Source organism: Aquabacterium sp. A7-Y, from assembly GCF_026153205.1.
In the GTDB taxonomy this organism is placed as follows: Bacteria; Pseudomonadota; Gammaproteobacteria; order Burkholderiales; family Burkholderiaceae_C; genus Caldimonas.
In genome coordinates this window covers 109,901-167,571 of record NZ_JAPFBW010000009.1, presented here as the reverse complement: position 1 = coordinate 167,571, position 57,671 = coordinate 109,901, and the positions used below count along the sequence as shown (strand labels likewise).

General features: G+C 67.5%; 39 protein-coding genes, 6 tRNA genes and 1 pseudogene (2 of these 46 running past the window's edge). 24 read left to right on the top strand and 22 right to left on the bottom strand.

The window, feature by feature from the left end; all coding sequences use genetic code 11:
- The 7 genes from OOT46_RS10510 to OOT46_RS10480 all read left to right on the top strand — a co-directional run.
- Positions 1-738, top strand: partial view of an O-succinylhomoserine sulfhydrylase gene (locus OOT46_RS10510; RefSeq protein ID WP_265403543.1) — the 3' portion only. Its footprint begins 504 nt before the window's first position; only the last 738 of its 1,242 coding nucleotides appear in the window; the start codon falls outside the window, past its left edge; the stop codon is at positions 736-738.
- Positions 735-2,129: a glutamate--tRNA ligase gene (gltX, locus tag OOT46_RS10505; protein ID WP_265403542.1), complete on the top strand. Its 1,395-nt coding sequence runs from the start codon at positions 735-737 to the stop codon at positions 2,127-2,129. Before OOT46_RS10510 ends, gltX begins: the two co-directional genes overlap by 4 nt.
- 116 nt (positions 2,130-2,245) lie before the next feature.
- Positions 2,246-2,321 (top strand) — tRNA-Ala (locus tag OOT46_RS10500).
- Between the two features lie 40 nt (positions 2,322-2,361).
- A tRNA-Glu gene (locus tag OOT46_RS10495) sits at positions 2,362-2,437 on the top strand.
- Positions 2,438-2,495: 58 nt separating this feature from the next.
- Positions 2,496-2,572, top strand: a tRNA-Asp gene (locus OOT46_RS10490).
- A gap of 64 nt (positions 2,573-2,636) precedes the next feature.
- A tRNA-Glu gene (locus OOT46_RS10485) sits at positions 2,637-2,712 on the top strand.
- A 59-nt stretch (positions 2,713-2,771) separates the two neighbouring features.
- Positions 2,772-2,848, top strand: a tRNA-Asp gene (locus OOT46_RS10480).
- 275 nt (positions 2,849-3,123) lie between these two features.
- On the opposite strand, the gene OOT46_RS10475 is transcribed toward OOT46_RS10480, so the two are convergent.
- From OOT46_RS10475 to OOT46_RS10460, 4 genes are read right to left on the bottom strand one after another with little or no spacing between them, the layout of a single operon-like run.
- Positions 3,124-3,576 (bottom strand): carboxymuconolactone decarboxylase family protein, encoded by a 453-nt coding sequence (locus OOT46_RS10475; RefSeq protein ID WP_265403541.1) that lies wholly within the window; start codon positions 3,574-3,576, stop codon positions 3,124-3,126.
- Positions 3,577-3,615: 39 nt separating this feature from the next.
- Complete coding sequence (locus OOT46_RS10470) at positions 3,616-4,497, bottom strand: DMT family transporter (protein WP_265403540.1); 882 nt, start codon at positions 4,495-4,497, stop codon at positions 3,616-3,618.
- A 39-nt stretch (positions 4,498-4,536) separates the two neighbouring features.
- Complete coding sequence (locus OOT46_RS10465; protein ID WP_265403539.1) at positions 4,537-5,043, bottom strand: methylated-DNA--[protein]-cysteine S-methyltransferase; 507 nt, start codon at positions 5,041-5,043, stop codon at positions 4,537-4,539.
- Positions 5,044-5,047: 4 nt separating this feature from the next.
- Positions 5,048-6,544: an Ada metal-binding domain-containing protein gene (locus OOT46_RS10460; RefSeq protein WP_265403538.1), complete on the bottom strand. Its 1,497-nt coding sequence runs from the start codon at positions 6,542-6,544 to the stop codon at positions 5,048-5,050.
- A gap of 170 nt (positions 6,545-6,714) precedes the next feature.
- On the opposite strand from OOT46_RS10460, the gene OOT46_RS10455 reads away from it, so the two are divergent.
- Positions 6,715-8,103, top strand: a complete 1,389-nt coding sequence (locus tag OOT46_RS10455; RefSeq protein ID WP_265403537.1) for a phosphomannomutase/phosphoglucomutase — start codon at positions 6,715-6,717, stop codon at positions 8,101-8,103.
- A gap of 191 nt (positions 8,104-8,294) precedes the next feature.
- On the top strand, positions 8,295-9,611 hold the full coding sequence (locus OOT46_RS10450) for a 3-deoxy-D-manno-octulosonic acid transferase (protein ID WP_416136175.1): 1,317 nt from the start codon (positions 8,295-8,297) through the stop codon (positions 9,609-9,611).
- Here the strand turns inward: OOT46_RS10450 and OOT46_RS10445 are convergent.
- The 6 genes from OOT46_RS10445 to OOT46_RS10420 are packed head-to-tail and all read right to left on the bottom strand — an operon-like array spanning position 9,589 to position 17,201.
- Positions 9,589-10,962 carry a TolC family outer membrane protein gene (locus OOT46_RS10445; protein ID WP_265403536.1) on the bottom strand — a complete coding sequence of 458 codons (1,374 nt, stop codon included), beginning with the start codon at positions 10,960-10,962 and terminating at the stop codon, positions 9,589-9,591. The two genes, OOT46_RS10450 and OOT46_RS10445, sit on opposite strands and share 23 nt — an antisense overlap.
- Before the next feature lie 53 nt (positions 10,963-11,015).
- The gene (locus OOT46_RS10440; protein ID WP_265403535.1) at positions 11,016-11,354 is read right to left on the bottom strand and encodes a rhodanese-like domain-containing protein; all 339 of its coding nucleotides are present in this window, start codon (positions 11,352-11,354) and stop codon (positions 11,016-11,018) included.
- Positions 11,355-11,361: 7 nt separating this feature from the next.
- Positions 11,362-12,027 carry a protein-L-isoaspartate O-methyltransferase family protein gene (locus OOT46_RS10435; protein ID WP_265403534.1) on the bottom strand — a complete coding sequence of 222 codons (666 nt, stop codon included), beginning with the start codon at positions 12,025-12,027 and terminating at the stop codon, positions 11,362-11,364.
- A 43-nt stretch (positions 12,028-12,070) separates the two neighbouring features.
- Positions 12,071-15,268 (bottom strand): efflux RND transporter permease subunit, encoded by a 3,198-nt coding sequence (locus OOT46_RS10430; protein ID WP_265403533.1) that lies wholly within the window; start codon positions 15,266-15,268, stop codon positions 12,071-12,073.
- Between the two features lie 21 nt (positions 15,269-15,289).
- A complete protein-coding gene (locus OOT46_RS10425; protein WP_265403532.1) occupies positions 15,290-16,456 on the bottom strand; it encodes an efflux RND transporter periplasmic adaptor subunit in 1,167 nt (388 codons plus the stop codon).
- A 43-nt stretch (positions 16,457-16,499) separates the two neighbouring features.
- Entirely contained in the window at positions 16,500-17,201 is a 702-nt protein-coding gene (locus OOT46_RS10420) for a TetR/AcrR family transcriptional regulator (protein ID WP_265403531.1), read from the bottom strand.
- Positions 17,202-17,404: 203 nt separating this feature from the next.
- Here OOT46_RS10420 and OOT46_RS10415 point away from each other — a divergent pair, with 203 nt between their 5' ends.
- The 5 genes from OOT46_RS10415 to OOT46_RS10395 all read left to right on the top strand — a co-directional run bounded on the left by OOT46_RS10415 (position 17,405) and on the right by OOT46_RS10395 (position 22,463).
- Entirely contained in the window at positions 17,405-18,745 is a 1,341-nt protein-coding gene (locus OOT46_RS10415; protein WP_265403530.1) for an efflux RND transporter periplasmic adaptor subunit, read from the top strand.
- 13 nt (positions 18,746-18,758) lie between these two features.
- Entirely contained in the window at positions 18,759-19,475 is a 717-nt protein-coding gene (locus OOT46_RS10410) for an ABC transporter ATP-binding protein (RefSeq protein WP_322114248.1), read from the top strand.
- A 196-nt stretch (positions 19,476-19,671) separates the two neighbouring features.
- The gene (locus OOT46_RS10405; RefSeq protein ID WP_265403529.1) at positions 19,672-20,904 is read left to right on the top strand and encodes an ABC transporter permease; all 1,233 of its coding nucleotides are present in this window, start codon (positions 19,672-19,674) and stop codon (positions 20,902-20,904) included.
- Positions 20,897-21,505, top strand: coding sequence for a hypothetical protein (locus OOT46_RS10400; protein ID WP_265403528.1), 609 nt, complete (start codon positions 20,897-20,899; stop codon positions 21,503-21,505). Before OOT46_RS10405 ends, OOT46_RS10400 begins: the two co-directional genes overlap by 8 nt.
- Positions 21,506-21,605: 100 nt before the next feature.
- Entirely contained in the window at positions 21,606-22,463 is an 858-nt protein-coding gene (locus tag OOT46_RS10395; protein WP_265403527.1) for an undecaprenyl-diphosphate phosphatase, read from the top strand.
- A 7-nt stretch (positions 22,464-22,470) separates the two neighbouring features.
- Here OOT46_RS10395 and trmB read toward each other — a convergent pair whose 3' ends face one another.
- The 3 genes and pseudogenes from trmB to OOT46_RS10380 form a co-directional block, all read right to left on the bottom strand.
- Entirely contained in the window at positions 22,471-23,196 is a 726-nt protein-coding gene (trmB, locus tag OOT46_RS10390; RefSeq protein WP_265403526.1) for a tRNA (guanosine(46)-N7)-methyltransferase TrmB, read from the bottom strand.
- Between the two features lie 48 nt (positions 23,197-23,244).
- On the bottom strand, positions 23,245-23,454 hold the full coding sequence (locus OOT46_RS10385; protein WP_265403587.1) for a 3'-5' exonuclease: 210 nt from the start codon (positions 23,452-23,454) through the stop codon (positions 23,245-23,247).
- 874 nt (positions 23,455-24,328) lie between these two features.
- Positions 24,329-25,207: pseudogene (locus tag OOT46_RS10380) on the bottom strand (UvrD-helicase domain-containing protein); the annotation flags it as partial.
- A gap of 116 nt (positions 25,208-25,323) precedes the next feature.
- Between OOT46_RS10380 and OOT46_RS10375 the strand changes: the two are divergent.
- A tRNA-Gly gene (locus OOT46_RS10375) sits at positions 25,324-25,397 on the top strand.
- A gap of 262 nt (positions 25,398-25,659) precedes the next feature.
- Here OOT46_RS10375 and OOT46_RS10370 read toward each other — a convergent pair.
- Positions 25,660-26,163 carry a hypothetical protein gene (locus OOT46_RS10370; RefSeq protein WP_265403525.1) on the bottom strand — a complete coding sequence of 168 codons (504 nt, stop codon included), beginning with the start codon at positions 26,161-26,163 and terminating at the stop codon, positions 25,660-25,662.
- A gap of 645 nt (positions 26,164-26,808) precedes the next feature.
- On the opposite strand from OOT46_RS10370, the gene OOT46_RS10365 reads away from it, so the two are divergent.
- From OOT46_RS10365 to OOT46_RS10350, 4 genes are all read left to right on the top strand, one after another.
- Positions 26,809-27,381, top strand: coding sequence for a PAAR domain-containing protein (locus OOT46_RS10365; protein WP_265403524.1), 573 nt, complete (start codon positions 26,809-26,811; stop codon positions 27,379-27,381).
- Entirely contained in the window at positions 27,378-28,082 is a 705-nt protein-coding gene (locus tag OOT46_RS10360; protein WP_265403523.1) for a VRR-NUC domain-containing protein, read from the top strand. Before OOT46_RS10365 ends, OOT46_RS10360 begins: the two co-directional genes overlap by 4 nt.
- Positions 28,060-29,169: a type VI immunity family protein gene (locus OOT46_RS10355; RefSeq protein ID WP_265403522.1), complete on the top strand. Its 1,110-nt coding sequence runs from the start codon at positions 28,060-28,062 to the stop codon at positions 29,167-29,169. The genes OOT46_RS10360 and OOT46_RS10355 overlap by 23 nt, the downstream gene beginning before the upstream one ends.
- Before the next feature lie 234 nt (positions 29,170-29,403).
- Positions 29,404-29,796 carry a hypothetical protein gene (locus tag OOT46_RS10350; protein ID WP_265403521.1) on the top strand — a complete coding sequence of 131 codons (393 nt, stop codon included), beginning with the start codon at positions 29,404-29,406 and terminating at the stop codon, positions 29,794-29,796.
- Positions 29,797-30,134: 338 nt separating this feature from the next.
- Here the strand turns inward: OOT46_RS10350 and OOT46_RS10345 are convergent, their stop codons facing one another.
- Positions 30,135-30,329, bottom strand: a complete 195-nt coding sequence (locus OOT46_RS10345) for a helix-turn-helix domain-containing protein (RefSeq protein ID WP_265403520.1) — start codon at positions 30,327-30,329, stop codon at positions 30,135-30,137.
- Between the two features lie 284 nt (positions 30,330-30,613).
- On the opposite strand from OOT46_RS10345, the gene OOT46_RS10340 reads away from it, so the two are divergent.
- The 3 genes from OOT46_RS10340 to OOT46_RS10330 all read left to right on the top strand — a co-directional run bounded on the left by OOT46_RS10340 (position 30,614) and on the right by OOT46_RS10330 (position 32,714).
- Positions 30,614-31,087, top strand: a complete 474-nt coding sequence (locus tag OOT46_RS10340) for a hypothetical protein (RefSeq protein ID WP_265403519.1) — start codon at positions 30,614-30,616, stop codon at positions 31,085-31,087.
- A 422-nt stretch (positions 31,088-31,509) separates the two neighbouring features.
- Complete coding sequence (locus OOT46_RS10335) at positions 31,510-31,905, top strand: TA system antitoxin ParD family protein (protein WP_265403518.1); 396 nt, start codon at positions 31,510-31,512, stop codon at positions 31,903-31,905.
- Positions 31,899-32,714, top strand: a complete 816-nt coding sequence (locus OOT46_RS10330) for a hypothetical protein (protein ID WP_265403517.1) — start codon at positions 31,899-31,901, stop codon at positions 32,712-32,714. The genes OOT46_RS10335 and OOT46_RS10330 overlap by 7 nt, the downstream gene beginning before the upstream one ends.
- Before the next feature lie 145 nt (positions 32,715-32,859).
- On the opposite strand, the gene OOT46_RS10325 is transcribed toward OOT46_RS10330, so the two are convergent.
- The 5 genes from OOT46_RS10325 to OOT46_RS10305 form a co-directional block, all read right to left on the bottom strand.
- On the bottom strand, positions 32,860-34,488 hold the full coding sequence (locus tag OOT46_RS10325) for a SulP family inorganic anion transporter (protein WP_265403516.1): 1,629 nt from the start codon (positions 34,486-34,488) through the stop codon (positions 32,860-32,862).
- 122 nt (positions 34,489-34,610) lie between these two features.
- Positions 34,611-35,282: a carbonic anhydrase gene (locus tag OOT46_RS10320; protein ID WP_265403515.1), complete on the bottom strand. Its 672-nt coding sequence runs from the start codon at positions 35,280-35,282 to the stop codon at positions 34,611-34,613.
- A gap of 342 nt (positions 35,283-35,624) precedes the next feature.
- On the bottom strand, positions 35,625-37,184 hold the full coding sequence (locus tag OOT46_RS10315) for a M20/M25/M40 family metallo-hydrolase (protein WP_265403514.1): 1,560 nt from the start codon (positions 37,182-37,184) through the stop codon (positions 35,625-35,627).
- A gap of 406 nt (positions 37,185-37,590) precedes the next feature.
- On the bottom strand, positions 37,591-38,499 hold the full coding sequence (locus OOT46_RS10310; RefSeq protein WP_265403513.1) for an AraC family transcriptional regulator: 909 nt from the start codon (positions 38,497-38,499) through the stop codon (positions 37,591-37,593).
- The gene (locus tag OOT46_RS10305; RefSeq protein WP_265403512.1) at positions 38,496-38,945 is read right to left on the bottom strand and encodes a GyrI-like domain-containing protein; all 450 of its coding nucleotides are present in this window, start codon (positions 38,943-38,945) and stop codon (positions 38,496-38,498) included. Before OOT46_RS10305 ends, OOT46_RS10310 begins: the two co-directional genes overlap by 4 nt.
- A 405-nt stretch (positions 38,946-39,350) precedes the next feature.
- On the opposite strand from OOT46_RS10305, the gene OOT46_RS10300 reads away from it, so the two are divergent.
- On the top strand, positions 39,351-54,665 hold the full coding sequence (locus OOT46_RS10300) for a LysM peptidoglycan-binding domain-containing protein (RefSeq protein WP_265403511.1): 15,315 nt from the start codon (positions 39,351-39,353) through the stop codon (positions 54,663-54,665).
- A complete protein-coding gene (locus OOT46_RS10295; RefSeq protein WP_265403510.1) occupies positions 54,646-55,044 on the top strand; it encodes a hypothetical protein in 399 nt (132 codons plus the stop codon). The genes OOT46_RS10300 and OOT46_RS10295 overlap by 20 nt, the downstream gene beginning before the upstream one ends.
- 194 nt (positions 55,045-55,238) lie before the next feature.
- On the opposite strand, the gene OOT46_RS10290 is transcribed toward OOT46_RS10295, so the two are convergent.
- On the bottom strand, positions 55,239-56,696 hold the full coding sequence (locus OOT46_RS10290; RefSeq protein ID WP_322114247.1) for a glycosyl hydrolase family 18 protein: 1,458 nt from the start codon (positions 56,694-56,696) through the stop codon (positions 55,239-55,241).
- Positions 56,697-56,961: 265 nt separating this feature from the next.
- On the bottom strand, positions 56,962-57,671 hold the 3' portion of the coding sequence (locus tag OOT46_RS10280; RefSeq protein ID WP_265403509.1) for a cupin-like domain-containing protein. The gene runs 172 nt beyond the window's last position; the window shows 710 of its 882 coding nt (coding positions 173-882); its start codon lies off the right edge, out of view; it ends in the stop codon at positions 56,962-56,964.

Below are 57,671 nucleotides of genomic sequence, written 5' to 3'. Positions count from 1 at the left end.
CTCAACGAGGTGTGCGACATCGCGGCGCTGGCCGAGATCGCTCACCAGGGCGGGGCGCTGCTCGCGGTCGACAACTGCTTCTGCTCCCCGGCGCTGCAGCAGCCGGCCAAGCTCGGCGCCGACCTCATCATCCATTCCGGCACCAAGTACCTCGACGGCCAGGGCCGTGTGATCGCCGGCGCGGTGTGCGCGAGCGAAGCCCTGATCGAGGGCAAGTTCGTGCCCGTGATGCGCAGCGCCGGCATGTCGCTCTCGCCTTTCAACGCCTGGGTCGTGCTCAAGGGCATGGAGACCCTGTCGGTGCGGATGCAAGCCCAGAGCGAGCGCGCCCTGCGTGTCGCGGGCTGGCTGGAGCAGCACCCGGCCGTCGAGCGCGTCTACTACCCCGGCCTCAAGTCGCACCCGCAGCACGAGCTGGCGATGCGCCAGCAGGGCGGCAGCGGCGGCGCCGTGGTCGCCTTCATCGTGCGCGGCCAGCAGCAGGGCGGGCCCGAGCTGGCGCGCCGCAATGCCTTCCACGTGATCGACAGCACCCGCATCTGCTCGATCACCGCCAACCTGGGCGACACCAAGACCACCATCACCCATCCGTCCAGCACCTCGCACGGGCGCCTCACCGAGGAGCAGCGCCAGGCCGCCGGCATCACGCAGGGCATGATCCGCGTCGCGGTCGGCCTGGACGATGTGCAGGACCTGCTGAACGACCTCGCACGCGGCCTCGACAGCCTGACAGCATGATGACCCAGATCCGCACCCGCTTCGCCCCGTCGCCGACCGGTTTCATCCACCTGGGCAATATCCGCTCGGCGCTGTATCCCTGGGCCTTCGCGCGCGCCAACGGCGGCGTGTTCATCTTGCGCATCGAGGACACCGACCTGGAGCGTTCCTCGCAGGCCGCGGTGGATGTGATCCTCGAAGGCATGCAGTGGCTGGGCCTGGACCATGACGAAGGTCCCTACTACCAGATGCAGCGCATGGACCGCTACAAGGAGGTGCTGGGCCAGATGCTGGAGCAGGGCCTGGTGTACCGCTGCTACATGTCGTCCGCCGAGCTGGACGCACTGCGTGAACGCCAGATGGCCGCCAAGGAGAAGCCGCGCTACGACGGCACCTGGCGCCCGGAGCCCGGCAAGACGCTGCCCCCGGTGCCCGAGGGCGTGCAGCCGGTGCTGCGTTTCCGCAATCCGGTCGGCGGCTCGGTGGTGTGGGAAGACAAGGTCAAGGGCCGCATCGAGATCAGCAATGACGAGCTCGACGACCTGGTGATCGCGCGGCCCGACGGCACGCCGACCTACAACTTCTGCGTCGTCGTCGACGACATCGACATGGGCATCACCCACGTCGTGCGAGGCGACGACCATGTCAACAACACGCCGCGTCAGATCAACATCTTCCGCGCCCTCGGCAAGGAGCCGCCGGTCTACGCTCACCTGCCCACCGTGCTCAACGAGCAAGGCGAGAAGATGAGCAAGCGCAACGGCGCCAAGGCCGTCACGCAGTACCGCGACGAGGGCTACCTGGCCGACGGCGTCGTGAACTACCTGGCGCGTCTGGGCTGGAGCCACGGCGACGACGAGATCTTCACGCGCGAGCAGTTCCTGCAGTGGTTCAATCTCGACCACCTGGGCAAGTCGGCCGGGCAGTTCGACGAGGCCAAGCTGCGCTGGGTCAACGGCCAGCACATCAAGATGGCCGACGATGGCATGCTGGCCGGTCTGGTCGCCGAACAACTCGCCAAGCGCGGTGTCCAGGTCCAGGCCGACGCACGGCTCGCGGCCCTGTGCGGGCTCTTCAAGGACCGCTGTGCGACGACCGTCGAATTGGCCGACTGGATCTCGATGTATTTTGTCGACGTCGAGCCCAGCGCCGAGGATCTGGAGGCCCATGTCACCGAGGCCGTCAAGCCCGCGCTGGCCACGCTGCGCGAGAAGCTGACCACGGTCGCGTGGGAGAAGGGCGCCATCCAGCAGGCCATCAAGGACAGCATCGCCGCGCACGGCCTCAAGATGCCGCAGCTCGCGATTCCGGTGCGCGTGCTGGTATGCGGGCGGGCACAGACCCCATCCATCGATGCGGTGTTGGCAGCGTTCGACCAAAAAGTTGTGCTCGACCGCTTGCAAAGCGTTTGAGAACCGTTATATACTTTCATTCTCGCTTGAACAGCGCGACACGCAAAGTAGATCTGAAGCAGATGCTGAAGAGGTGATTTACCTCTGATGCGATGCGGAGGGGCGAAACGAGTGACGGGGGTATAGCTCAGCTGGGAGAGCGCTTGCATGGCATGCAAGAGGTCAGCGGTTCGATCCCGCTTACCTCCACCAATCACGGTGGCGCGCGGTTCAAGAGATGGCGAAGCATCTTGTCCCCTTCGTCTAGAGGCCTAGGACACGACCCTTTCACGGTTGTAACAGGGGTTCGAATCCCCTAGGGGACGCCAAGTTTGGCGGGGCTTGTGCAGAGAGTCGAAAGCTCGATGCAGAAACTCGCTGCCACGCGGAGTGGTAGTTCAGTTGGTTAGAATACCGGCCTGTCACGCCGGGGGTCGCGGGTTCGAGTCCCGTCCACTCCGCCAAGCGAATTCAAAAAGCCGCCCAGCCGGGCGGCTTTTTAATTCAACAGAGATAAGAATGAATTTGGTCCCCTTCGTCTAGAGGCCTAGGACACGACCCTTTCACGGTTGTAACAGGGGTTCGAATCCCCTAGGGGACGCCAAGTTGAGCGAGGCAGGTGTTGAGGGTCGAAAGCTCGAGGCAGACGACTCGCTGCCACGCGGAGTGGTAGTTCAGTTGGTTAGAATACCGGCCTGTCACGCCGGGGGTCGCGGGTTCGAGTCCCGTCCACTCCGCCACAATTCAAAAAGCCGCCCCCGAGCGGCTTTTTTCATGGGTCGACGCGACCCGGGGATGCTCAGTTTGGGTCGCCCTTTAGGTGCCTGCGCAGTTCGCGAGCCGCGGCCTGCCGCTCGCTACGTTCGCCCTTGCGGTGCGAGCCGGCCTTGCGGCGGGCCGCGGGAGCCACCAGGGGATTGCGGGGCTGGGGTGCGGGGATACGCAACTTGTGCTTGCGTGCCGATGTCATCGCCGTCTCCTCGTCAGGGGCGCTTCATCAAGAATCCCGGGGCGTTCAGGACGCACCCGGCGCTCCTGCAGGCCGGCCGTCCTGGCGATATTGCTCGATCACCGTCGCCGCCGTGCGGAAGCCTTCGATGGCGGCCGGAAAACCGCAGTAGACGGCACTGTGCAGAAGGATTTCCTTCAGTTCTTCAACACTGACGCCATTGTTCAGCGCACCGCGCAGGTGGCCTTCCAGTTCCTTCTGGCGGCCCAGTGCGACCAGCATCGCGACGGTGAGCATGCTGCGGGTCTTGAGCGGCAGGCCTTCGCGCGTCCACACCGTGCCCCAGGCAAAGGCGGTCACCAGTTCCTGCAGTTCGGCCTGGAAGTCTCCCGCGTTGTCCAGCGCGCGCCGCACATGGTGCTCGCCCAGCACCTTGCGGCGGACTTGCAGGCCGGGCTCGAAAGCTGCGGCGATCGGCGTGGCGGGTTCAAAGGGCAGGGCAGTCTTGTCTTGGCTCATGGCAGGGCTCCAGAGGGTGGTTTGGGCTGGCGCGCATTGTCACCGAGACGGGCGCCTGGGCAGCAGGCCGGTTGCCAGCGCGGTGCCCAGCAGGATCACCGCGCTGCCGAGCAACATCGCCCCGGTCACGCCCTCGCCGAGGAAAAGCCAGCCCCAGGCCACGGCGAAGGCCGGGATCAGGAAGGTCACCGAAATGGTGTTGGCCGGCCCCACCCGCGCCAGCAGGCGGAAGTAGAGGATGTAGGCGAGGCCGGTGCACAGCAGCGCGAGGGCAAGGGCCGCTCCCCAGGCTCCGGCCGAGGGCGTCGCGGCCGGCCACCACCGCACTGCGGGCAGCAGCAGGAACAGCGTTGCGCCCAACTGGGTGCCGGCGGCCACGGCCAGGGGCGGCAGGCCGGTGAGATAACGTTTGGTGTAGCTGGCCGACAAGCCGTAGCACGAGGTGGCGGCCAGGCAGGCGAGCACCGCCCAGCCGGTCGCGTCGGCGCCGGGCTTGAAGCTGGCCTTCTCCCAGGCGAGCCCGAGCACCCCGAGGAAACCGATCGCCAGGCCCGCCGCGCGCCAAGGGCCGGGCCGGTCCTTCAGCCAGATCCAGGCGATCAGCGCGCCGAACAAGGGGGTGGTGGCATTGAAGATGGACGACAGGCCTGCCGTGATCGACAGCGCGGCATAGCTGAAGCAGAGAAAGGGCAGGCCGCTGGTCAGCACGCCCGCGACGAGCAGATGACCCGCGTGCGTGCGCAGTGCAGCGGTCTGGCGCTTCATCACGAGGATGGGCAGCAGGAACAGGCCGGCGCCCGCGACGCGCACCGCGGCCAGCGCCACCGGTCCGAACTCGCTTGCACCCAGCCGCAGGAACAGGAAAGAGGCGCCCCAGATGGCGGCGAGCAGAACGAGATCGAGCAGGTCACGGGCTTTCATTCAGTCCTTCAAAAACAATCGGTCGCGGAGGCCGCGCGCCTAGAGCGCCAGCACCCCTTCGAGGCGCAGCAGCGCCACTTTTCTTTCCAGTCCCCCCGAGTAGCCGGTGAGGCCGCCGCTGCTGCCGATCACGCGGTGGCAGGGCACGATGATGGACACCGGGTTGCGTCCCACCGCCGCGCCGACGGCCCGCGTGGCGCTCGTGCACCCGATCTGCAGCGCAATGTCTCGATAGCTGGCGGTGCGGCCCAGGGACAGTGTCAGCAAGGCTTGCCACACGGCGCGCTGAAAGGGCGTGCCATGCAGGTCCAGCGGGACCGTGAAGTCCACCGGCGCTCCCCGCCAGAAGCGATCCAGTTGTTCCTCCGCCTGGCCCAGCCAGGCATCGTCCGCCGCAGCCTGCGGTGCCGACAGCACCTCGGGATGGTCCTTCTGCCCCTCGAACCAGAGCCCGGCCAGCCCCGCGTCGGTGCGGGCCAGCAGGATCTCTCCGAGCGGCGACGCGATGCGGCGCTGCGCAGTGTAGCGAGGCACAGTCGTTTTCATGGGCTCAGGCTTTCTCGGCAGAGGGGGTGAGGGCGGCCCACAGTCGCAGCACCGCATACGAGCGCCAGGGGCTCCACTGGCGCGCCAGCAGGTCGGCCGCGCGCTGGCCACGCACGCCGAGCACCTGCTCCATCGCCTTGAGCAGCGCCACGTCCTTGGGCAGGAAGGCGTCGGGCCAGGCCAGCGCCCGCATCGCGATGTAGTGCGCGGTCCACGGGCCGATGCCGGGCAAAGCCTGGAGCGCGGCCATCAGGGCCTCGGGCGCGCTGCCCCGGGCGATGAGGACGGACAGGCTGGGCCACTGCGTCGCCAGGGCCACGATGGCGCCGGCGCGCTGGCGCACGATGCCGAGTTCCCCCAGTCCGGCCGCATCGGCCCGCGCCAGCACGGCCGGGGTCGGAAACAGGCGGTTCACGTCGTCCCAGGGCGTGGCAACCGGTTCGCCGTAGGCCTGCACCAGACGCGTCGCGAAGGTGCGTGCCGCCGCCACGCTGACCTGCTGGCCGAGCACCGCACGCACCGCCAGCTCGAAGCTGTCGATGGCACCCGGCAGGCGTGTGCCGGGTGCGGGCAGGGCGGCCAGCACCGCGTCGATCGCCTCCGGCTCGGCATCCAGGTCCAGCCAGCGCCGCACCCCGCGCAGCAGCGCGGCACTGTGGTGAGCCAGTTCGGGCGCCAGCGCGATGCGCAGCACCGGCCGCCCGGGGACAAAACTCGCCTGCAGCCAGCCGCGCTGTTCCCCGCCCTCGTGCTCGATGCGCAGGCTGCGCCGGATGCCGGCGTGCGGGCCGTCGAACTGCACCACCTCGACGCCGGGGATGGCCCGCTGTGCCAGGAAACCCAGCAAGGCCCGTCCCTCGTAGGGCTCGCGATAAGCCAGCTGCAGGTTCACCGCGGGTCCGTCGCCCGTGTCGCGCTCGGGCAGTTGGCGGCGCAGCTCGCCCGGCTGCAGGCGGTAGCGCTCGGCGAAGGCGGCATTGAAACGTCGCACGCTGCCGAACCCGGCGGCGAGCGCGACCTGGGTCACCGGCAGGCGGGTGTCGGTCAGCAACTGCTTGGCCAGCAGCAGGCGGCGCGTCTGCAGGTATTGCAGCGGCGTCACGCCATGCTCCGCCGCGAAGATGCGGCGCAGGTGGCGATCGGTGATGCCCAGCACAGCGGCGAGCCGGTCCATGCGGGCCTGCTCGCCGAGGGCGGCATACTGCTCCAGCCATGCGGCCGCCTGGTGGGCCAGCGTGCGCGAAGCGTCCATCACGGACCATGCCAGGCTGCGATCGGCCGGCGCGATCTCGGGCCGGCACTTCAGGCAGGGCCGGAAGCCGGCCGCCTCGGCCTGGGCCGCACTGCCGTAAAAGCGGCAGTTGTCGCGTTTGGGCGTCCGGACGCGGCAGACCGGGCGGCAGTAGATGCGCGTCGAGGTGACGCCGACAAACAGCCGGCCGTCGAAGCGTCGGTCGCGCGCCTTGAGGGCGAGGTAGGCGGCGTCGGCATTGATCGTCATGCCGCGATTATCGGCGGCCGCCCGGCGCCGACTGGCCGTTTCCGGACATGTGGCCCGCCGCTTGCCCGTGATCCGAGGGGCGGGCTCCCGACGTTACCGTGCGGTCACAAGCACAGCGGCGCCCCTCCCTACAATCCGGCGATTCACTGCAGTACAGGGGAGTACTCTTCATGAAAGTAGAAGCATCCATCTTCAAGGCCTACGACGTGCGCGGCATCGTCGGCAAGACCTTGGATGAATCGGTCGCCGAGCACCTCGGCCGCGCCTTCGGCAGCGAGGCCCGGGTGCAGGGCGAGAAGGTCGTCGCGGTCGGCCGCGACGGCCGCCTCTCGGGCCCGGCCATCTCGGCGGCCCTGATCCGTGGCCTGCGCAGCACCGGCGTGGACGTCATCGACCTCGGCCCGGTCACCACCCCCATGACCTACTATGCCGCAGCGACACGCTGCTCCTCGGGCATCCAGGTCACCGGCAGCCACAACCCGAAGGACTACAACGGCTTCAAGATGGTGCTCGCCGGCCGCGCGATCTACGGCGACGAGATCCAGGCCCTGCGTCGGCGCATCGAGGCGGAAGACTATGCACAGGGCGAAGGCGGCCTGACGCAGTGGGACCTGCTGAAGGAATACAGCGACCGCATCAGCGGCGACGCCCAGCTCGCCCGCAAGATGAAGATCGTGGTCGACTCGGGCAACGGCATCCCCGGCGCGTCGGCCCCCGGCATCCTGCGTGCGCTCGGTTGCGAGGTGACCGAGTTGTATTCGGAAGTGAACGGTGATTTCCCCAACCACCATCCCGATCCGTCCAAGCCCGAGAACCTCGCCGACCTGATCCGCACCGTGCAGGAGACCGACGCCGAACTGGGCCTGGCTTTCGATGGCGATGGCGACCGGCTCGGTGTCGTGACCAAGGACGGCAGCATCATCTATCCCGACCGGCAGCTGATGCTGTTCGCCCAGGACATCCTGAGCCGCAACCCCGGTGCCTCCATCATCTATGACGTGAAGTGCACCCAGCGCCTCGCCCCGGTGATCCGCGACGCCGGCGGCCAGCCGCTGATGTGGAAGACCGGGCACTCGCTGGTGAAGGCCAAGCTCAAGGAGACCGGCTCGCCGATCGCCGGCGAGATGAGCGGCCACATCTTCTTCAAGGAGCGCTGGTACGGCTTCGACGATGCCACCTACACCGCCGCCCGCCTGCTCGAGATCCTCTCGCGCAGCCAGGACCCGAGCGCCGTGCTGAACGGTCTGCCGACCAGCTTCAACACCCCCGAGCTGAATGTGCCCTGCGCCGAAGGCGAGCACCACCAGGTGATCGAGAAGCTGCGCGCCAAGCTCTCGGGCGGCGAGGTCTTCAAGGACGCCCAGGAGGTCATCACGATCGACGGCCTGCGCGCCGAATACGCCGATGGTTTCGGCCTGGTGCGCGCGTCCAACACCACGCCGGTGCTGGTGCTGCGTTTCGAGGGCCACACGCAGGAGGCGCTGCATCGCATCGAGCACGAGTTCATGACCGCGTTGCGCTCGGTCAAGCCCGATGCCCAGGTGGGCGCGGGGCATTGAGTGCGGCCCGGCTCGAAGGTCTCCCAAGCCCGCCGCGTGCGGGCTTTTTTGTGCCGGCAGGGGTGTCGTACAACATCCCCTTCTCATGAAGGCCGCCGAGCATCAGCTCGTTACGAATTTGTAGACAATCGCCCGGTGCGATTTTTCCTTTTCATCTTTTCTCGTGCCGGCGCCGCCGCAGGAGCGGCGCGGTGAGCGCCGTGCGTCGCGGCCTGGCGCGGCATGCCTATTCGGCCTTGCTGGGGCTGCTCCAGCCGGTCTACCTGGTCAAGCTCTGGTGGCGCGGGCGCGAGGAGCCGCTCTACCGCCATGCGGTGCTGGAGCGGCTCGGCCTCTACCGCGGCCGGCCTTCGCGCGACTGGGTCTGGCTGCATGCGGTGTCGCTGGGCGAGACACGCGCGGCGGCCGGCCTGGTCGAGGCCTTGCGGCGCGAGTTGCCGGGCATGCGCCTGCTGCTCACCCACGGCACTGCCACCGGGCGCGAGGCCGGCGAGAAGCTGCTCCAGGCCGGTGACCGCCAGGCCTGGCTGCCCTACGACACGCCGGGTGTCGTGCAGCGCTTTTTCCAGCAGTTCCGGCCTCGCGTCGGCGTGCTGATGGAAACCGAGGTCTGGCCCAACCTGCTGCACGGCGCCCGCGATGCCGGTGTGCCGATGGTGCTCGCCAATGCCCGCCTGAGCGAAAAAAGCCTGCGCCAGGCGCGCCGGCTGGAGGCGGTGATGCGCCCCGCGGTGCATGCGCTGCGCCTCGTGCTGGCGCAGACCGAGGCCGATGCCGTGCGCTTGCGCGAAGCCGGGGCCGAGCCGGTGGAAGTGTGCGGCAACGTCAAATTCGACATGACGCCCGACGCCGCGCTGATCGAACGCGGCCGCAGCTGGCACGCGGTGCTAGCGGGTCGGCCGCTGGTGGCCGCCGCCAGCACGCGCGAGGGCGAGGAGGAAACGCTGCTCGCGGCCTGGAAACGCTTGCCCGGGCCCCGTCCGCTGCTGCTGCTGATCCCGCGCCATCCGCAGCGCTTCGACGAGGTGGCTGCCCTGGTCAAGGCCGCGGGTCTGACCCAGCTGCGGCGCAGCAGCTGGAGCGGCCCGCTGCCCCCGGCCGAGGCGGCTGCGGTCGATGTCTGGCTGGGCGACTCGATCGGCGAGATGCCGGCCTACTACAGCGCCGCCGACGTGGCCTTGCTGGGCGGCAGCTTCGCGCCGCTGGGCGGGCAGAACCTCATCGAGGCGGCCGCCTGCGGCTGCCCCGTGGTGATGGGGCCGCACACCTTCAACTTCGCCGACGCGGCGGAGCTGTCCTTGCAAGCGGGTGCCGCCCTGCGCGTCGACAGCCTGCAGGACGGTGTCACGCGGGCCACCGAGCTGGCGCAGTCGCAGGAGCGCGGCGCGCGGGTCGCCTGCTGCCTCGCGTTCGCCGAGGCCAACCGCGGCGCCGCGGCCGCCATGGCACGCCGCATCGCCGCGGTGGCGAACGAGGAGGACAGGCTCAGGGCGTCAGCAGCCCGTTGATCGGGGTGACGTCCTCGGGCACCAGCACGCCGGCGGCCTGGCGCAGCCTCAAGCTGTTGACCAGCACGTCGTAGCGTGCCTGGGCCAGGTCGCGGCGGGTGTTGAACAGCTGGGTCTGTGCGTTCAGCACATCGAGGTTGACCCGCACGCCGACCTTGTAGCCGAGCTGGGTCGCCTCCAGCGCCAGCTGGCTGGAGGCCTCGGCCGCTTCCAGCGCCTTGACCTGCGCGAGCTTGGACTGCACGCCGAAAAAGGCCTGGCGGGTGCCTTGGGCGACACCGCGGCGGGCCGCGTCCAGGTCGTTGCGCGACCTTTCCTCCAGCAGCAGGGTTTCCTTGACCCGGTTCTGCACCGCGAAGCCGGCGAACAGCGGCAGCTTCAGCTCCACACCGACGCTGGCGCTCTTGGAGGTGCCCAGGCCCGAGGCGCCGGGCAGCGCGCTCTGCGGATCGCCGCGCAGGCGGTTGCGGCCGGCCTGGCCCACCAGATCGACGGTCGGAAGGTGGCCGGCGCGGGCCTTGTCGGTCTCCAGCTCGGCGATCTCCAGGCCCAGGCGGGCACGCCGCACGGTGGGCGCGTTGTCGGTCTGGGCCACCCACTCCTCGACGTTGGCGGGTTGCACCGGCGGCAGTGCCACGCTGCCGGGCAGCGGACGCGGGCTGACCCCGGTGCGGCCGACCAGCTGGTCGAGCGCGATCTGCTTGGTGCGCAGGTCGTTGTCGGCGGCGATCTCCTGCGCGGTCGCCAGGTCGAAGCGGGCCTGCGCCTCGCGGGTGTCGGTGATGGTTGCGGTACCGACCTCGAAGTTGCGCTTGGCCGACGCCAGTTGCTCGGAGATGGCCTTCTTGTTGGCCTGCGCGGCAGCCAGCGCGTCCTGCGCGGCCAGCACCTGGAAATAGGCGTCGGCGACGCGCACGATCAGGTCCTGCTCGGCCTCCTGCAGCTCGGCAGTCGCGACTTGCAGGCTGCGCTCGGCCTGCTCGATGGTGGCGCCGTTGGCGCGGTTGAACAGCGGCTGACGCGCGCCCACGCCGACCTGGGTGCTGCGGTTGGAGCGGTCGATGCCGCTGGCGGTTTCGTTTTCGGAGCGCGTGTAGGCGGCGTTCAGCTCTGCCTTGGGGCGCCGCAGCGCATAGGCCTGCTCGGCTTGGTAGCGGACCGACTCGGCCTGCGCCCGCGCTGCCAGGTAGGTGGCGTCGTAGTCGCGCGCGGCCTGGTAGACCTCGGCCAGGCTCTGCGCCTGCACGGCGCCGCCGCTGGCGAACAGGGCGGCGATGCCCAGCGACAGCACCAGGCGGGCCGGCCGGCGGCGCACACTGCGGCGAAAGGGCTGGGACACGGGCTCGGACATGGGTCGATTCCTTCTGTGGTCAAGTTCCGCTGGAGGGGGCGAGGGGGCAGGCGTCAGTAGCGCGGCAGGTCCGGGTCGACCTCTTGCGACCAGGCATCGATGCCGCCCTGCAGGTTGATCACGTCGTCGTGGCCCTGAGCCGCCAGGTAGTGCGCGACCTGCAGGCTGCGCATGCCGTGGTGGCAGACGCAGATCACGGTGCGGTCGCGCGGGATCTCGGCCAGCCGGGCCGGGACCTGCTGCATCGGGATGTGCAGGGTCTCGGCTGCAGCGAGCCGGATCGCGGCCAGCGAGAACTCCCACGGTTCGCGGACATCCAGCAGCAGCGGCGGGCGGGCCGGGTCGGCGGTGGCGATCAGGTGCCGGGTGTCGCGAACGGAGAGTTGCTGCATGGGCGGGTCAGAAGCGGAACTTGGGCGGCTCGTCGAAGCCGAGCAGGCGCGGCGCCATCGTGTCGAACAGCACCTCGGTGCGCCAGGCATTCTGGTCGACGCGTGTCACCAGCACGGCCTGCATCACGGGCTCGTGGCCGACGATGGTGGTCAGGCGGCCGCCGACCTTGAGCTGGTCGAGCAGCGGCTGCGGCACCGTCGCCACCGAGCCGGACGCGACGATGACGTCAAAGGGGCCTTCGGCGAGCGCGCCCTTGGAGCCGTCGGCCTGGCGCACCTCGGCATTCATCACCGCCGCGCGCTTGAGGTTGTCGGCCGCGAAACGGGCCAGCTCGGGGTCGATCTCCAGGCTCAGCACGCGCTGCGCCTTGTGCGCCAGCAAGGCCGCCATGTAGCCGGAGCCGGCGCCGATCTCGAGCACCTTCTCGTGCTTGCCGACACCCAGCTCCTGCAGCAGGCGGGCCTCGACCTTGGGCTCCAGCATCGAGCGGCCCAGCGAGCCGTTGTCCACCAGCGGCACCGCCATGTCGATGAAGGCCATCGAACGGTGCTCCGCCGGCACGAAGTCCTCGCGTTTGACCACTGCCAGCAGCGACAGCACGGACTGATCCAGCACCTCCCAGGTGCGGATCTGTTGTTCGATCATGTTGAAGCGGGCTTGTTCGATGTTCATGAGCCGTCCTGGCGATGAGTGGACATGGGGAGAAACCGGCATTTTATTTCGCCTCCCCCGCCACGACAGGACCTGCAGCCGCGCTCGAGCCACGCAGCTTGCGCTTCAGCCACGCCGACAGGTCGTCGAGGTAGCAATAGATCACCGGCACCACCACCAGGGTCAGCAGCGAGGAGGTGATGACCCCGCCGATCACCGCCTGGCCCATGGGTGCGCGCTGCTCGGCACCCTCGGACAGCGCGAAGGCCAGCGGCACCATGCCGAACACCATCGCGAGGGTGGTCATCAGGATGGGTCGCAGCCGCACCCGGGCGGCCATCAGCAGGGCCTCCTCGCGGCCCAGCTGCCGGCCCGTCAGGCCCTCGCCGCTGTCGCCCTGGCGCGCCCGGTTGGCGAAGTCGACCAGCAGGATCGCGTTTTTGGTCACCAGGCCCATCAGCATCACGACGCCGATGATGGAGAACATGTTCAGGGTCGAGCGGAACAGCAGCAGGATCAGCACCACGCCGATCAGGGTCAGCGGCAGCGAGGACATCAGCGCGATCGGCTGCAGGAAACTCTTGAACTGCGAGGCCAGGATCATGTAGATGAAGATCACCGCCAGCGCCAGCGCCGAGACCGCGTAGCCGAAGGACTCCTGCATGTCCTTGGTCGAGCCGCCGAACTTCCAGCGGTAGCCGGCGGGGAAGGCGGTGTCGTCCAGCACGCGGCGGATCTCGGCCGACACCTCGCCGAGCGAGCGGCCGGAGACGTTGGCGGTGATCTCGACCTCGCGGTTGAGGTCGCGCCGGTTGATCTGGTTGGGCCCGAAGGAGGGGCGGATGTCGGCCACCTGCGAGAGGCGCACGATGCGGCTGCCGCCGTCGGGTGATGCCAGGCTCAGGCCCAGGCGCTCCAGGTCCGGCAGCGCGTGCCGGGCCTCAGGCGCGAGGCGCACCTTGACGTCGTAGCTCTGGTCGTCGGGAGCGCGCCAGTTGCCGGTCGTGTGGCCGGCCACGAGGGCGCGCAGCGTCTCGGTGATGGCGCCCACGCCGAGTCCCAGGTCGGAGGCCGCGTCGCGGCGCACCTCGACGTCGACGGTGGGCTTGTTCGGTTTCATCGTGGTGTCGAGGTCCACCAGGCCGGGAATGCCGCGCAGTCGCGCCGTCAGCGTGTCGGTCAGGCGCTGCAGCTCGCGCAGGTCGGCCCCCTGGACGGACAGCGAGATGGGCTTGGCGCCGCCCACCGAATCGAGCAGGCCGACGTGGGTCACGGTGATGCCCGGCACGCGCGCCAGCCGCTTGCGCAGCAGCGCCGAGATCTCGTCGACGCTGCGCTGCCGCTGGTCGCGGTCCACCAGCCGCACGTGCAGGCTGGCGTAGTTGCGGCCCTGCGCCTGGCCGGAGTTGACGGTGGCGACGGTGTAGCGCACCTCGGGGAACTCGCGCACGATCGCGTCCACCTGGCGCGTCTTGGCTTCGGTCACTTCGATGGACGAGCCGGTGGGCGTGTAGAAGTTGATGCTGGTCTCGGAGAAGTCGGCCTTGGGCACGAACTCGGTACCGAGGATGGGCACGATGGCGAAACTCAGTACCAGGCTCAGCGCGGCGATGCCCAGCGTGGCGAGCTTGTGCTTCAGCGACCAGGCGAGGATGCGCTGATAGGCGTCGGCCAGCCAGTTCGAGAAGCGATCGACCGCGCCGGTGAGCCGACCCAGGGTGCGGTCGTAGAGGCCGCGCGGGCGTGCCGCGTCGCCTTCATGGCGGATCGCCGGATCGTGCCAGACGCTGGACATCATCGGGTCCAGCGTGAAGCTGACGAACATCGAGATCATCACCGCCGCGACGATGGTGACGCCGAACTGGTGGAAAAAGCGTCCGATGATGCCTTCCATGAAGCCGATCGGCAGGAACACCGCGACGATGGACAAGGTGGTCGCCAGCACCGCCAGGCCGATCTCCTGTGTCCCGTCCAGCGAGGCCTGGTACGGGCTCTTGCCCATCTGCACATGGCGCACGATGTTCTCGCGCACCACGATGGCATCGTCGATCAGCAGGCCCACGCACAGGCTCAGCGCCATCAGCGTGAGCATGTTGATGGAGAAGCCGAACCAGTACATGAAGAGGAAAGTGCCGATCAGCGCGATCGGCAGGGTCAGGCCCGTGATGACGGTCGAGCGCCAGGAATTGAGGAACAGGAAGACGATCGCGATCGTCAGCACGGCGCCTTCGATCAGCGTCTGGCGCACGTTTTTCACCGCCACGCGGATGGGCCGCGAGGTGTCGCTCACGACGTCCAGCGCCAGACCCGGCGGCAACTCGCCGCGCAGTTCCTCGACCACGCGGTTGAGCCCGTCGACCACGTCGATGGTGTTCTCGCCCTGCGCCTTCTGCACCGACAGCGCCAGGGTGCGCTGGCCGTTGTAGAGCGCCAGGCTCTCGACTTCCTGCGGGCCGTCCACCACGTCGGCCACCTGCCACAGGCGCACCGGCACGCTGCTGCCGTTGCTGCCCTTGCGCGCGACGATGATGTCGCGGAAGTCCTCGGGCCGTTTCAGGCGGCCGCTGATCTGCACCACCTGCTCGCGTTCGCTGGAGCGCAGCGCGCCGGCCGGCAGGTCCTGGTTTTCGGTGCGCACCGCCTGCAGCACCTGGTCGACGCCGACGCCGAGGGCCTCCAGGGCATCGGGCCGCAGGTAGATATTGATCTCGCGGTTGACCGCGCCGACCAGGGTCACGGAGCCGACGCCGCGCACGTTCTCCAGGCGCTTCTTGACGATCTGGTCGGCGTGGCTGCTCAGCTCGACCGGCGAGCGCGAGCCGTCGGGCGAGGTCAGGGCCAGCGTGTAGATGGCGCGCGAGGCCGGGTCGAAGCGCAGCACGCGCGGCTCCTCGACTTCGTCGCGCAGCAGCGGCCGGATCCCCGCGATCTTCTCGCGCACGTCCTCGGCGGCCTTGCGGCCGTCCAGCTCGAGGTTGAACTGGATGATGACGACCGACTGGCCGTCATAGGAGCGCGACATCAGCTGGTTGATGCCGGCGATGGTATTGACCGCCTCCTCGACCTTCTTGGTGACCTCGGACTCGACGATCTCCGGCGAGGCGCCGGGGTAGGCGATCTGCACCACCACGACCGGAAACTCGATGTCCGGGAACTGGTCGACCTTGAGCCGCTGCAGGGCGAACAGCCCCAGCACCACGAAGGCGAGCATCACCATCGTTGCCAGGACCGGGTTTTTGATCGAAACGCGCGTGAACCACATGGCCGGCTCCCTCGGCGGCTCTCAGCGGCTCGCCGCGGCGGCGGGGGCCATCGCGGTGACACGCACCGGCGTGCCGTCGCGCACCAGGCCCAGGCTGCCCTGCAGCACGCGGTCGCCCTCGCTGAGGCCCGAAGCCACCGCCACCAGGGCCTCGCCGCGCGGGCCGGCGCTGCCGCGCGGCCCCAGCGAGACGCGCTTGTGCACCACCTTGCCGTCCTGCACCACCAGCACATAGGGCTCGGGCTGGTCCCGCCGCACGCTGCCCTCCGGCACTGCCAGTGCCGGGCCGCGGCCCAGCTCGACCTGGCCGCTGGCGAACAGGCCGTGGCGCAGCCCGGCCTGCGGCTGCACGCTCAGGTAGACCAGCACCGCACGGGTGCCGGCCTGGGTGCCGGGGTTGATGCGCGCCACCTCGGCGGCGACCGGGGTCGCCAGTCCGTCCACCTGCAGCTGGGCGCGGCTGCCGACTTGCAGCTGGGCCACGTCCTCGGGCGCGACGGCGGCCTTCAGCTCGATGCGCGACAGGTCGACGATCTCGACCACACGCCCATCGACGCCGACGCGCTCGCCGGCCTGCACGAACCGCTGCGAGACCTGGCCCGGGATGGGCGCGCGCAGGGCCGTGTCGTCCAGCGCCTTGCGCGCCAGGTCGGCGTTGGCCTGGGCCGCGAGCAGGGTGGCGCGGGCGGCGGCGGCATTGGACACGGAGGTGTCCAGCGCGTTCTTGGAGATGAAACCCTGGTCGACCAGGGCGCGGTTGTTCTGCAAGGTGCGCTCGGCGATCTCCAGCTGGGCCCGCGCCGAGGCGGCCTGCTCTTGCGCTTGCCGCAGCCGCGCGGCGTATTCGCTGGTGTCGAGCTGGGCGATCAGCTGGCCGGCACGCACCTTGTCGCCTTCGCGCACGCCGAGCTCGCGCACCTCGGCCGCGACCTTGGCCTTCACCACGGCGGTGGAGACGGCTTCGAGGCTGCCCGAGATCGGCAGCCGGCGCACCAGCTCCTGACGCTGCACCGGCACCAGATCGGTGGGCGCGAGTTCCAGCGCTGCCGCGGCCACGCCGGCGGCCTGGGTGGCCTGCGCCCGGTCGGCCTGCTTGGCCTTGATGGCGCGGCCCACGGCGGCCCCCAGCACCAGCACCACCAGGGTGGGCAGCAGCCATTTCAGCCAACGTCTTGTCGTGACCCTCATTGCTTTCGTCTCGCTGTTGTTGTCGTTTGCACGCCGGACCGCTCTAAGGCGTTCGCCGTGCCCGGTTGTCTTCGGGATCGGGCGCCAGGCCGCGCAGCATCAATTCGGTATGGTTGCTGATGAAACGGCGCGGGTCCTCGGCGATCTCTCCCGTGATGTGGCAGGGGAAGGCGCCGATGGAATGCTTGTGCAGCGCCAGCATCAACATCGGGAAGATGAACGAGTGCGCCGTGTCCAGCAGGTTGGTGACCCGGAACTCGCCGCGGTCGACGCCGCGCTGCAGCAGCTTGGCGAGCAGCCGGTGGCCCGGCTCGATCACCTCGGCCTGATAGAACTCGGCCAGGTCGGGGAAGTTCCGCACCTCGGTGATGATGAGCTTGAAGATGCCCGAGGCCTGGGTCTCGCCGACACGCTCCCACCAGGTGTGCGTGACCAGGCGCATCAGGTCCGGCGTGCTGCCTTCGAAGTTGCTGACGATGTTGTCGCCCTGCGCAATGGTGAGGCTCAGGTTGTGCCGGATCACCGCCTTCAGCAGCTCTTCCTTGCTCGGGAAGTAGAGATAGACCGTGCCCTTGGAAACCCCGGCGCGGGCCGCGACATCGTCGATCTTGGTGGCCGCGAAACCTTTTTCGACAAACAGGTCCAACGCCGCGTCCAGCAATTCCTGGGGACGCGCTTCCTTGCGCCGGCGGCGTGCGGGCTCGGCGTCGGCAGGGGGCGGTGAGGCGGGGACGTGTGAAGACATCGGAACAATAATGACTGACCGGTCAGTAATGTACTGCGTGACCCTGTCAGGGTCAAGGCAAGAGATCGCGCCGCCCGGCCGGGGCGTGCGGAGCCGCAATGTCGCGTACAGCCCTCGTGCGCGCGCAGGGCGGCCGAGGTAAAGAAGCGTGAAGTGTGCGGTGGGCGCATCGGCGGCGGGCGGGTCTTTCTAGAATCGCCGGCATGAGAGTCAAGCAGTGGCGGGCCGTCGTGCTCGTGGGGGTCCTCGGTCTTGCTGCGGCAGCGGCCGGCTTCTGGGGGTGGAAGGGCGGCCGGGACGCTGCCGACAGCTATCGCAGCGCGCCGGTGGAACGCGGCAGCCTGCAGGCCAGCGTGTCGGCCGCCGGTACTGTGACCGCGGTGTCGCAGGTGCAGGTCGGCAGCCAGGTCTCGGGGCAGATCCTGGAGGTGCTGGCGGACTTCAATTCAGAGGTGCGCAAGGGCCAGTTGATCGCCCGGCTCGACCCCCAGAGCTTCGAGTACCGGGTGCAGCAGGCGCAGGCCGATCTCGAAGCCGCCCGCGCCGCGGTGCTGACCGCGCAGGCCAACGCACTCGCCGCCACGGCGGCGGCCAGCCGCGCCGGGCTGGAGGCCCAGCAGGCCCGGCGCGACCTGGCGCGCAACCGCGACCTGGTGGCGCAGGGTTTCATCTCCCCGGCCGAACTGGAGCGCAGCGCGTCGCAGGCCGATGCGCTGCAGCAGGCGCTGCAGAGCGCGCAGGCCCAGCAGCAGGTGGCGCGCGCCCAGACCGGCAGCGCCGCAGCCACGGTGCGCCAGCGCGAAGCCCAGCTGGCCCAGGCCCGGGTCGACCTGCAGCGCACCCAGATCCGCTCGCCGGTCGACGGCATCGTGATCAAGCGCAGCATCGAGCTGGGCCAGACCGTGGCGGCCAGCCTGCAAGCGCCCGAGCTGTTCGTGATCGCGCGCAACCTGGAGGACATGCAGGTGGAAGTGCCGGTCGACGAGGCCGACATCGGCCGGGTGCAGCCGGGCCAGGCCGCCAGCTTCACGGTCGACGCCTTCCCGGGCCGCAGCCTGGAGGGGCGGGTGAAGCTGGTCCGCAAGTCGGCCACCACCACCCAGAACGTCGTGACCTACACGGTGGTGATCGCCTTCACGCAAGCGGGCAGCCGGCTGCTGCCCGGGATGACGGCCAATGTGCGCATCGTCACCGACCAGCGCGACGCGGTGCTCAAGGTGCCCAATGCGGCGCTGCGGGTGCGCCTGCCGGGGGCCGAGGAGGCGGAGCGCCCGGCCGCGGCACGGCGCGAGGGAGCCGCTGCGGGACGCGGGAGCGGCGGCCGGGGCGAAGGCGGCGGCGCGCGGTCCCGCCTGCACCTGTTGCCGGCAGAGGGCGGCGAGCCTCGGACCGTGCCGGTGCGGCTGGGCATCAGCGACGGTGCCATGACCGAGGTGCTGGAAGGCCCGATCAAGGAAGGCGACCGGGTCGTCACCGGCGTCGTCTCGGCGGCGGGCGAGGGCCGCGGCGCGCGTCCGGCGGGCGGGCCCCGGCTGGGCTTGTGAGCGGGGCTGCCACATGGCCTTGATCGAAGTGCGCGAGCTCTACAAGACCTACCTGATGGGCGGCGACACCGGCAACCCGGTGCACGCCTTGCGCGGCGTGTCGCTGGACATCGAGGCCGGCGAGTTCGTCGCCATCATGGGCGCCTCGGGCTCGGGCAAGTCCACCCTGATGAACGTCCTCGGCTGCCTGGACCGGCCCACCTCCGGCAGCTACCGGCTCGCGGGCGAGCCGGTCGACTCGCTGTCGGGCGATGCCCTGGCGGCGATCCGCAACCGGCGCATCGGCTTCGTGTTCCAGCAGTTCAACCTGCTGCCGCGCACCTCGGCGGTGGAGAACGTCGAGCTGCCGCTGGTGTACGCCGGCGTCGAGCGGCGTGAACGCCGCGAGCGCGCGCTGGCCTGCCTGGAGCAGGTCGGCCTGGCCTCGCGCGCCGGCCACACGCCGGCCGAGCTGTCGGGCGGCCAGCAGCAGCGCGTCGCGATCGCGCGAGCGCTGGTGAACCGCCCGCAGATGATCCTGGCCGACGAGCCCACCGGCGCGCTCGACAGCACCACCTCGGACGAAGTGATGCGCCTGCTCACCGAGCTGCACGGCCGTGGCATCACCATCGTGCTGGTGACCCACGAGCACGACGTCGCGGCGTGGGCGGCGCGTCGCCTGGTGTTCCGCGACGGCCACGTGATCGAGGACAGCCGGCAGGCGCCGCGCGGCGCGGGGCAAGCGGCATGAGACATCCAGTGCCAACCCGCCCGCGGGCCGAGCGCCGGGCCGCTCCCAAGCCGGCCCGCATCCCCTCGGGGGATCGACCGGCGTACCCGTCGGTCGAGGGGCTGTCATGTCAGCGGGCCGAGCGCCGGGCCGCTCCCAAGCCGGCCCGCATCCCCTCGGGGGATCGGCCGACGTACCCGTCGGTCGAGGGGCTGTCATGAACTTCGCGGCGGCATGGCGCTCGGCCTGGCGCGCGCTGGTCACCAACCTGATGCGCAGCGTGCTCACCATGCTGGGCATCATCATCGGCGTGGCCGCGGTCATCACGATGATCGCCATCGGCGGTGGCGCGCAGGCCCGGGTGGCCGAACAGATCCGCTCGCTGGGCTCCAATGTCATCCTGCTGATGCCCGGCTCGCGCACTGCCTCGGGCGTGCGCCTGGGCAGCGGCGCCGGCAACACGCTGACCGAGGACGACGCGATCGCGATCGCCCGCGAGGTGCCGGAGGTGCGGGCCACCGCACCGCAGCAGCGCACCGGGGCCCAGGTGGTGGCGCAAAACGCCAACTGGCCGACCCAGGTGCTGGGCACCACCAATGAATTTTTCGAGGTGCGTGACTGGCCGGTGGAGGCAGGCCGGCTGTTCGAGCCGGCCGAGCTGGCGCGTTCGGCCAAGGTCGCGTTGATCGGCCAGTCGGTGGCGCGCGAGCTGTTCGGCGACGAGGACCCGATCGACCAGATGATCCGCGTCAACCGGGTGCCGCTGACCGTGATCGGCGTGCTCGGGCGCAAGGGCCAGAACTCCTTCGGCCAGGACCAGGACGACCTCGTCGTGGTGCCGCTGTCGACCTATCGCAACCGGGTGCAGGGCCGCAGCTCCAGCCGGCTGCGCACGGTGGGCAGCGTGACGGTGCAGGTGCACGAGGGCCAGAGCATGCAGGCGGCCGAGGAGGGCATGCGCCAGCTGCTGCGCCAGCGCCACCGCCTGCAGCCCGACCAGGAGGACGACTTCACGATCCGCAACCTCACCGAGGTGCTGGCGGCCCAGGAGGCCTCGACCCAGGTGATGACCTGGCTGCTCGCCGCGGTGGCGGGCGTGAGCCTGGTGGTGGGCGGCATCGGCATCATGAACATCATGCTGGTGAGCGTGACCGAGCGCACCCGCGAGATCGGCCTGCGCATGGCGGTGGGCGCCCGCTCGCGCGATATCCTCGGGCAGTTCCTGATCGAGGCGGTCACGCTCAGCGGCGTCGGCGGCGCGATCGGCATCGCGCTCGGGGCGCTGGCCTCGGCGGCGGTTGCCTGGTTCGCCGGCTGGGAGGTGGTGCTGGGTTGGCCGGCCATCGTGCTGGCCGCCGGCTTCTCGGCCGCGGTCGGCGTGTTTTTCGGGTTTTATCCGGCACGGCGCGCCGCGGCGCTGCTGCCCATCCAGGCTCTGCGTCATGAATGAGAACCGCCCCCTCCGGCCGCCCTCTGCGCGCCTCGTATCGCCCGCCTCGCGGCGTCGCCTGCTGCTGGTCGCGGCTGCCGCGTCGGGTCTGCTGGCAACCGGCTGCGCCGGGCTGCGCGGCGAGCGCACCCTCGAGATCTCCGAAGCCCGGCTGCTCGAAGCGCTGAACGGGCAGTTCCCCTTCAACTCGCGCGTGCTCGGCGCGCTCGATCTGGTCGCGCTGTCGCCGCGGCTGCGGCTGCTGCCGCAGGAGAACCGGCTGGGCACCGAGTTCGACCTGAAGCTCGGCGCCTTCCTCGGCAGCCGGCCGGTGCGGGGCACGGTCGGGCTGAGCTACGGGCTGCGCTACGACCCCGCGAGCCGCAGCGTGCGGCTGTCGGAGCCGCGTGTCGAGCGGCTCGACCTGACGGGCTGGCAAGGCCAGCGCGAAGGCAGCCTGAGCCGCGTCGCGACCGCGCTGGCCGAGGACCTGCTCAGCGAGCTGAGCGTGTACGAACTCAAGCCCGAGGACCTGCAGCAGCTGGACGCACGGGGTTATCAGCCCGGTCCCATCCGGGTCACCGAGCGCGGCCTGGCCATCACCTTGCAGCCGGTGCGCTGAAGCCCTGCGCGGGCATCCGACGCTTGCACGGTTGCGAAGCTACACAGCTTCAGCAATCCGCCTGGGTATCATGCCCGGCGTTTCTCAGTAAGGGGGCTATTTGGACATCGCGCTGTTGTTGAAGGCGGCCGTCATGGGCATCGTCGAGGGGCTGACCGAGTTCCTGCCGATCTCGTCGACCGGGCACCTCATCCTCACGTCTTCGCTGCTCGGCCTGGTGGGCGACAAGGTCAAGGTCTTCGAGATTGCGATCCAGACCGGCGCGATGTTCGCCGTGATGTGGGAGTACCGCGAGCGCCTGCTGCGCACGGTCACCGGCATCACGCACGACCCGGCGGCGCAGCGCTTCGCGCTCAATGTCGTGATCGCCTTCGTGCCGGCCGTGGTGATGGCCCTGGTGTTCGGCTCGATGATCAAGGAGCGGCTGTTCAACCCGATTTTCGTCGCGTCGGCCTTCGTGATCGGCGGCCTCATCATCCTGTGGGCCGAGCGCCGCCACCGCCGCCACTTCGGCGAACGCGACCTCGAAGGCGGCCGCCGCGCCCGCGTCGAGACGGTGGACGACATGACGCCGCTGGACGCGCTCAAGGTGGGCCTGGTGCAATGCGCCGCGCTGCTGCCGGGCACCAGCCGCTCGGGCGCCACCATCATCGGCTCGATGATCTTCGGCTTCTCGCGCAAGGCGGCCACCGAGTTCAGCTTTTTCCTCGGCATCCCGACCTTGATCGGCGCCGGCGTCTACTCGCTCTACAAGCAGCGCTCGCTGCTCAGCGTCGAGGACCTGCCGATGTTTGGCGTGGGCCTGCTGTTCGCCTTCTTCAGCGCGCTGCTGTGCATCCGCTGGCTGATCCGCTACGTGTCCACCCACGACTTCACCATCTTCGCGTGGTACCGCATCGTGTTCGGCGGCCTGGTGATCCTGACCGCCTGGACCGGCTGGGTGGAGTGGCACGGCTGAGCCCGGCTCAGCGTTTCCTGAACACCAGGTCCCAGACGCCGTGGCCGAGGCGCAGGCCGCGGTTCTCGAACTTGGTCAAGGGCCGATAGTCGGGCTTGGGCGCATAGTCGGCCGCCGTGTTCCGCAGCGCTGGCTCGGCCGTCAGCACGTCGAGCATCTGCTCGGCATATGGCTGCCAGTCGGTGGCGCAGTGCAGGTAGCCGCCGGGCGCCAGCCGCGAGGCCAGCAGGGCCACGAAGGGCGGCTGGATCAGGCGGCGCTTGTGGTGGCGCTTCTTGTGCCAGGGGTCGGGGAAAAAGACGTGCACCCCGGCCAGCGAAGCCGGCGCGATCATGTGCTCCAGCACCTGCACCGCATCGTGGCGGACGATACGCAGGTTGGTGAGATGCTTTTCGGCGATGCGCTTGAGCAGGGCGCCGACACCGGGCTCGTGGACCTCGCAGCCGATGAAGTTGTCCTCGGGCCGGACCGAGGCGATGTGGGCCGTCGCTTCGCCCATGCCGAAGCCGATCTCGAAGACGGTGGGGGCGCGGCGCCCGAAGCTCGCCTCGACGTCGAGCAGCGTTTCCTGGTAGGGCAGCACGAAACGCGGGCTCAGTTCGGCCAGCGCGCGCGCCTGGCCCTCGGTGGTGCGGCCGGCGCGCATGACATAGCTGCGGATGGAGCGCGGGTGCGCGACCTCGTCCGGCGCCTCGGAGGCGGGCGGCGGGGGAGTGGATTCATCGTGTGACATAGGGCGGGATTGTGCCGCGCACGGCGCGTGACCAGCGCCGGCGCACGTTTACTGCATCGCCGCCAGCAGCGCGCTGGGCGCGTCCTCGCGCGCCAGCAAGGTCAGCCGCTCGCGGGCCCGGGTGATGGCGACGTAAAAAAGGTTGGCCTCGTCCCCGGCCGGCTCGTGGGGGTCGGGAAAGCGGTGCCGCTCCAGCCAGGGCAGGAGGACGTGGTCGAACTCCAGGCCCTTGGCGGCCTCGATGCTGCCGAGAACCAGGCTCTCGCTGTCCTTGAGCTGCTGTTGTCGCAGCTCGGCGGCGTTGAGGCTCGCAAAAAAACTCGGCCGCCGTCTCGAAGGCGCCGGCCAGCTGCGTCAGGCCCTCGATGTTGCCGAGCGCCTCCTCGCGCCGCTGCTTCTCCACCAGCAGGCCGGCCGCCATGCCGCGCAGGTCCAGCGCTTCGAGGAAGTGCGGCAGCATCTGCGGCCCGGTCTCGCTCTTTGCCACCTCCAGCGCCGCCGTGAGCCGGCGACGCAGGCGCGGCTGCGCGTTTTTCATCACCTGGTTCTCGAAGAAGGCCACCAGCACGCGCGGGCTCTCGATGGCGGCCTGGACCGCCTCCTGCACCAGGCGGCGCTGCGGCACCTCGGGCCGCTCGGCATCGACGATCTCCACCTCGCAGAAAAACACCAAGGCCTCGACGATGCGGCGCCGTGTGTCCTCGCTCTCGACGCTCCTGAAGTTGTCCGCCGCGACCGCCAGCAGGCCGCGCACGAGCAGGATCTCGGGCCGCAGCAGATAGCTCTCGAAGCCGCGCACGATATAGGGCAGGCCGGCTTCCAGCAGCCGGTTCTCCAGCGCGATGGACTGGCCCTCGTGGCGCAGCAGCACCGCGAACTCGGACATGCGCCGGCCCTTGTGGCGGGTCTTCCAGTCCTGCGCCTCCTGCAGAATCAGGTCGACGCAGCCGCTGTCGTCGCGGTAATGCTGCAGCGACACGGTGGTGTCTTGCTCGCTGTTCGAGGCATAGGGCTTGCGGGCCAGCTGGCCCGCCCGGCGCGCCAGCGCCGGCCCGAAGCGGTAGCTGGCGGTCAGCGGCAGGCGGGTGATGCGCCGGTGCGTCTGCACCGCCAGCTCGTCCTGCATGAAGCGGGCCTCGGCGCCCGCGACCTTGTGGATCACCTGGTCGTGGTCGCCGGCGCCGCAGAAGAAACAGCGCGGGTGGCTCAGCAGCAACTGCTCCAGCACCACGAACATCGCACGGTTGAGGTCGTGCATCTCGTCGACCACCAGCACCTTGACGACCCCGGGCCAGCCGGCCTGGCCCTGCAGCGGTTCGGCGCGCAGGATCAGCCGCGCCAGGTCGTAGGTCGCGTCGAAGGGGCCGCGGAAGGCCGGCTTGTCGGGATGGCCACCGCGCCGAACCACGTTTTCATAGTGCCGGAAGACCTGCAGCTGGAGGTAGTCGCGGCCCAGCTCGGCGGCGTAGTCCGGGTCCAGCGGACCCTCGTGGGCGTCGAGGTCGAGCTGCATCGTGCCTTTGAGGTGCAGCATCTCCTGCAGGAAGCTCTCGATCGCACCGTTGTCGCCGACGCTGGGAAGGTGCAGCTCGTCGCGGTGGCGTTCGTGCGGGTTGTTCTCGACCCGCAGCACCGCTTCCCAGACAAACGGCCGGAGCTCCTCGGCCGTGCGCAGCAGCGGCACCGGGCTGCCTTCCAGCACGCGCAGCACCGAGGCCGAGAAGGATTCGAAGGTCTCGATGCGCAGGCGCTGGACCACGGCGTGCGGCAGCCCGATCTTGCGCAAGGCGGCCTTCAGCGCCGCCACCGCCGGCTCGGTGAAGGTCAGCGCCAGCACGTGTTCGGGCGCCACGCCGCGCTGGCAGGACTCGGCGATGCGCAAGGCCAGCGTGGTGGTCTTGGCCGCACCCGCGTTGGCCTCGATGACCAGCGTGTTGGCGGTCGCGGTCTGGACGGCCGTCTGCTCGTCGGTCGGCGTGAGGGTCTTGGGGATAAAACGGGCCGGGGTCAAGGCGGTTCCTGGGGCGCTCGGGGACAAAGGAAAGCCGGCATTGTGGGCGAAGTGCGCGGCCGTTGGCCGGGCCGCGTGACTTCACGCGCCGGCTCGCGCTACAATCCGCGTCCAATGCGGGTGTAGTTCAATGGTAGAACGGCAGCTTCCCAAGCTTCATACGAGGGTTCGATTCCCTTCACCCGCTCCACTCAACCCGTTGATTCACAACGGGTTTTTTGTTTAGGCGCCTAGCCTGCTGCGGTTCTACTGGGGAATCCGCAACTTGGCGGGCCGCGCTACCCCGTGTCACGTCATGCGAACGGCCTGCCACGGAGGCGTTCACCGCAGCCCGGTTGCGTCCACGGTCCGCGTCTGGAATCCACCTCGCGTAGTCCTTCAGCACCGTCTGCAGCGAATGACAGTGCTGTGAAGCGACAGTACGGATCGCATCCAGTCATGAGGGCGATGGGTCAGGACGTCCGAGCGTCTGCTGCAGCGAGTACGGCTTGAGCCCGCTTCGTGTTCGCGTCTGCATTCCGCTTCAGGAACGCAATCTGTTCGTCGGTGAGTGAGGCAGGCGTGGAGAGCGCGGCGACAAGCGAGACGACATTGCTGCGAATGATCTGAATCAGCTCTGCGGCCTCGGCGTCTGGCGCGATCGGTTCGTAGGCCGATAGGCGCTGGCGGAGATCGCCAACGGCTTGCATGTCAAGTCGTCGATCGTGATGCCGAATCGCAAATGCGTCAACGAGGAAGCCGACCTCCTTTGCGAGTCCCAGCAGTTGGACTTTAAAGCGGAGACTTTGCAGTCTCTCAGCCTTCTCTCGCTCTTGGCGCTGTCGTCGGACCTGGGCCGCAGGCACCCAAACCGCGATAGCAATACCGACGACGGAGAACACCGCCTGTACCCAGGCCGGAGCTGTGTCTTCTCTGATCCAAGCAAAGGCGCCCAAGTCGGACAGGGCAAACAGCATGACGGGGACAAAGACTATCAGTGCGACCCAAGCGAGCGGGTCTCGGTACCAAGGGGCGCGGCCGGGGCGCATGGGTGCACAGCTCCTACCAATATCCGACCCATCCTATCCGGAACCCCGCAGGTGGCCGCGTGAGATCGTTCACGATGTGGGTGAGACGACGACGGACCATCCCTGGAGCCGGGGCGTCTGGCGGACGAAGTGGAGGCAACACGCGAAGACGTTTGCTGGTGCCATGAGCCTGCGCCTTCTGCGAGTGGAAGCAGCATAGTGGCAGGCGAACGGCTGAAGATCGAGGCGACGCTACCGGACAAGCCTGAGATGTTCGCTCCTACATCCCGAATGGCCTGGGACGACCCGGACCTGACGGTCGGCAAGCTCCTACCAGTCCGCCGCTGATTCGACCAGCACACCACCGACGGTAACGCCCGTGACGTTACGCCGGCGTTGCTCGACCGTGCTGCCGGCATCACAGGATTCGCACGGGCAATGCGCGACGTCGCGTGTGTCGGGCTGCTTTGGAGTACCCCCAAACTTGCGGGGAGCAGGCGGCGCCAGGCCAGTCCCGAGCCCCTCGGAAACGATTTCGCTCCCTCTCCTTTCTATACTGCCCCTAACCACAAGGGCTTGGGAGGAAAGGACAGGATGGGAAAGCCGTTCATCGTTCTCGGTGACAAGACCAGCCACGGCGGCACTGTTATCGGCGCGTCCGCGGAGACCGACACTCACGGCGCACTCATCGCACGCATCGGCGACATGGTCTCCTGCCCCAAGAAGGGATGCCGCGGGGTATTTCCGATCGTGCAAGGCGATGCCTCGATCGTGATCGACGGCTCGCCAGCTGCGTACCACGGATGCAAAGTCGCATGTGGAGCGACACTCATCGCGTCTCAGATGCTGACGACCACAGAGCCCTCGGGTGGTTCTGGTCTGGGCTCCGCCGGCGTGGGTATGGATCGGCTCGGCGACATTGCGGAGGGCCTGGCTGCTGCGTATGAAGACGAACCTCTGGATGAGGCGCGCGAGCGCTTCCGGGGCCGATTCCAGGTGGTGAACCGGAACACCGGGCAGCCGATAGCAGGCAAGAGCGTTCGGGTTCGGTCGACCGGCGGGCAGTACCTCACGGGCACCACCGACGGAGAGGGCTACACGCAGTGGGTAGACCGTGATGCGGCAGAAGCGCTGGCATTCGACCTGATCGAACAAGAGACATCATGACAGACCAGAACAGAGGACCGTTCGCAAGCGGCGGCATGTCGAAAGAGGGGACGACGACGGTCGTTAATATTAATGAACCTGAACTCGACTACGTAGACAAGAAGGTTGTCTGCTCGGCCATCTGCAAGTGCAAAGACACGCCGGACGTGGGGAAGGATGGACGCTCGCTCAAGCAAGCGTGCGTGTCCGGTCGGCTCAAGGTGGTTGACCAGGCGTTGCAACACCGCAGCCCATACAAGCCCGAGGTCAACTACGACATGACGAAGGAGCCACCGGCTCCCATCATGGACAGCTCGGTCGAGACAAAAGGGCATGACTGGCTGCCTGGATGGATCAAGAAGTGGTGGGCCGAGGACCCCGAGCACCCACCTTTCCAGCCTGGTCAGGGGATGATTCGGCGACCTGATGTCGTGATCGTGAAGGACCCGACCAAACCGCCGACGCAGGACAACATCAAGCAGGTGGTCGAGGTGAAGTTCCCCCCTGACACCGTCAGCCAAGCTCAGAAGGACGACTACAAGAGAATCGCGGGCGACGTAGACGTCGTGACGATGACACCAGACAAGTGCGACTGCGACAAGCCGGAGCCCGATCAGCCGAAGATCCCTGTTGAAGACATCGGCACCCTTGGCGCCATCGGTTGGTTGTTGATGACCATACTGGGCAGGAAGCCACCTCGTGGACCCGTTCCGCAGTTCTGAGGACGAAATGACCGATTCTTTTGACTACGTCAAGTTTGTGCGCGAGCACGGGGACAAAGCCGCCATCCCCGGTGGCTTGCTGACCAAGCAAGGCAAGCAAGACTATGTGGGGGCGGTGCCTGCAGTGACGGGCACGCTGTTCTTCAAGGACGCGCACACCCGAGCTGTCCGCGACGCCATCTGCGAGTGCTTCGAAGAGTATGAAGCCATCGCCAAACAGCATCTCACATGGCTGTGGCGCGAGGAGCCGCCTGAAGGCCCAGACAAGATGGCCTACCCTAAAGCGGCGCCGCTGCGCGAGATGATGAAGCGGATGAACGAAAACGACCTGGTGAGCTTCTACTACGTGAGCGGCAAGCAACCTCATGACAGCGGAGCTTGGGAATTCCAGGTTGTGGGAAGACGGGGTTGGCAAGCAAAGCTGAAAAGCGCGGGCTTCTCGTCGCTGCGCTTCAGTGTCCCGCCGCTATACCTGCATCAGAACCCGCGCGCATTCCAGCAGATGTTTGTCAACTTCGCGCGCCGGCTGAAGGCAGAACATGGCTATGGCGGCAACGCCTTGGTGAGGTCGGTTGTGCGTGACGTCGATAACGAGCCGGTCGAAGCCTATATGGCGGAGAAGCTGAATGCGCTCGACGTCGGCACACCGTTCGGTGTTTCAAGAGCGGTTGTGGGAGGAATTAAAACGGTCTCTTGGCTGACCGCGATCAACAACGACATGGTCGAGAAGGTCGGTGGGCTGAGCAGGATTCGCTCTGAGCTTCCGGGTGGTTGGTTCGCCGTGTACGACTACGGCAACGGAGTGGTGATTCAGGCCGGTCCCCAGCCTGAAATCGCCCCAGTAGACCAAAACCCGAAGCCCGCGATTTATGTGCTTCCGAACATGCTTCTGAAGGACGTTCGTGTCCCACAGATTGGATCGCTGCACGGCCCTTCACTTGACGGGGAACCGCGTATCAGAGGGCAGGCCGCAGAGGACTGGCTCCGCCGCTTCGATGTATCAGAAGAGGAGTTGCTACCCTATAAGGCGAAGCTGCTCGACGAGCCAAAGCTGAGCACGGAAACGATGCTGCCGGACCGGCTCTGAAGTGCCATGACGTCCATGCTAAGTCCGCAGTTTCTGTCCGTGGTGGCGATTCTGCTATCGGTTATTGGGGTCGTTCTGTCGATTCTCAACTACCTTCGCGACCGGGCGGTTGTCCGAGCATGGTGCGTCATTGAGCATCATCACGCTGGGGCCGTGCCAGATGAAACCACCCCGTGCTTGCGAATCAGGATTGCGAACCTTGGTCGAAGGCCAGCGGTTGTACTCTCACTTGCAATGGAGTCCGCCAAGCACAGGTGGTGGATGGCACTTACTGAACCGAAATACCCGCAGAAGGACCCGGGCGGCAATATGACCGTCAGGGAAATTGTGGAGGCGTTGAATGAGCACAGGCTCGCTCAAAACTCTGCCATTCGCCTATCGGAGGGCGAGGTGGTGGACTTTGAGTTTTGGCCTGATCAGGGGGACAGATTCCTACATTTCCCTCCGGACACTGGCGAGTTCGTCGACGCAAAGAAGCTGGTCGTCGAAGGGATCGGGAGGCGCTACAGGGTAAAGAACGACACACGCAACCTGCCTGTGTTCTTCAAGGCGTGGAGGGACGCCTTGGCACGGCAAGACGCGGCCAGGCAGAGGAAGGGCGCTACTGCGGAATCCACTGCGGAATGAGCCCGTTTTAGCCCCCTCCAGCCCGGTTCTGTTGCCCCATCTTCGAGGCAACGACAGGCCGGAGGGGGCTCCAGCGGGCCGGGCAAAGGGTTCGATTCCCTTCACCTGCTCCAGCTAACGCCTTGATTTTCAAGGCGTTTTTGTTCGGGCGCCCGGCCTGCGGCAGTTCTGATGCCGTATCCACCATCTAGCGAGCCGCGCAATCCAGCTCGGCGTCACTCGCATCTCTGCCGCAGTGCTGAGGCGGAACGGCTGTACTTCCACTCGCTCCGTTTCCTGGCATCGTCGGTGCGCTAGGCGCCAAGAGAGCGCTGGAGGCCGGGCCACGCGAGGTGCGCTCACGGCTTGGACCGGTTCCTAGTGGGGCGGTCCAGTTCCTGGAAGAACTCGGATGGCTGCAGTCCCAGTGCTCCGATGATTCGCAGGATGTTGATGAGTGCCCAGTTGTGCTCGCCGCGCTCGATTCCAGCGATATCGCTGCGGTCGATGCCGCACGCGTCACCGGAGGCTTCCTGCGAGTAGCTCAGGGCCAACCTGCGACATGCCGAGCCGGGGGTGGAAGGCGTTTGCATGGCGGGCGGAACGAGCGGTGCTTGTGTCGCCGTGACAAGTGCCGGGCCGTGCCCATCATGCTCCGGCTTGGAGCAAAAAATCGGCGCGGACACAGGGCCGTTCATGCGGACTGTCGCTCTGATGGCCGCATGGCCGGACGGGTATCACCGGACAGGAACAGCCGCCTTAACCTCCCCACGGACCCGATTCGGAACCCAGCTACCGGGTTCCGCTTCGGCCGACTTCCCCAACGCAAGGAGGATCCATGTCAGCTTGTCGATTGCCGTTCCGGCGCCTCGCTCTTCAACTCGTCCTGTCGTCCGCCAGCGCGCTCTGCGTGGCTGAGACCGCGCCGCCTCAGGACGCCGCGGCCCAGAGGACCGCCACGACTGCCACCCGGCAATGCGGCGCCCTGTACGCCAACCAGTACCTGGCCCTGGGCGATTCGATGCCGTCCTGCAACGGCCGCGCGACCCTGGTGCACCAGAACGACGGCAATGTGGTCGAGTACGTGAGCACGGGAGCACTGTGGGACACCGGCACCTGGGGCCGATCCACGTCGCACTTCATCATGCAGACCGATGGCAACCTCGTCCTCTACAACGGCCCACAGCCGATCTGGGCGTCCAACACCGCGGGCAATCCGGGCGCGTGGCTCGCCGTCCAGGACGACTGCAACCTCGTGATCTACAGCGGTGGCGGTGGCGTGCTCTGGGCCACCAACCGGTTCTGTCCGTGACACGCCGCACCCTCGTTCGCCCCGCGCCGCCCTGAGCCAGCTTTGTTGTGCAAGCGCAGGGGCCGCACGGCCATTCGTGGATGGCAGGTCGCGATCGCGCCAGGCCGCCGGTCCCTGTGCAGCGCCACTGCTGAGGAGAAGTCATGACACGCCAGACTCCCTCGCCGCCCGACAGGATGTTGATGAGCGCCTCCCGCATCGACGGATAGGGCAACGCAGGAGGTCGTCACGGGCCATCTACGGCGCGCACCTTCTTCTCTTGGAGAACACGCGGCTCGTTGAACCAGGACTTGCACCTAAGAGGCATTGCCTTGAACCTGCGGGCGAGGAGGGTGGTTCGCGCGACTGGCGACGTCCGAGCCAGGGTGGCATAGCGCGCCGCCGGCCTTGACCTGTGGCAATCTGCCACATACATTGGGTGTATGGCTCAATCAATCCGCGTCTCCGACGATCTCTACGACCTCGCTCAAACGGTCAGCGCGGCTCTTGGCCGCTCCTTGGCGCAGCAGATCGAATACTGGGCTCGCCTTGGCGCCGCCCTGGATGCTGCCGGTCTGACCTCAGATCAGGCGACAAAGATCCTCAACGGGGACGTCGATTTGAAAGCCCAGGTGCGGGCCCTACTGGGTTCCTCTCACGCCGAGCGTTACGAGGGACTTGGATCTCCAGTGGTCGCAGCGCGCAGGAGCGGGCTGCTGCGGGATGTGGTCGAAGGCCGTCGTACTGCCCAGTCGCTTTTCGTCATTCCCGACGAGCTGGTTCGCAGCGCAAAGCTGACGTTTCCAAGCCCGCCGGAAAGTGATGGCGCTGGATGGTGAAGCGCAAGTCTGAGGCGGTCACACCTCCCGAGGTGGTGGAGCGTCTGCTGGGTACCGCTGAAGACGACATCCTGATCGGTGGCCAGGCGCTGGCATTCTGGGTGCAGCGTTATGGGCTCTCCGTTCCCGCGAAGTTCCCGGCCATATCCAACGACGTCGACTTCCTGACAAGCTCGCCAGCGGGCCGTGAGCGGGTGGCCGCCTTTGCTCGGGCCATCCGTGGGGCGACCTACTTCCCCAGCGAGCGAGCATTGACTGCCTTGGTGGGCCAGGCCTATGTGGACCTTTCGGAAGATGAGGTCATCAACGTTGACGTCCTCTTCCAGGTGTTCGGCATCGATGCAGAAGCCGTTCGCGAACGAGCTGTGCGGGTGCAGATGTCAGGGATGGACTTCCTGGTGATGCACCCACTGCATGTTCTGCGCAGCCGCCTGCTCAATCTCTACAAATTGCCCGAGAAGCAGGACGACAAGGGCGTGATGCAAGTCCGTATGGCCATTGACGTCGCACGAGAGTTTCTACGTCAGGAACTGCGCTTGTCCAAGAATGCCGACCTTGAGACCGGCCGCAGTCCGATCCAGGCATACGTGTCTGAGATCGAGCGCCTGGCGATAGAGGATGCAGGCAGAAAGGTCGCCCAACGCTTCGGGATCCATATCGCCGATGCCATCGATCCGACTCTCATTCCGCCGGGGCCCTTCTGGGTAAACCGTTGGCCAGGCCTGAAAGAAATGATGTCCCTGGAGTACTCGTCTCGCTTCCAAGCACCCGAACCGGCCGCACGACCGTTGAAAAGGAGGAAGTCATGATCCGGCCGTTGGTTCTTCTTGCTTCGAATGAACAGCCCGAGCAGCGGGCTCGGGCTGTCAACCCGCGGCACGTCGGCCTTGATCGGCCTCGCCGCAGAGCAGGTCGATGAGCGAGGTATCCGCCTTGCCCAAAAAAGCTCGGCTCCTAGCCGGCGGCCGACGGCAGGGCCGCCGTCGACACCGGGGCGCTGCCCGGTGCTGCTGCGGCCTGCACCCCTGGCTCACCAGGCCCCGGCATCGCACGCAGCTCCACCTTGATGCCGCGCGGCCCGGCATGGGCGACGAAGTCGTCCAGCACCTCGAGGATGTCCCGGTCGATGAAATGGCATCGCGAGCCGTCCACGACCAGTTCGCTGCCGGGCTCGACCTGATCGAGATAGCGGCGCAGCCTGGACTTGCTGAAAAAGGAAACGTCCTTGTTCAGTCGCAGCAGGTAGGCACCGTCGTGGGAGGTGAGGGACAGCGCGCCGCGCATGTTGGCATTGATCACGAAAAGCATGCTGCAGATCAAACCGATGAAGATGCCGATCAGGAGGTCGGTGGCGAGGATGGCAGCGATGGTCACGACGAAAGGCACCCAGCCGGCCGGTCCCTGCTTCCAGGCCGCCACGAACAGGGTCGGCTTGGCGAGCTTGAAGCCGGTCTGCAGCAGGATCGCCGCCAAGGCGGCCAGCGGGAGCCAGTGCAGGACCTGGGCCAGGAACAGCACGCTCAACAGCAGCAGCACCCCGTGCACGACGGACGACAGCCGGGTGCGGGCTCCGGCCTGGATGTTGGCGGAGCTGCGTACGATCACCGCAGTGATCGGCAGGCCGCCGAGCAGGCCGGCGACGACGTTGCCGACGCCTTGGGCCTGCAGCTCCCGATTGGGAGAGGACACACGCTTGAGCGGATCCAGCTTGTCAGCCGCTTCCACGCTGAGCAGCGTCTCCAGGCTCGCGACGATCGCCAGCGACACCGCGGTCATGTAGAGCTCGGGTTTCGCCAGGGCTGACCAGTCGGGGGACCTGAGCTGGCCGAAGAGGCTGCCGAGGCTGTCGACTTCGGGCAGCGTGACGCGCTGATGTTCCGCCAAGGCCGCAGCCGGATCGGCGGTCACCATCAGGGCATGGTAGGCGACGCCCCAGAGCACGACGATCAGCGGCGCCGGCACCTTGCCCAGGACGGGAAGGCGCTTGATCCGAGCTGTCTCCCAGACAAACAGGATGACCAGCGACACCAGCGCGACGATCAGCGCGTCTTCGGTGATCGCGCCGAGCGCTGCCTGCCAGGCGTCGATGGCCTGCACGTCCTGGGGCACGCGTGTCAGTGCCTCTTTGGCCGAGGCAAAGCCGAAGGCGACCGGCAACTGCTTCATGATGAGCGTGATGCCGATCGCGGCCAGCATGCCCTTGATCACAGAGGACGGAAAGCAGGAGCCGAGATTGCCGGCGCGCAACACACCCAGGAGCAGCTGCAGGACGCCGGCCAGTACCACGGCCACCAGGAAGGCCTCGAAGCTGCCCAAGGCAGCGATGGCATCGACGACGATCACCACCAGCCCGGCTGCCGGACCGCTGACGCTGAGCTGCGAGCCGGAAAGCCAGGCGATCACCAGCCCGCCGACGATGCCGGACACGAGTCCGGCCAGCAGCGGCACGCCGCTGGCGAGCGCGATGCCGAGGCACAAAGGCAGCGCGACGAGAAACACCACCGTGCCTGCCGGCAGGTCGTTTTTCAAGTGGCGGAAGATGTCCAGGTCCCCGGGCCGGGGCGCGGACGAGTCGGTGCGCATGAGATCTACTCCTTGACAAGGAAAAGGGCGAACAAAGGCACTCGCGGCGGCATCTGCCACCACGAGCACATGAAAGATGAAACAGAGGGAGGCGCTTCAGCGGACGGCTGAGCGCGTGCCGGTCAGGCCGGTTCTGTCACGGCCTGCCGGGCGTCGATCGACAGCACCTCGCGCAAGCGGCCGTTGGCCAGGCCGTAGACCCAGCCGTGCAGGCGCAGGGCATGGCCGCGCTGCCACGCCTTTTGCACGATGCGTGTTTTCGCGAGCGTGCGCACCTGCTCGGCCACGTTGAGCTCGACGAGGCGATCGACGCTGCGTGCCAGGCGCAGCGGGGGATCCTTTTCGGCATTGCCGGCACCATCGACCTCGTCGCGGCAGCGGCGGTACAGATCGCGCAAGGGGCGGATGCGATCGGCCAGGTAGTTGGTGTCCTCGGTGGCGGCCCTGCCTTCGTTCTCGAGCGCGGGCATCAGGGCGCCACGCACGCCGCCGCAGGCGTCGTGACCGCAGACGATCACGTTGCCGACTTTCAATTCTTCGACTGCGTATTGCAGCGCGCTCATGATGCTGTTGTCATTCGGCAGGACCAGGTTGGCGATGCTGCGGTGAACGAAAAGCTCGCCCGGTGCGGCGTTGGTGATGCGCTCCGCGGGCACGCGGCTGTCTGCGCATCCAATCCAAAACACATCAGGCTGCTGACCCGTAGCCAGGCTCTCGAAGAAGCGCGGGTCGCGCAGCTCCATCTCGCTGGCCCAGGCACGGTTCTCGAGCATGAAGCGTGTTGGCAAGTGCATCGGATCGGCTCCCTTCCTTAGTTGCAGTCATTGAGAACAAGTGAAGGAAGCGTAGCGTCTGTGTTCTATCTGGCAATGAGAATTCAGTGAGCTTTTCACTCCCTTTCACGCGCAACATTCGCTGTCGTGAGGAAGGCAGCGCGAGGCCCATGTTTGCTGCTGGATCGCGTCGCGCTGCGGGATCGCTGTGCCTATGTCGGTGCTACATCTTGTCTATGCATGTAGTCGTGTAGATGGTGTATGCATGTACACGCGCCGGATGCACTGAACTAGGGATTCCTTGTGTTGCGGGTGCTGCAGGCGGCAAAGCACGATCACCACGTGCAGCCTCTCCCGCCAGGCTCACTGTGGCCGATAGCTCACCGTGAGGTCGTAGCTCCCCGCCGTGTACCCCTTCAACACCACATACACCTCCCCATCGGCGCCGACCTCCACGCTGCAGCTTTCCGTGGCCGTGCTCCCGTCCGACTTGCAGTCGTGGCTGCTCGTCGTCGGCGGTGTGCCGCGTTTGGCATAGAGGTCGATGTCGCCGGTGCCGGTGGTGCTGGCCTTGAAGGTGCTGCCGGCCGTGCTCCGGAAGGGGCCGAAGCTGCGCGTCTGGTTCCGGGCCAGGCTGCCATTGAAGGTCTCCACCTTGTCCGGCAGGCCGGGACCGTCGCTGCCCAGCTCGACCATGTAGGCCAGCGCCATCCGTGCAAACTTCAGTGAATGCTCGGCCATGCTGCCGGTGTTGGCGTAGGTGTCGTCGGCTGTATGGATGTGGGGGTTGCTCTGGTTCATCGCCGCCTCGAACGGCATGGACGCGGCATAGCCCTGCGCATTCCAGGAGGCGTGGTCGGAGCAGCCATAGCCGCAGCGGTCGCTGCCGATGTTCAGTGTGGGCAGATAGGTCCGGATCAGGTTCGTGACAAAGGCGTTCTGCTGGGCGTCGGTGTAGTCGGTGAAGATGTAGATGTCGTCGGCCGACCCTTTGTAGTTGGTCATGTCCAGCTGCATCACGCCGACCACGTTGATGCCCGCATTCGCATGGCTCCTGGCAATCTCCTGCGAGCCGCGCAGTCCCACCTCCTCGGCGGCATAGGCCATGAACTTCAAGGTGCGCCGAGGCTGGTAGCCGTTGGCCACCAGCGTGCGGAACACCTCGGTCAGGCTGGCGACGCCGGAGGCGTCGTCGTCGGCGCCGGGTGCGCGGGTGGTCTCGCTGGTGCCCGCCTGGTTGATCGAGTCCAGGTGTCCGCCGAGCACCACCACCTCGTCCGGGTTGTCGGTGCCCCGGATCGTCGCGATCACCGACTTCTGCTTCCAGTTCGGGTGCTTGAACTGCTCCACCGTGATATCGCGGCGTCCGTTGGCCAGTGCGCTCCAACGCTGTTTCAGCCAGTCGGACGCGTTGACGCCCGCTGCCGTCTGGTAATGACGATTCACATGGCCCGACAGATCGAGGATGGTCTGACCGATAGTGCTGGCCTGCATCTGCGACAGCATCGGGGTGACCAGGCTTTGCTGGTCGATGATGTAGCTGGGGCGTGTGGCGGCTGCCAGCGTGGCGGGCCGGGCGGCCCCTGACAGTCGCTGCAGCGTGGTCAGGCCCTCGGCCTGGCTGGCGTGGTACATGTAGCCGCCGCAGCGGCGCAGCTCGGTGTGTACCGATTCCGAGAGCTTGGCGAGGTCGTCCTCGTCCACCTGCACCAGGTGGACGCCCTCGACGCCGCCCGCAGTGGCCGCCCTGGTTGGATCGCCGACGTCGGCCTGCACACGGGCCGTCACCGCAACAGCCGTGTGTTTTTGGAGTTGGGCCAGCGCGGCATCGCCCAAGCTGATCCAGACCTTGTCACCCGCATGGGCGGCCGAGCAGAACGCAAGCAGGCCGGCACCAGCGATGGCCACGGAAGAAAAACGCATCATGAGTCCCCGGTGAGATGAAAAAACTCCGGAGCAGCCCTGCCGGGCGCGCTTGTGGCCCACCTGGCATCGAGCGGCCCCGAAAGCGTGCGAGCGCCGGCACGAGGCCAGCGCGGGTCCATCCTAGGGGCGGCCCGAGCGCCCGGCCAAGGGTTTTTCAGCAACAAGACACATCGGCTGCAAGGGCTGCCAGGACTGTTCCGCCAGCGCCCGGGTGTATCGCATGTGCTCACCGGTGGGGCCGGCCGCGACTGCTTCGTCTTCGGGAAGAACTCGATGCTTTCGGCCCCTGGGGAACAGCGGGCGGCATTGCCGGACTCAACTTCGAAGCCGGCCACCCGGCCGACGACGGCTTCTACAAGGGTCGCGGCTTCACGGGAAACGCAACCGGCGACCACAGCGGCATCTACTTGAACACGTCCGACGGAACGAGCGGCGCATCTTTGAACAGCGGCGGCCCGGCGTTTCCTTGAGCGTGAGTGAGAGGCAGGCGGATGTCGGTCAGCAGCTGGGCCGGTGGCGTGCTGCGCGGATCGTTGAGGTATTCCTCGACCACCGGTGCGTCGGCCGCCTCGTAGCCGGAGCGCACCAGCCATTCGCCATAGAGCCAGCGGTAGGCGCCGTGCATGCTGGCGTACGGGCCGCGGTAGCGCAGCACCGCGTAAACCCCGCCGCGAATCACCGTGTCGGCCAGCGGGTGGCCGTGTTCCACCGCGACGCAGGCTGTCGAGCGCAGCGCGGCCGGCTCCATCGCCGCCGGATCATCGAAGTACAGGCCCAGCATGCGCCAGGGCCGGGGCACGTCGGCGCGTGTGGCCAGCCGGCCGAGCAGGATTTCGAATCCACGTCCGATGCCCATGTAGGGGCCGCGGTGCGCGACGCCGATCGCGTGTTGCGTCGGCCAGGTCTCGATCGTCACCGGGTGCTCCGGGCCGGGCGCGGCCGGTGGCGGCGCCCGGAACGCCACATGGCTGCCCTGTTCCCGGTAGCGCGCTGGCGGCATGCCGTACACCGACTTGAAGATGCGAGTGAACGATTGCAGGTTGGGGTAGCCCGAGCTGCGCGCGACTTCCGCGATCGGCATCGTGCCGTGCGCGATGTAGCCGGCGGCGCGGTGCAGGCGCAGCCGCTTGACAGTGGCGGCCACCGTCTCGCCATGCACCGCGTGGTACACCCGATGCCAGTGGTGCGCTGACAGGCAGGCCACATCGGCCAGCCGGCTCAGGTCGAGCGGCTCGTCGAGGTGGTCGTGGATGTAGGCCGTCACGCGGCGCAGGCGCTCGGCATAGTCGATCCTGCCCGTCAGCGCGCTCATTCGGCGATTCCGACGCAGATGTCGATTTCGCCGTTCGGCTTGTAGTGCTCGTACTCCGCGATGAAGGTCTTCTTCAAGTCCTGGCTCTCCCAGATGCGACGCCAGGCCTCGCCCACCAGGTCGCGCCGCCCGGTTTCCACCGCCAACACCGCGCGCGTGGACGGCGGTACGACCGTCGACACCAAGCCGGGCGGCACCTCGGCCAGGCCGGCCACCGGCGCGCCGACGATCAGCGAGTAGTGGCCGCGGTTGTCGACACCCTCGTGCTCAAAGTGAGTGTAGACCGCGTAGACGTCGGCCGATGTCTTGTTCGGTATGCCTTGCAACACCGCTTCGCGGGCGAAGCGCTGCCAATGAGCGGGAATGGTGGTGAACGCCTCGTCGTTGGAGGTGCGCAGTTCGAGGCCCACGATGGTGAGTGGTTGGGTCTGGTGGATGGTCTTCATGCGGGTGACTCCTCCTGTGATTCCATGCGTCGCATCGTGGCACGGGTCGATTTGACAAGTCTTGCGGACTTCGCGCTGCCAGGCCACAGCATCGGTCGGCTCTCCCTGGGCTTTGTTCGGTCAGTCGGGTCGACAAGTAACCAGATGACTGTCTAGCGACGTCAATGCCGGCAAGGCTCTTGTCTGCCGCAGCGCTGTTTCTGTTGCTTGTCGTTTCACTCTTGCTCCTGATTTCGCTAAACCACCCCGCGAAAGGCTGGATATCCAGGTTGCAGCAGGCGCTCTGGGAGGGCGCCGCATGGGTCGGTGGCAGGCGCCTGAGGGTGCCGATGCCCGCCATCCTGACAAGAACACTTGCCGCCAAGGCGCTTTGTGCGCCCGATGCGGCCCCTAAGGAACAAGAAGATGACGGCAATCGTGGCAGGCCAGGGCCTGGGTTGGATGACTTCCTCGCTGGGCCAGCTGGGCACGGGAGGGCAGCTGGGGCAGGCAAGCCAGGGCCGCTCGGGCGAGCGGGTGTACGTGAACGCCGGCACCGGCAACCTGGTGGTGCAGCAGCAGGACGAATGGCTGATGGGGGCAGGCCCGGACCTGGCGCTGCTGCGGACCTACAACAGCCTGGGCGGGGCCGATGGCGACAACAACGATCAATGGCGGCTAGGGCTGAGCCGGCGCATCACCGGCTACAACGCCACCGACAACACGGTGCGCCGGATTGCCGAGGACGGCAGCGAGGGGTTGTACCGCTGGGATGCGACGCGCGGCCTGTATGTGAACAAGGACGGCGCGGGCGCCTTCGACACACTGGCCTGGAGCGGCAGTGGCTGGACATACACCGACGGCGACACGCAAGTGCGGGAGGTGTACGAAGTCACCAACACCACCACGCGCGAGGCACGGCTCAAGAGCGTGAGCGACCTGGACGGCAAGAGCCTGACGCTGGGCTACACCGGGGCGCTACTCACCTCGGTGAAGACGGCCAGCGGCGAGACGGTGTTCATCGACTACGACAGCGCGGCAGGCAAGACGGCCAACATCACCCAGCTGCGCACCGTCAAGGCCGACGGCAGCCAGACCCGGGTGCGCTACGGCTACGACAGCGCCAACCGGCTGAGCACCGTCACGGTGGACCTGACCCCGGCCGACGGCACGGTGGCCGACGGCCAGGCCTATGTCACCACCTACACCTATGTGGATGCCACCTCGCGCCGGCTGGACACGCTGGTGCAGAGCGACGGCAGCAAGCTGGACTTCGACTACGACGACAGCGGCCGTCTCAAGACGGTCAAGGAGAGCGTGGGTGGCCAGGTGCTGAGCACCCAGTTCGACTACGCCACCCCTGGTATCACCCGCATCACCGACACGCTGGGCCAGCGCACCGACCTGAGCTACGACACCGCCACCGGCCGGCTGCTGAGCGTGAAGACGCCGGCGGTGGGCACCACCCAGCTGAGCCGTGACTACCGCTACACCGCCGACGGGCAGGCGCGGGAGCTGGTCGACGGGCAGGGCAAGGTCACGACCTATGGCTACGACAGCAACGGCAACCGCAACTACGAGCGCGACGCCCTGGGCAACGTGGTGGAGCGGCTGTACGGCAGCCGCAACGAGCTGCTGAAGGAAACCCGCTACCGCCAAGCCGACCCGGATGGTGCGGGGCCGCAACTGCCCTCCGAGCCGATGAGCACGCGCTACGCCTATGACGCCCAGCTGCGGCTGCGTTTTGCGGTGAACGCCGACGGGCGGGTGGTGGAGCACCGCTACAACGGCCAGGGCCAGCGCACCAGCACGCTGCAGCACGGTGGCGGCTTGTACACCGCGGCCGCCAGCGACCTGGCGGCGCTGGAGGCATGGGCGGCCGGTGTTGCCAAGGCTGGCAGCCAGCGCACGGACTACAGCTACGACTTCCGTGGGCAGTTGAGCGCTACCACCAGCTACGGCGAACTCGATGCGAGCGGCGCCGGTGTGCTCAACGGCGGCCAGAGCGTGACCTACTACGTCTACGACCCATCCGGCTTGCTGCTGCAGAGCATCGAGGCGCGCGGCGACGAGCTGGCCACACGCAACACCGACTGGGCGCTGAAGCAGCGCAAGGCGCTGGGCCTGGTGGACGGCAGCCAGAACGCCCTTGCCGCTGAAGCGCTGACGGCCGAGCAGAAGCAGGCCCTGAAGCAGCGTTACGTCACGACCTACCAGTACGACGGCCTGAACCGCCTGGTGAAGCAGACGGATGCGGCGGGGCAGAGCACGCTCACCGTCTACAACGACCGGCTGAGGCAGACCCGGGTCACGCTGGCCAACGGGCTGGTGCAGTTGAGCCTGTTCGACGAGGCGGGGCGGCTGCTGAAGCTGGAGCAGCAGGACCCGAGCCTGGCGACGCCCTCGCTGGGTGCCACCACCTACGAATACGACAAGCTGGGCCGGCTGGTGAAGGCCACCGACCCCACGGGCGTGAGCCGCTACACCTTGTACGACCGCGCCAGCCGCAAGGTGGGCGAAGTCGATGGCGAAGGTGCGCTGACCGAATACTTCTACGACCGCGACAACCGCCTGACCGGCACCAGGCGGTATGCGACGCCGCTGTCGCCGGCGATGCTCGAGACCCTGAAGGCGGACCCGACCGCGGTGTCTCTGCTCGCCGAGCAACTCGATCCGGGCCTGGGAGGCTGGGCTCCAGGCACCGACGGCGCAGCGGCCGGCTTCAGTTTCGGCGAGGACCTGGATCCGCAGTGGACCCTGGCCGGCGAAACCACCTTGTGGATGAAGCAGCTTGGAACCGCCAATGTCGCGGCCCATCTCACTTCGCCCCGTTTGACGGTCGGCGCGGGCAAGCGCTACGAGGTGTCGGCCTACACCGGTGCGCATCGGGCGGCGGTCTCCCTGGAAGTCGTGTTCTATGACATCGCCGGCAACCGCATCGGCGCGGCCGCGGTGCCCAGCGGTGGCGCGGCCCTGAACAACGCGGAAAAGAACGGCGGCGTGCAGCTTGCGGGGTACAAGCGGCTGTGGGGCTTCGTCACCGCGCCGGCCGGCGCCACTTCGGCAGCGGTGGTCGTGCGCAAGGCGCCCACCCTCGCCGGGCAGGCCGACTCCTATGTCTTCCTCACCCGGCCGCACTTCAATGAAGTTCCGGCAGGCAAGACCCTGGCCAGTCCGGTGAACCTGCGTCCGCGGGCGTCCAATCTCGACCGCATGAGTTTCCAGCTCTACGACCGGGCTGGCCGCCTGGCGCGCACCCTGCAAGCCGACGGCAACGGTGCGACCATGGTGGATCATCGCTACGACGGCGCAGGTCGGCTGGTCGAGACGGTGGCCTTCGGCGGGCGCGTGAGCGCAGACCTGTTCGGCCGCATGGTGGACGCGGCGAAAGGCGGCATTCTCGACCTGCGTGTGGAGCAGTGGCAATCCGTGACCGTCGAGGACGGCATGTTCGACCGCCGGACCCGCCAGTTCTACAGCGACGCCGGGCTGCTGCTGGGCACGCTGGACGGCGACGGCTACCTGACCGAGCACAGCTACGACGCTGCCGGCCGGCTGCTGCGCACGCGCCGCTACGCCAAGGCAGCGGCGAGCGAACTGCGCGCCGGCGGCACGCTCGAGCAACTGCGGCCCACCGCCGACCACCTCAACGACACCCTGGTGGCGTATTTCTACGATGCCAAGGGCCAGCTCCTCAGCCGCTTCGATGCCCAGAGCTATGCCAAGACGGCAGCGGTGCACCAGGGCTACCTCACCACCTACCAGTACGACGGCGCCGGCCGCAAGGTCAGTGAGACCCGTCATGCACGGCTGGCCGCCTATGGTGCGGGCCATCCTGCAGCCGCTCCGGCGGTCGCCGAGCACGTTCAGGACCGGGTGACCCGCTACGAGTACGATGTGCACGGCCGGCTGGTGCGCGAGGCGCAGCAGGAACGGGCCGAGCCGGCTGCCTTGGTCACCGAGTTTGCCTACGACAGCCTGGGCCGCCTGCTGCAGACCACCCGTGGAGCCGGACAAGCGGACGCACGCGTCACCGGCAGTCGCTATGACAAGCAAGGCCGCTTGGTCGCCGAGCTGGGTGGCGAAGGTCACAAGGCCCTGGCGGCGCTCGGTGCAGCGGCTACCGAGGCGCAGGTCGAGGCGGTGTGGAAAAAGTGGGCCACCTTCCATCGCTATGACCAGGCCGGCCGGCGCATCGCCACCGTCACGCCCAACGTGGCAGGGACGGGCGACAAGACGGTGTACTACTACGACGGCGAGAGTCGGCTGACCCACAGCATCAACGCCGAGGGTGAAGTCACGCGCTACAGCTACGACGCCTTCGGCCAGCAACTGCGGGAGACACGGTACGGTGCCAGGCTGGCGGCCGCAGCGGTCGGGGCGGGCGGGCGCCAATCTGCCATCGCCGCCGCGGTGGCCGGCCTGGCCGGCGGAGTGGACACCGCGCGGCGCGCCTACGATCGCCAGGGCCGCCTGAGCGCGTGGTACGACGCGCGCGGCCGCCTGCTCGGCAGCCAGAGCTACACCGCCTTCGGTGAGGTGGAGCGCCGCACCGAGTACCTGCGGGACGGCAGCTCGCCGCAGCAACTGCTCACGAGCTACCGCTACAACCGGCGTGGCCTGCTGGAGCACCAGACGCAGGACGAGCTTGGCCCGCTGCAGCGCGGGACCACCATGCTCTATGACGCCTTTGGCCGGGTGATGGAGACGACTGACGCCCGCGGTGGTGTCGTCAAGCAGCGCTACGATCGCCTCGGCCGCCAGGTCGGCAGCACGGACGCGCTCGGCGTGGCGCACAGCACCACCTATGACGCCTTCTCCCGCGTGCTGACCCGCACGGACGGGCTGCAGCGCACGACCACCTATACCTATGATCCCGCGGCCCGCAGCATGACGCTGCAGACGCCGGAAGGCATCAAGCAGGTCACCCAGTACAACGTATGGGGCGAGCGCGTCAGCGTGAGCGACGGACGCAGCCGCACCGAATACGACTACGACCGCGACGGCCGCCTGGTGGCCACCCGGGTGGAGGTGCAGGCCACCGGCACCCTGGTGACGCGTACCACCACCAGCTACGACGTTGCCGGCCGCGTCTTCGAGACCAGCGACGGCCGCGGCACCGTCACCCGCCACAGCTACGACGCCGCCGGGCGAGTACTGACTCGCGTGGTCGACCCCAACACGCTCAAGCTCACCACCGTCTACCGCTATGACAGCCGCGCGCAAGCGAGCTGGATGCGCGATGCCAACGGCGTGTGGACGCAGACCGAGTACGACCCCGAGGGCCGGGTGAAGGCGGTGGTGGTGGACCCGAAGTGCGGGCCGGACTGGGTCACGGGCGCTGCGCCGGACAACCCCCAGGGTCTGGCATTGCGTACGGAGTACGAGGTGGATCTCACCGGCCGCGTATTGCGGCTCACCGAAGGTGCGGGTTCGGCCCAGCCCAAGGTGACGTCGTATGTATACGACGCCCTTGGCCGCCGTGTCGAGGAAGTGGTGGCGCCTGGCAGCCTCGACATCCGCACCGTCTACACCTACGACAGCAACGACAACGTGACGGCCAAGAAGGACGCGCGCGGCTTCGTGACCCGCTATGTCTACGATGCCGAGGACCGCCTGACCTGGACGGTCGACCCCACCGGCGCGGTGCGACGGACGGAGTACGACGCCGACGGCCGCGTGAGCCGCACCACCGCCTATGCGATGCGGGTGCGCGCCGCTGAACTCACCGCGCTGAGTCTGAGCACCAGTGAAACGGATCTGACCGCCGCACTGGCCGCGGCAGCCCCCGACTATGCCGCGCATGCCGGCAACCAGGTGGAATTGCGTGTCTACGACCGTGACGGCCGCCTGACCCACAGCATCGACGCGATGGGCTTCGTCACTCGCCGTGAGTACGATGGCAGCAACAACATCGTGAAGCAAACCCGCCATGCCAAGGCGGTGCAAGGCAGCATGGTGCCCGTGGCCGCGCCGGCGGGCGTGCCTGCCTGGTCGCTGAGCTTCGCGGCCCCGAGCTTGCTGGCCCAGGGAGACCCGGTTCCCACAGGCGCCTACCTGGAGCCGGATGCCGACGACCAGGTGGAGCAGACCTTCCACGATGCGGCCAACCGTGCGGTCTTCAGCGTGGATGCTGCGGGCAGCGTGACCCGGCGCCGCTTCGATGGCAACGGCAATGTGCTGGAAACGCGCCGCTACTTCAATGCCATGACGGGCACCAGCGTCGTCAACGGTCTGACCACCGTGAACGTGGCCGCCAACGACGGGAAGGACCGTGTCGAGCGCAGCCTCTATGACCGGGGCAACCGACAGCTGTTCTCCATCGACGCGGAGAACGCCGTCAGCCAGTACGAATACGACGACATGGGCCGGCTGAAGGCGGTCACCCGCTACGCCAACCGCTTGCAGGGCAGCTTCGCCGAAGGCCAGGCTCCGGAAGTGCTGGCCGACGGCGGCACGCCGAAGGCCACCAGCAAGAGCTGGCTGTTCCGCTCGGCTGCCGGGGCGGTCGAGCGGGACGCGCGCATTGTCAATACCTACGACGACGCCGGCCGGCTGACGGAGGTGCGCAATGCCGAAGACGTGCTGACGGTGCGCAGCTACGACGAGGTGGGGCGCCTGAAGGAGTTGAAGGAAGCCGCCGGCACGACGGCGGAGCAGCGCACCTCCTACGCTTACGACATGGCCGGTCGCCTCGACCGGGAAACGCGCTTCGCCGCGAAGGGCGAGACGCTGGTGACGCGCTACGTGCTCGACAAGATGGGCAACCGCGAGCGCATCATCGGCCCGCTGGGGGTCGAGCTGACGGAGAGCGACAGCGACTGGGCAGTGAAGATGCGTGAGCAGCTGGGTTATGGAACGGCTTCCTACACCAAGCTCTCGTCGACCGACAAAGGCAAGCTGCTGGCGCTGTACACCACGGTGCAAGCCTTCGATGCAGTGGGCCGGGTGACCAAGGTGACCGACGCCGAGGGCGGGGCGACCAGCACGCTCTACGACGCCTTTGGCAATGCGGTGAAGATCACCGACCCGCGGGGCAACGTCGGCTACTTCTACTTCGACCGCCGCAACCAGGGTGTCCTGCACGTGAACCCGGACGGCGGGGTGGTGGAGACGTTCTACACCGCCTTCGGCACGGTGGATCGCATCATCCGCTACTTCAACCGGATGTTCGTCGCGGGCGATGCGAGCAAGCACAAGCTCAGCGAGATCAACCCGCCCGAGATCCTGGACAAGGCCCCCACCGAGGGGGTGCACCTGGTCCGGCGGCCGGAGCTCGACCAGGTGACCCGCATCGGGCATGACAAGCTGAACCGCCAGACCAGCATCACGGACGGCACGGGCAAGACGGAGAAGACCGAGTACGACCGTCTGGGCGACAAGTGGCGCTACACCAACAAGGCAGGCGGGATCTTCGTCTATACCCATTACCGGGACGGGCGGGTGAAGACCGAGACCTCGCCGGAGAAGACCGCCCAGCTCGATGCCAACAGCCGGCCGGTGATGGGCGGCGACGGCAAGCCGGTGATGGTGGATGTGGTCACGACCCATGTCTACGACACGCGCGGCAACCTTCGGTTCAAGACCGAGGCCACCGGGCTGCATGAGCAACGGGTGACCGAGTTCCAGTACGACCGGCTGGATCGGCAGGTCAAGCAGATCGGACAGAAGACCCGCGTCTACGACGGCGCGGCTCGCCAGGAAAGCGAAGCCGCACCCACGCTCGTCACCGCGTACGACGCCGCCGGCAATGTGGTGGAGACGCTCGATGCGCGCGGCGGGCGCACGCTGTACTACTACGACCCGCTTGGACGACAGGTCGGCCGGGTGGACGCGGCCGGCATCTATACCAGCTGGACCTACGATCGCGCCGGCAACCGCACCTCCCAGAAGATCTTCGCGAACGCGGTGCAGCAAGCGGGCGGCGCCAAGCTGAACACGGCGGTGCCGCCCGCCGTACTGACTGCCGCGCCGGCTGCCGGCACGGCAGTCGTGTACGTCATCGCCGACAAGGACGGTGCGATCGACCGTTATGACCGGGAGGTGTTCTACCTCTATGACAAGGTCGGCCGGCAGACGGGCACCCGCATCGACGGGATGCGTTTCGGTTCGTACCTGGTCAATGCCAAGCCGCCGCGCTACGAGCACCGCAGCGGCTCCATCCTCACCGCCACGGTGTATGACGCGGCGGGCAACGTCGTCAAGCAGGTCGACGCCAACGGCAACGCCACCCGCTTCTACTACGACCGCGCGGGTCGCAAGCTGGCTCAACTTGACGCCGGGCTGCATCTGATCGTGTGGGACTACGATGGCCAGGGCAACGTCGCCAAGGAAACGCGGTACGCCAACCCGGTGCGCGGCCTCACCGTCACCGACCTCACCACCCTGCAGCAGTTGAAGGACGCGCGCTACCTGGTGGCCAGCGGCGATGACCGCGTGACCAGCTATGCCTACGACAAGGTCAATCGCATCAAGAGCGAGACCCGCACAGCGGTGCAGGCTGGCAAGGTGGATGACGCCGGTGGGCTGGCCCGGTTCACCCGCGATGCAGTCACGGCGTATGAGTATGACGCGCTGGGCAACGTCAAGAAGAAGACCGACGCCACCGGCCTCGTGACCGAGTGGCGCTTCGATACCTTGGGTCGGCAGAGGTCTGAGACTCGCCCGGAATTCGTCGACTTCGAGGGCGCCAAGGTGCGGCCCGTGACAGACCGGGAGTACGACGGACTGGGCCTGCTGCGCCGCGAGTTTCGCCGCGCCAAGACCGACCGGGCGGAGGACCGGGTCACCTACTACGACTACAACAGCCACGGCTGGATGACCGGCCAGACCGATGCGAGTGGCGCGCGCACCGAGTACCGCCACGATGCTGCAGGCAACGTGACCCGCAAGGCCCTGATCGGCCGGCGCAGTGAGGAGGGGCCGCCGGTGGACGACATCGTCTACTACGTGCACGACTCGCTGAACCGGGAGGTGCGGCAGACCGATCATGCGAGCGGCCGCGTGATCGAAACCCGCTACAACGGCTTTGGAGAGGTGACCGGCCGGCGCACGAATGGTGGCGGTGCCGCCGGCAGCTGGCAGGAGGTGGCGGAGTACGACCGGGCGGGCCGGGTCTGGAAGACCAATGCGGGCGACGGCGTCGTCAAGCTGCACCTGCATGACGCGGCTGGCAATGCGACGCTCACCAGCCTCTCCGGCACCAACCTGGCCGAAATCAGGTCATCGCAGCTCGTCGAGGTGATCGACCGTGACGATACGGCCGAGACCTACGCCGTGTTCAATGTGCTGAACCGCGTCACCGACACGGTGGAGGCGGCGATGGACGCGAAGAAGGCCAGCGCTTCCATCAGGCCGAACACGGCGGGCCAGTCGGTCTTTGTTTCCGAGACCTCGCACATCGACCTGCGCGTGGGACCGGATGGCACGGGCCGGACCACCAACCCGGCCACCGCCGGCTATGTCGAAGCCAGCAGGGCGGGCACGGTGTCGGTGTGGCAATCCCCCACCTGGGAGGACGCTTATGACGTGCCGTCGCCTGCGTACGTGACCATCGACGTCACGGTGCCGGACACCAGCGCCTGGGGGGACGAGGACGTCTATGTGATGCTCGACATGCCGGTCAGGGACTGGCGGTACCCGGACGGCAATCCCGGAGCTCCGCCCCATGCCAGGTCGGTGTCCAAGGCGGGCGGCTCGGTGCGGTTCGATCGCCTGTTCCTGGGCTACGACGACCGGGTGACGGGCCAGATCGGCTACACGGTCTACAAGAACACCGCTCAGGGCCGCCTGGTGTTGGCGCAGCTGTCCTTGCCGCTCATTCTGATGATCGACAGCGAGGCGCACGAGATCTGGGGTGCCGAACCGAACGGCGGCTCTGCCACGATCCCGTCGCGGCTGGTGATCAACGGCCAGTCCCCGCTGGCGGACCGGCTGGTGCTGTTCTACCGGCCGGAAGGGTCCACCGGACCCTACAACTGGGTGTGGGTGCCCAAGCAGCAGAACGGCGCCGGCAACTCGATGGACAGCCGCTTCGTCCAGGATCCTGCCTTTTTCCTTCAGGATCCTGCCTTCTCTGGCCAGCGCAAGTTCGAGTTCCAGTATGTCGCCCTGGGGGCCAACGGGGAGGTGCTGAACAAGCAGTCGGGCAGCCTCGACCTGAGCAACCCGACAGCGCCGGGGTTCACGCAGCACGGCCACAGCGAGGTGAGTGGCCTGCCGGGTCGCGGGGTGCTGCACAACAACGGTTGGCTGCACATCCTCGACCAGGGCAATGCCAACGAGATCACGGTGCGCTACCGCCCGAAGCAGGGCAATGGCGAATGGCTGGTGCTCAACGACGCGGCGCGTGGACCCCGGCTCGCAGCCATCGGCGGACGCGGCACGCCGGGCTGGTTCGAGATGGGCTGGGATCTGCTGCCTGTGGGCGACTACGAACTGGACATCCAGACCCGACGCGATGGCGTAGAGGTCAACCGGGCCTGGGTGGAGTTCGGCCGCAACGCCGACGGCAGCCCCTGGATCCGCGACTTCCTGCCGTATGAGTCGCGCCCCGGCATGGTCCGGCTGGGCCTGCCCGAGTCGACACAGTCCGTCGAGGTGAAGTACCGCGAGGCCAACACGCAAGGGCCTTTCCTGTCGGTGCCCGCGTCCTTGCTGCTGAACAAGGGCGATGGCAACTACCTGTGGGACGGCACCCGCCTGCTGCCGGACGTGCGCACCAGCAAGCAGTTCGAGGTGCTCATCACGAGCTACGGCCCGGGCGGGCTGGTCAGCAGCGAGACGAACGCCAAGCTGTTGCTGGGGCCCGATCCCAAGGTGCTGGAGGCCCACACCGAGGTGCAGCCCATGCAACTGCGGCTGACGCCGCCGCAGGCGGGCGTCAAGTCGGTGCGGGTCGCTTACCGCCGCCGGGACAGTGACGAGGATTACAAGCCCCTGACCGCAGTGCCGGAGGGCGGGGCTTTCAAGGTCGTCCTCACCGGGCTTCAGCCGCCGGCCAGCGGGGAGGTGGTGTACGAGTACATCTATGACACCTTCGACGGCACTGGCAAGCCCCTGGGGCGCAACGAGGCCATCTTCACGCTGCGGCCCACCGGCGGCAGCTCCTCGCGCCTGGAATGGGTGATCCTCGGCCCGGAGAATCCGGAGAAGGAGCAGGTGCGCCGCAAGGTCGGTTACAACGCCTTCGGCGAGGTGAGCTTCGAGGAGGATGGCCGCGGCAACCGCACCGACTTTGCCTACAACACCGCCGGTGCGATGGTGCGCCAGCAGGCTCCGCTGACGTCGATCACGCATGCCAACGGCTTTGTCGAGCGGGACAAGCGGCCCACCACCGAGAACGTCTACGACCTGGCCGGGAGGCTGGTGGCGGTCACCGATGCCGCTGGCAACACCGTGCGGCAAGGCTGGTTGCCTGGCGGCACTGGGACGCAGATCGCGCTGGAGGCCCATGCCAAGGGCGTGCGCCGGCACAGCTTCGACATCTTTGGCGACCGGCGCTACAGCTACAACGAACTTGCCAAGGACGCGAACGACCGCAGCGCCCGTACCGAGTACGACTATGACGCGATGGGCCGCCTGGTCGAGGTGCGGCATCCCGAGCGGGCAGCCAACACGCCGGGCAACAGTGGGGCCACCGCGGTGCGTACCCGCGATCGCTATAGCTACGACGAGGCCGGGCAGCGCATCACGCACACCGGCGCCTATGGCAATGTGGAGAAGACCTGGTATGACAGCTTGGGTCGTGTGACGAAGACGCGCAGCTTTGCCGGGGCCGAGGTGAAGTACACCTACAGCTACCTGGCCTCCATTGCCGGTGCCGGGGGCATCCAGGTGGGGGGATGGCAGAAGAGCACCGTGGATGCCACCGGCCGCGAGTTGGTGGAGCACACGGACGTGTTCGGCCGGCTGAGCTGGAAGAAGGACCTCGGCGGTCACACCTTCACCTACACCTACAACGCGGCTGGCCGGCTCACCGCGCAGAGCGGCTCGTCGAAGCAGGACATCGTCTACGACCACTACGCCAACGGCTACATCAAGAGCATCTGGGACCGTTCCACCGGGGCCTATACCTCCTACGAGTACGACAAGGCGGGCAACCGCACCCTGGAGGCCTATGTCTCGCTGAAGGATCCGAAGAACCTGCTGGGCGGCGTGCGGGACCACCACCAGTATGCGCGCATCACGTACGACGAGCTGAACCGCATCCAGACCGTGCAGGATCCGCGGGCGACCATCCAGTACGAGTACGACGCGGTGGGCAACCGCCGGCGCGTCTACAGCTACTACCACGACGGCGTGGACGGCAGCCGGCGTGAGCAGGACTACTGGTACACCTACGACGAGCTGAACCGGTTCACCTTGACGATGGGTCGGCTGGCTGGCAAGCGGGGCACGTCACTGACGGACAAGTCCGGCGTGATCGAGCGTGGCACCACCGGGGTGTCGGTGTGGTACGACGCCGCCAGCCGGCGACAGGAGGTCATCAACGGCGAGGACGGTAGCCACGAACGCTATACCTATACCGCGGACGGCTATCTGGAGGACACCTACCTCAACGCCAAGCACCGCTCGCGCCGCCACGTCGACCTGCTGGGTCGGGTGCTCCAGTACACCGAGCTGAACGAGCAGGGGGCGGTGAGCTACGAGCGCAAGACCGGCTACAGCCTTGACCATCGCATCCGCTGGCAGGAGGACAACCAGGGGCGCACCGATTACTTCTATTACCTCGACAACAAGGAAGATGCCGCCGCCGCCACCGCGGACGGCCATGGCGCACTGGCCCGGACCCTGCACAAGGACAAGGCCAGCAAGCCGACCACCACCAACACCTACTACGCCTACGAATACTGGGACAGTGCCAAGCAGTTCGCGATCACCAACCAGGCCTACAACCCTTCGCTGAAGGGCAACAACGCGGCCTGGGGCAAGGGTTTCTCGAACCTGGAGTACGACGTCAACGGCCACCTCAAGATGGCCATAGACGTGCAGGCCAACCGCCGTTTCCGCTACATCAGCGACGCCCAGGGACTGATCCTGGTGCGCGACGAGGTGGTGGATGACGGGCGAGTGAACCAGGTCCACCGCTACTACTACGTCAACGGACAGCGTGTGGGCGATGTCGGCAACGACGGGCCGACACGGGTGGACTATGCGCAGGCGCTTGCCAATCGCGGCCAGGCCAAGCCGGACTACAAGGCCTGGAGGCCCATCGCGTCGGCCGACTTCGACCAGAACTACGAGCCCATCGGCCCTGATTACCCGTCGAATGCGCCGTCGAGCTACACGGTGCGCGACGGCGACGACCTGCCGTCGGTGGCAGCGGCGATGTGGGGCGATCGGGCGATGTGGTACCTCATCGCCGATGCCAATGGCTTGACGGGCACCGAGGAACTGCTGGAAGGGCAACGGCTGATCATTCCGCCGAAGGTCACCAACATCCACAACAACAGCGGCACCTTCCGCGTCTACGATCCGGCCGAGGCGATGGGCAACGTCCATCCCACCCTGCCGCCGGCGCCGAGGCCGCCGGGCGGCGGTTGCGGAGTGCTGGGCATCGTTGTCGTGCTGGTCGTGGCCGTGGTTGCGACCATCATGACGGCGGGAGCGCTGGCACCGCAACTTGCGGCTGCCGGCAGCAGTGGTCTCGGAGCCCTGTTCAGCGCGGGCACGGCGGCCCTGGGCGGGGCGGCCGGCGGCATGACGGCCGCCGTGGTGGGCGGTGCGGTGGGTTCCATCGCGAGCCAGGGCGTCGGCATGGCGCTGGGAGTGACCGACGAGTTCTCCTGGTCCGGCGTGGCGCTCGGCGCCATTGGTGCCGGGGTGGGGGCGGCCATCGGACCTTCCTCCTCACTGGGTGCTTCGCTCGGCAAGGACGTGGGCGGCGCCATGGCGCGCGCGGCGATCGGCAACGCGGCAACGCAAGGCGTCGCCGTGGCGACCGGGCTGCAGCAGAAGTTCGACTGGCGCAGCGTGGCGGCATCGGCGGTCGGCGGCGCGGTCAGCCATGGTGTGAACAAGTTCATCGGCAACGCACAAGTGGAGGCGGCACGGGAGGCGGGCATGTCGCTGTCGGAGGCGCAGCTCTCCGTGCGTGGCGACGCGATGGGCGGGCTGCTCCGCAACACCGCGAGCGGCCTGGCAGGCGGCAGCGTGCAGGCACTGGTGCAAGGCTATCGGCCGAACTGGGTCGCCATTGCCGCGCATAGCTTTGGCAGCGCGGTGGGAGATGCCCTGGTGGATGGCGTGATCCAGGCGGATCTTGCGCGCCATGCGAAATACGGCTTCGGCGGGCTGGGTGCAGTGCTGGGCGCCGGGGATGGCTCGATCCGTCTGGGTACCGGAGACGATGGTTCGGGCATCGACCTGTACACCGGCGGGGATGACTGGGCAGCCGATGTCCTGCAGCGCCGGGCCGGGATGCAGTCCTTCCAGATCGACGGCTCGGCGGGTAGCGGTGCCGCCGCACCGGCACGGCAGGGCGACGGTATGCGGACCGTGACGGTGGCCAGGGGACAGGTGTTGTCTCGACTGGTCGGTACCAACGACGCAGACAAGCTAGATCGCGTGGCGCAGTTCAACGGGCTGGCGTCTCGCCATCACGTGCCGGCCGGCATGACGCTGCGCATCCCGGATGAGGCGACGTTGGCCAACGTGGAGGTCGGTGCCGACGTGCAGCGGCTGGGCGTGGCCGGCGCGAAGTACTTCGCGCAGCGGCAGGCGGCCCAGGCGGCCGCGGCACAGCGGGCCAGCCTGAGCATGGTGGAGGGTCCGGCAGCTGGCGCAGGCGGCGTGTTCCAGCCCGGCGCGTCCTTCGACGCGCTGAGCCAGCCCATCCCGTCGATCCTGCCCGAGATGCCGGGCGCGAGCGAAGCGCCGGGGCTGGTGAACGGTTTGTTCCGCAGCCATACGACCTACCTGCGGCGCGACTTGTCGCCGGTGCAGCAGGCGCAGCTCACGGGCTTGCGATCGACCAGCCTGACCTTGACGGCCGGTGGCGCTTTGGGCGCCGCGGCAGCGCCTCTGCTGCTGTATGGCGCCGCGGGTGAAGCGGCGTTACTGGGCCGTAGCTTGTATGCCGGTGGGCGAGCGGTGGTGTCGGAGGTCGCGGCGTTGGGACCGGTGGGCGCGGTGTTGGCAAATCCGTATGAGGCGACGTTGCTGGGGATCGGAGTCACGGAATTCACCGCGCTTTCTAGCAGCGGCGTTGCTTCGCCAGGTAGCGTCGGGCAGGTTCAGGTCGCTGCTGCTTCTCCGAGTCGCCTGGCCAGTGTCGGTGCCGGTCACGGAGCGGGTCAATTCGCCAACTTCAATGGTCGCGACATTGCGGCAGCAATCGATGGCGTCACGGAACAGTCTTCGCGTATTGCGGCGGCGATCCGTAACGGCGACCTGAAAATCAGTGTGCTGGGCGACGATCTATTCAACAAGGCCAAGCTGAGTGCAGAAGAGGTGAGGCAAGGTAACATCGTTGCCATCGCCCAGGAGAACCGCCTTTACCTGCGCAAGAGTTCCGCTTCTCTTCTTACCGACACGGTGCACGAGGGCACGCACGGCCTGGATTTCATCAACGGCTACGGCGCCACCAGTCCCAAGACGCGCTGGCAATGGGAGAAGCGAGCTTTTTTCTACGAGCGGCAGTATCAGTTGTCCTCAGGTCAGATACCGCAATTCTCAACGCCCCGAGACATGGTCTTTCACATCTGGGAGCACTACGACAATGACATCTACAACCCCTGAACCCGATGTGACGGCCGTCTCCCTGTTCGAGCAACTCGCCAGTTATGTCAATCAAGGAACGACCGGCCCCTTGCTTACTCCCGCTGGATTGGCTTGCGGTGCGCCAACCTTGAGGCGGCTCGGAATCGCTTTGCTGTCCTGGATGAGCGCGCGGTCCCGGATCGCCAAGATGACCACCATGCGCCTCAGTGAGGCCGGGTCGGCCGCAGAAGCACTTGAGGCACTGATAGCGAATGACCCGTCCTTCTCAAGCGTGTTCGTCGTAGAGGACGGGGTGGTGCGTCTGCGTGAAGAGCAACTTGTGCCGCAGCTGATCGAGGTGGTGAATCGCTTGCATCGGCCGCCCCGGTTTGTGACTTACCGGGCGTCCGAGGCCTGAGGAGCGACCGGCAATTCACGGCACAACGTGGATGTTGATGTCGACGTGCAGCCGCTGGGCGCGGCCGGCACAAAGTGCTTCGCGCAGCCGAGGATGGAGCTGGAGGTTTTTGCCGGATGACCAAGAAGATGGCCCCGGCCAGTGGCTGGCCGGGGCCGTCGTCGATGGGGACCGCCATCAGGCGGCCTGGCGCATCAATGTTTGGGCAGCGTCGGGATGCTCTGCGAGCAGTCGCCCTTGAGCGGCAGGTGCTGGCAGACGTACTGGCCGGCCGAGTTCTCGGTGGCCGCGCCGGCCGGGGCCGGCTGGTGCACACGCTGCTTCCAGATCTGCCACAGCATGAAGCCGTCGCCCGGGCGCCCCTTGTTCTTGACGTAGTTCACCAGCGTCTCGACGTTGTAGTAGGGCGTCGCGATGTTGTTCTGGCCCGTCAACATGTCGGCGTCGTAGGCGACGCCGTTGGCGGGGATCTTCAACACCGCGCCGCCGGCGCCCTCGGGCGCGATCTGCATGCCCATGTTGATGGGGCCGTTGTAGATCGCCCGGTAGGACTCGTAGCCCTCGCGCGGGTCGTAGTAGTCGCCGCCGTCATAGGACATGAGATTGACGTGGCTGAGCTTGCTGCCGCGGGTCTTGACCACCGTGTACATCACGCCGCCGAAGGGTGAACCCCACTGCACCTTGCCTTCCTCGAAGGGCGTGCCCTTCACGTAGTAGGCGCCGGTCGACCAGCCGGCCACCGAGATGCCCAGCCTGGCGCCGCGTGACTGGATCTCGCTGTGCAGGGTGTCGATGATGCCGACGATCTGCGCATCGGTGTTGCAGCTGAAGGAGGCGGCCTCGGCCTTGTTGCAACTGGAGCCGCTGCTTTCCCAGTCGACGTCGATGCCCGAGGCGCCGAGGTCCAGCGCCAGGTCGACGACGTTGCGGGCGTTGAATCGGGACCACTCGCTGCCCTGGCTGTAGGCCCAGCCGCCGAGCGAGACCCAGACCTGGGTGCCGCGCGCCTTGAGCGCCGCGATGTTGTTGCGCAGGTCCTGGGCCTGTTTCTCGGTGAAGCGGCGCTGGCCGGCCGGGGTGGCTGCGCCCTCGGTGAACTCGAAGCCGGCGACCGACTGGTCGAAGGCATAGCTGCCGCGGGTGTAGTTCGTGTCGGGCCGCGCGAAGGCCAGGTTGACGTGGGTGAAGTAGTTGGGGATGTTGGCCGGTGTCAGGTCGTAGATGCTGGTGTTCCAGGTGCTCGAGTAGCCGATATACATGCGGCTCCCGGGGTTGGGTGCCGGTGCCGGGGTCGGGGCCGGCGTGGGGGCGGGGGTCGGTGCGGGTCCGGGAGCCGGCCCCGGTGCAGGCCCGGGCGCCGGGGTGCCGCAGTTGCCGAGTTGGGTCCAGGGCTGGCCGCTGCCGGCGGGGCCGTTGTGGGTGGACGGATTCTGGCCCTGGGTCCACCAGTTGGCCTTGTAGTTGATGCCCGCGTGGCTGACGGTGGCGCCGCCGGTGTAGGCGGTGCCGGAGTTCCACGCAGCATGGCAGGCGGCGGTGGTCTGCGCGCCGGCCGGGGTGCTGAGCAGCGGCAGGCCGGCGCCGGCCAGCGCCGCGGTCAGCGCGAACAAGGTCCTGGCTCTGAGCAGGGAAGCAGAGGAGGGCACGGACATGGTTGTCTCCAGATCGGGTGCGGATGGCAGCGGCAGGCGCGGCGCCTGCCGCCGGGAAGGCTGGCGGGTCGGCGCGGCCCAGGGCCGCGCGCCCGGTCTTCGGCATACCAGAATACATCCACATGAATACCAATTGAATACCATGTGAGGTAACCGGCCGTACCCGGTGCAAGCGGACCCACGCCGGTGCCTGGCGCGTCCGTCCCTTGCGATCTGGGGGGAAAAGATGCCGGAGGCTGCGTCGAGCGCGCCGGCCGGCGGCGGGTCAGCCGCGCCGCCGCCCGACGGCCGCCGCGGTCCGCACCATCGGGTAGAGCAGCCTGGCCTTCAGCGCGTCGCGCAGCGGCGACCGGCCCACCGGCGAGGGCTGCAGGCCGAGGCCCGCGAGCCGGCGGCGCAGCACGTGGTTGACCTTCAGGGCACGGGTCAGCTGCAGGGTGTCGCGGCTGTGGAAAAAGAAGGACAGCGAGATCGAGACGTCCTCGGGCCCGTTTTTCACGTAGTGGCCGCCGACGAAGGGGATGTGCAGCGCATCACCCGGCCGGAAATCGAACTTGTGCGCGTGGCGGTCGGCTTCCGGGCGCCACTCCATGCGGCGTTCGGCGTGGGCGACATAAACCTCGTATTCATCGGGGCGGATGACTTCGTCGTTCCAGGGTTCGAACACTGCCACTTCCTTGCTGCCGCGGAATTGCATCAGGACGTTGGAATAGCGGTCGAAGTGGAAGGGCGTGACGGCGTTCGGCGAAGCGATGAAGAGCCACAGCATGGGCTCGGTCGCCTTGACGCCGCTGCCGCGCTGGCGCATCAGGGCCTCGACGTCGGCCAGCAGTTCCTTGAACAGCGGGCGGAAGGATGCGTGCACCTCGGGGTTGCGCACCGCGATGTAGGAGTCGCAGGTCCGCAGGGTCTCGATCGTTTCTTCCAGGCCCAGGTCGTTGCGGTGGTCGATGTGGGCCCGGTCGAAATTCACCG

What these genes read in the sequence shown, in the direction of transcription:
- OOT46_RS10410 (WP_322114248.1), top strand. Translation starts at nt 18,759, where the DNA reads ATGGCCTTGATCGAAGTGCGCGAGCTCTACAAGACCTACCTGATGGGC.
- OOT46_RS10445 (WP_265403536.1), bottom strand. Translation starts at nt 10,962, where the DNA reads ATGTCCGAGCCCGTGTCCCAGCCCTTTCGCCGCAGTGTGCGCCGCCGG.
- OOT46_RS10440 (WP_265403535.1), bottom strand. Translation starts at nt 11,354, where the DNA reads ATGCAGCAACTCTCCGTTCGCGACACCCGGCACCTGATCGCCACCGCC.
- OOT46_RS10320 (WP_265403515.1), bottom strand. Translation starts at nt 35,282, where the DNA reads ATGCACTTGCCAACACGCTTCATGCTCGAGAACCGTGCCTGGGCCAGC.
- OOT46_RS10365 (WP_265403524.1), top strand. Translation starts at nt 26,809, where the DNA reads ATGGGAAAGCCGTTCATCGTTCTCGGTGACAAGACCAGCCACGGCGGC.
- OOT46_RS10315 (WP_265403514.1), bottom strand. Translation starts at nt 37,184, where the DNA reads ATGCGTTTTTCTTCCGTGGCCATCGCTGGTGCCGGCCTGCTTGCGTTC.
- OOT46_RS10350 (WP_265403521.1), top strand. Translation starts at nt 29,404, where the DNA reads ATGGAGTCCGCCAAGCACAGGTGGTGGATGGCACTTACTGAACCGAAA.
- OOT46_RS10295 (WP_265403510.1), top strand. Translation starts at nt 54,646, where the DNA reads ATGACATCTACAACCCCTGAACCCGATGTGACGGCCGTCTCCCTGTTC.
- OOT46_RS10455 (WP_265403537.1), top strand. Translation starts at nt 6,715, where the DNA reads ATGAAAGTAGAAGCATCCATCTTCAAGGCCTACGACGTGCGCGGCATC.
- OOT46_RS10305 (WP_265403512.1), bottom strand. Translation starts at nt 38,945, where the DNA reads ATGAAGACCATCCACCAGACCCAACCACTCACCATCGTGGGCCTCGAA.
- OOT46_RS10360 (WP_265403523.1), top strand. Translation starts at nt 27,378, where the DNA reads ATGACAGACCAGAACAGAGGACCGTTCGCAAGCGGCGGCATGTCGAAA.
- OOT46_RS10405 (WP_265403529.1), top strand. Translation starts at nt 19,672, where the DNA reads ATGAACTTCGCGGCGGCATGGCGCTCGGCCTGGCGCGCGCTGGTCACC.
- OOT46_RS10435 (WP_265403534.1), bottom strand. Translation starts at nt 12,027, where the DNA reads ATGAACATCGAACAAGCCCGCTTCAACATGATCGAACAACAGATCCGC.
- OOT46_RS10460 (WP_265403538.1), bottom strand. Translation starts at nt 6,544, where the DNA reads ATGACGATCAATGCCGACGCCGCCTACCTCGCCCTCAAGGCGCGCGAC.
- OOT46_RS10335 (WP_265403518.1), top strand. Translation starts at nt 31,510, where the DNA reads ATGGCTCAATCAATCCGCGTCTCCGACGATCTCTACGACCTCGCTCAA.
- OOT46_RS10310 (WP_265403513.1), bottom strand. Translation starts at nt 38,499, where the DNA reads ATGAGCGCGCTGACGGGCAGGATCGACTATGCCGAGCGCCTGCGCCGC.
- OOT46_RS10340 (WP_265403519.1), top strand. Translation starts at nt 30,614, where the DNA reads ATGTCAGCTTGTCGATTGCCGTTCCGGCGCCTCGCTCTTCAACTCGTC.
- OOT46_RS10330 (WP_265403517.1), top strand. Translation starts at nt 31,899, where the DNA reads ATGGTGAAGCGCAAGTCTGAGGCGGTCACACCTCCCGAGGTGGTGGAG.
- OOT46_RS10470 (WP_265403540.1), bottom strand. Translation starts at nt 4,497, where the DNA reads ATGAAAGCCCGTGACCTGCTCGATCTCGTTCTGCTCGCCGCCATCTGG.
- gltX (WP_265403542.1), top strand. Translation starts at nt 735, where the DNA reads ATGATGACCCAGATCCGCACCCGCTTCGCCCCGTCGCCGACCGGTTTC.
- OOT46_RS10325 (WP_265403516.1), bottom strand. Translation starts at nt 34,488, where the DNA reads ATGCGCACCGACTCGTCCGCGCCCCGGCCCGGGGACCTGGACATCTTC.
- OOT46_RS10430 (WP_265403533.1), bottom strand. Translation starts at nt 15,268, where the DNA reads ATGTGGTTCACGCGCGTTTCGATCAAAAACCCGGTCCTGGCAACGATG.
- OOT46_RS10400 (WP_265403528.1), top strand. Translation starts at nt 20,897, where the DNA reads ATGAATGAGAACCGCCCCCTCCGGCCGCCCTCTGCGCGCCTCGTATCG.
- OOT46_RS10300 (WP_265403511.1), top strand. Translation starts at nt 39,351, where the DNA reads ATGACGGCAATCGTGGCAGGCCAGGGCCTGGGTTGGATGACTTCCTCG.
- OOT46_RS10465 (WP_265403539.1), bottom strand. Translation starts at nt 5,043, where the DNA reads ATGAAAACGACTGTGCCTCGCTACACTGCGCAGCGCCGCATCGCGTCG.
- trmB (WP_265403526.1), bottom strand. Translation starts at nt 23,196, where the DNA reads ATGTCACACGATGAATCCACTCCCCCGCCGCCCGCCTCCGAGGCGCCG.
- OOT46_RS10415 (WP_265403530.1), top strand. Translation starts at nt 17,405, where the DNA reads ATGAGAGTCAAGCAGTGGCGGGCCGTCGTGCTCGTGGGGGTCCTCGGT.
- OOT46_RS10420 (WP_265403531.1), bottom strand. Translation starts at nt 17,201, where the DNA reads ATGTCTTCACACGTCCCCGCCTCACCGCCCCCTGCCGACGCCGAGCCC.
- OOT46_RS10370 (WP_265403525.1), bottom strand. Translation starts at nt 26,163, where the DNA reads ATGCTGTTTGCCCTGTCCGACTTGGGCGCCTTTGCTTGGATCAGAGAA.
- OOT46_RS10290 (WP_322114247.1), bottom strand. Translation starts at nt 56,696, where the DNA reads ATGTCCGTGCCCTCCTCTGCTTCCCTGCTCAGAGCCAGGACCTTGTTC.
- OOT46_RS10425 (WP_265403532.1), bottom strand. Translation starts at nt 16,456, where the DNA reads ATGAGGGTCACGACAAGACGTTGGCTGAAATGGCTGCTGCCCACCCTG.
- OOT46_RS10475 (WP_265403541.1), bottom strand. Translation starts at nt 3,576, where the DNA reads ATGAGCCAAGACAAGACTGCCCTGCCCTTTGAACCCGCCACGCCGATC.